Source organism: Corynebacterium sp. ZY180755 (genome assembly GCF_054331495.1).
On the sequence record NZ_CM135811.1, the window covers coordinates 1,262,311 to 1,319,811 of the forward strand.

Here is a 57,501-nt window from a genome sequence, read left to right on the forward strand (position 1 = left end):
CTCCATGGGTATTGGTCTCATCCTTATCGGTTTGGCCTCGGTGATTATGGGGCAAGCGATCCTTGGCCAGAAGCACCTGTTCGTGGCCATCCTTGCGGTTGTCGTTGGTGCGGTACTCTACCGCCTCATTATCTTCGCGGCTCTCAAGGTTGGTCTGAATCCAAACGATATGCGTGCGGTGACAGCAGTATTAGTGATCGTGGCTTTACTGCTTCCGAGGTGGAAGAAGTATCTTCCAGGCTCAAAGAAATCTGTCGCCGCTTCGCGCACCGAAGTGAAGCAGGGAGTGTAAGCCGATGTTGAAAATCTCGAATATTTCTCGCACCTTCTTCCCAGATACCATCAATGAGCGTGTCGCATTGGATGGCCTTAGCTTGCACCTGGCCCCTGGTGATTTCGTCACCATCATCGGTTCCAATGGTGCGGGCAAGTCAACCCTACTTAACGCCGTATCCGGAAAGATCGGTATCGATGCCGGCACCATTGAGATTGACGGAACCAAAATCAATAAGCTCGCCGAGCACAAGCGCGCACGTTACATTGGCCGCGTTTTCCAAGACCCTCTGGCCGGCACCGCACCGAATCTCACCATTGAGGAAAACCTTTCTTTAGCCTTGCTTCGGGGTAAGTCCCGCGGCCTAGGTATGGGCTTGAATTCGAAGCGTCGCGCGGAGTTCAAGGAGCAGCTGTCAACCTTGGAGCTTGGGCTCGAGGAACGATTGTCGGCGAAAGTAGGTTTGCTCTCCGGTGGCCAGCGCCAAGCGCTGAGCCTGTTGATGGCGGGCTTCACCCAGCCCAAGATTATGCTTCTCGACGAGCACACCGCAGCACTGGACCCGTCGCGCGCCGCGCTCGTCACCGATCTCACCCAGAAGATCGTGGCCGAGGGCAAGCTCACTACCTTGATGGTTACCCACAACATGGAGCAGGCCATTCGGTTGGGCAATCGGTTGGTCATGATGCACGAAGGCAAGATCGTCTACGAAGCTAATGAGGAAGTCAAGAGCAAACTAACGGTTCGTGACCTTCTCCAAGAGTTCGCCAACATCAAGGGCGCTACGCTGTCGGATAAGGCCTTCTTGGGTTAGCACAACCCCTTAGAGCTCGGTTCCTCGTACTTGTGGAACAAGTTGTTGCAGCCTCATGTGCCACTCTGACACTGCTTTGCCCTCGCGTGGGCTCGTGACTTAAGTCTTGTCGATGTCGAAAAGAAAAAGTGCAGTTCGCTTCTGCGAACTGCACTTTAAATGAAGTACGGAACTACTGTGGTCGCGATTCCAAAACAACCTCAAATTCGAGGAGATCTGCGCCAGTAGCTACAGGTTTCTTACCACCAGTGTGCTCTCCGCCGTGCCCGTGAGATGGTGCATCCTGACCAGGCTTACGGGTGTGTGGGTCAGAGTCGCGCCATGCCTCGAAAGAAGCCTCGTCAGCCCAACGAGTAACCACGAAGTAACGGTCATCGCCCTTGACGGGACGCAGAAGTTCAAATCCTTCGAAACCCGGCGCGCTATCAACGGCGTGCTTGCGGGCCTCGAAGCGCTTTTCCAGTTCCACCCCTGCACCTTCAGGAACGGAGATAGCGTTAATTTTTACAATGCTCATAGTACGTAACTCTACATTTCCCCACCCGCTCCTGACTATATTTTTTTGAAGCGTACAGTCCCGTGAGCCACCCAGGGGAGTTTAAAGGGTAGCGCAGTCTCAGGCCTTGAAACCTTTTCGGGGACGTGGGTGCCAACTGGCAGATGATCGTGCAAAGCTTGCTTGTAGCCTGGGTTCTTTAGTGATGGAGACGTACCAGCGTAGGAACTTTGTCTGGTGAGTTACTCGGATGCATGCAACCTAGGGGTTGTCACTGCGCAAGGTGATGGTAGGCGGTAGCCGGGCTTAGATCCCCATTTTTGCCGGATGAGCTGCGGGTTCCACATTAGGGCCTCAAGATCGCTAGAATAGCGGTGTTGCCTTAATTCAGGCAGCGATCTGGCTATGGCGCAGTTTGGTAGCGCACTTGACTGGGGGTTAAGGGGTCGCAGGTTCAAATCCTGTTAGCCAGACAGATAACCGCAGGCCAGGGAGTTTTGTTTACGGAAACTCCCTGGCTTTTTGCTGTGTCAATCGCCGTTTTCCCAGCTAGATCTTGGTACAGGCGTAAGTCGAAAAGCGGGTGTAGTTTCCAGCCTGGTCGTGAAAAAGGTGGAAATTCGTGGGCACGCCGTGGGCATGAATACAACTCCTGCCCAGACAGGGGTAAATGTTGGATCAATCCGTTTGCTGAAGTTTGGCAAGGTTCAGGCCCGTCATATCGCTTCGGATGGCTAACGGTACAAGGCCCTTCCATATTCACTTGTGAACTCACGATTAACCTGGGGCTGGCTCAAGCGGGAGGGCAGTAAGCTCACGCCGAATGGGCATTACCGCGCGGGTAGAGGAAAGTATCAACCGTGGGTGACGTTGTTTAAGGCTGGCCCGATGTAGCAGCACAACCATAAGTCCCCGGGATAACCACGGCACACCACGTACGTGGTCCATCAAGGTATGAGGGCCTAGAGGATTCTCAATACTTCTGAGCTGCTAAAGAAGTTGCCACATGGTGGGGATAGGATCGGCACTCGTTGTCCTGAAGCCTTAGGCGGAAGCAAGGGTTGCTCTCAGCGGTTGTGCTAGGCATCGAGGTTTCCTGCTGCATTGTGCAGGCATTTGGCTGGGGATGGGCCTGTGGCAATGAGCATGAATTGATGGCAAATGCTAGCCGTTACCTCGGGGTAACGGAGTGCGCAAAAGCAATCGCCAGGGCTTTCCCAGCGGCGGCGATGGACTCTTGGTGAGGAGTAAGCATTGCCATCATTTCGTTATCGTCACCGCCGTCCATAGCGTGCCACCGGCACATGGTTCCTGGCGATACCTCCGGGTGAAATTGAACGCTGAATGCGGAGCCGAGCCTAATGGCCTGGATGCTGCAGTCGGGGGAAGATGCGAGAACAACGGCATCGTGAGGGGCTTGGGTTACGCAATCGTTGTGGCTCGCGGCTGCGACAAAGGTATCGCCAAAATGCCGAGCAATCGAGGAAAGAAGCGCATCTTTACGTCCATCCGGGTTCAGTGTGACTTGGATGGGGCCGTGTTCGTCTTGGTCTGATCCAACTACCACGGTGCCGCCCATGGCTTCGGCTAAGAGTTGGTGCCCAAGGCAGATGCCAAACAGTGGAATGTTGTGGTCTATGGCCTCACGGATCAGGCGACGGATGTCATTGAGGTGCGGATGGGCGTCAGTGTCAAATATGTTCATTCGACCACCCAGTACGACGATGCCATCGCCAGCGTCGCTGATGGTGGGGATGGGTTCGAGCTGGGCTCTTACAATACGGACCTTGTGGCCACACTCCTCAAGCCATGGCTGAAAGTAGTCGACGGGGACCGTAACGTCAGGCTGAATAACCGTAATCATGGCACTATTCTATAGGTTTATAGAAATTACTGTAGGGTGAGTCCTACCGTGGCGGTGGGAGCTGTTTAGACTACAGCTCGCCATCCACGTAGACCCAGCGGCCGTCAACTCTGCTGAAACTAGATCGCTCGTGCTGGCGGTGCCGTGCAACGGTGCCCGACGTGGGGTCAGTGACGGTAAAGAGTGCGGTGAATTCAACGATCCCCGTGGTGTCGAAAAGCTGACCCTGCACAGTCTCGTTAATGATCAGACGCGTCCACGTAACGTCCTCGTCTAAGGAGAGGTTGTTAGGTCGTGTTGAGGGGTGCCAGCTTGAGAGGAGATAGTCGATGTCATGCACCGCGAATGCGCTGTAGCGCGAGCGCATGAGCTTTTCTGCGGTAGGAGCGGTCGACTCGCCACGGTGCAGAGGGTGGCAGCATCCGGCGTAGGTAAGGCCGGTGCCGCATGGGCAAGGATCGGTGGGGGAGATGTGTAGTTTCGGCACGATGCTCAGCTTTCTCGAAGTATTGGTTTAGCCCACTCCGCGAGGATGTCTGCGGCTGTATGGCCGGCTCCTGGTCCTAATAGGAGGTGATCAGAGTTCTGCAGCTCATGCAGAGTGGCGTGGGGCGCAAGTGTGAGTATTTCCGCGGTCTGGGAAAAATCTACAATGTGGTCATCGCGGGAATGTAGCAGAAGCAATGGGCAATCCATGGCGGCGAAGTACTGTCGCGGGTTTTGGGCAACGAGGTTCCTAGCATAGGTGCCAGAAATGGTGAGCTTGGATCCATGAATATCTATAGACACTACGTCAGGAAACTCTAGTGTTGGGTCCAGAGGATCCTTCGTTGAGTCTGCCATGAAACGCAGCACGCCGCGACCGGGGTGAACAGGTGATCCGATGGTGGCAACTGCCTTGACTGCTGGGAGGTAGTGAGCGGCGCGTGAAACGGTGGCGCCTCCTAGCGAGTGGCCGATCAGCAACGATGGTGCTTCATAGTTTTCGGCCAGCCATTGGCTTACCTTGAGTACATCCGCGACGTTCTCATCGAAGGTGGTGTCGGGGAAGTGGCCACCGGATTGGCCGAGACCCGAAAAGTCGAAGCGGCACACGGCAATAGAGTGTTCCTGCGCAAGGCGCTGAGATACGCGTCTGGCGCCAGGCGTAAACCGTGACCCCGCAAAGCAGTGGGAAAAGACTGCCCACGCCACGGGTGTGGTGTCGGGCATATCGAGTGTGGCCGCCAGATGGTAACCATGAGAGCTTTCGATGTGTACATCCTTGCTCATTAACACCATGTGGTGGTTCCCTTCTTTTCTGTGTGCGTAGAGTGTGCAACGCATGTGAGTTTAGTAGTGCGGAATCACCGGTGGATCCACACACAGCCGTGGTGTCGTGGATAATAGAGAGTTAAAGAAAAAATAACTGTGAAGGGAAAGATAACGTGGCTGGTTTTGACTGGTTCTGGAATGCCATGGGCGGCAATCAGAAAGGCCATAATCAAAAGAAGAGCCAAAAGATTGTGAGCCAAGCAGAGGAACGCGCTGCTGCATTATCTTCCCTGACCGATGCTGAACTGGCTGCCCGTGCTCGTGAGCTTACCGCTGGCGGGCAGCTATCTCATTCTTCTGAATTCCTAGCTATCCTCAGCATTGCCGCTGAGCGTACGTTGGGGATGAAGCCGTTTGCAGTTCAATCTCAGGCGGTTTTGCGCCTGCTAGAGGGCGACGTCATCCAGATGGCTACCGGTGAGGGTAAGACGCTGGTGGGAGCTATGGCAAGCACCGGTTTTGCTCTGATGGGCAAGCGCGTGCACTCGATTACTGTTAATGATTACTTGGCCGCCCGTGATGCGGAGTGGATGGGGCCGTTGGTGAGGTTTTTCGGCGTCACCGTTGCGGCGATCACGGAGCACATGAGCGCTGATGAGCGTCGTGAAGCATACAAAGCAGACGTGGTTTATGGACCAGTCAATGAAATAGGTTTTGACGTGCTGCGCGACCAGCTCATCACCAACCGCTCCCAAGCGGTGCAACACGGCGCGGACGTGGCCTTGGTTGATGAGGCAGACTCCGTGCTTGTCGACGAAGCCCTGGTGCCTCTTGTGCTGGCTGGCTCTGAGCCAGGCACGGCTCCAGTGAGCCGTGTTACGGCGATTGTGAAACGGCTTGTCGAGGGCAAGGATTACTCCTTGGATGATGATCGCCGCAACGTGTTCCTCACAGAATCCGGCGCCAAGAAGGTGGAGAATGCCTTGGGCATTAGTTCGCTATACGACGAGGAAAACGTGGGATCCACGCTGGTCCAGGTCAACCTCGCACTTCACGCCGAGGCGCTTCTAACGCGCGACATTCACTACATTGTCAAAGACGGGAAAGTAGCGCTCATCGACGCCTCCAAAGGCAGAGTGGCGGAGCTTCAGCGCTGGCCGGATGGTGTCCAAGCAGCCGTGGAGGCTAAGGAAGGACTGAAGGTAACTGACGGAGGAAGAATTCTAGATACCATCACCCTGCAGGCACTCATGGGTCGATACCCCATGGTGTGTGGCATGACCGGTACCGCCGTTGAGGCAACGGATCAGCTCCGCCAGTTCTACGATCTGCGTATCTCGGTTATTGACCGCAACAAGGAACTGCAACGTTTCGATGAAGCAGATCGCGTGTACGCGACCATGGAGGATAAATTCCGCGCCATCGTGGAGGAAATCCGCGCCATTCATGAAACGGGCCAACCCGTGCTGGTTGGTACGCAGGACGTTGCTGAGTCAGAAGAGCTCGCAGAGGCACTTTCTGAGTGTGGTATTCAGGCTAACGTGCTCAACGCAAAGAACGACGCAGAAGAAGCGAGGATCATTGCGGAAGCCGGTGATATTGGGCGTGTGACCGTGTCAACTCAGATGGCCGGGCGAGGAACCGATATCAAGCTCGGAGGAACGGATGGGGTTGACCACGACAAAGTTGTGGAACTAGGCGGATTAGCTGTCATTGGCACGTCCCGCCACCGCACCTCTCGTTTGGATAACCAACTCCGCGGTCGCGCCGGGCGCCAAGGCGATCCTGGCCTGTCCCTCTTCTTCGTTTCCCTCGAAGATGATGTAGTTGCAGTTGGCGGTGCGGGCGAGGAAGTAACAGCGCGCCCTGAAGCCGATGGACGCATTGACTCCAAGCGCATTACCGACTGGGTTGCTCACTGCCAGCGCGTCACTGAAGGTCAGCTCCTAGAAATCCACTCCCAAACATGGAAGTACAATAAACTCCTGGCTGATCAGCGCGACATCATTGATGAACGCCGTGCGGGAATTCTTGATACAGACAAGGCGTGGGAGGAATTCTCAACCCGTAGCCCACAACGCGCAGCAGAACTGGCGGACCAAGTAGATCATGAAACGTTAGTACAGGCGTCGCGTGACATCATGTTGTATCACCTGGACCGAGGCTGGAGTGACCACTTGGCGCTGATGGATGATGTTCGCGAGTCCATTCACCTGCGAGCCATCGCGCGTGAAACACCTCTCGATGAGTTCCACCGCATTGCCGTCCGAGAATTCAAGGAGCTAGCTCAAAGAGCTGTTGATGATGCAGTAACCACCTTCAACCAAATAGTCATTGATCACGAGGGTGCTCATCTTGAGGACGCTGGGCTTGCGCGTCCCTCCGCGACGTGGACTTACATGGTATCTGACAACCCACTGTCGGGATCGAATAACTCAGTGATGAAGGGAATTGGCAATATTTTCCGCTAGCGGGTGAGCAAAGCGCATTTCAACGAATGCGGTTACGCGGTCCCCTAAAATTTTCCCGAAAACTGAAAATGCCGCCACATCAACTGTTGTCTCAGGTAGAAGCGTATTTCCAGTCCAGAAATTGGCGCTGAATGTGGTTAATATCAACTGCGGAATGTGCATTTGCCAACAGACTGGATAACGCCGATAGGGCTAAACGGCTATGATGTAAACCATTGGCTGAGACTTTGAGTAATTCCCTTGTGTCAGCGGCACTTTCCCTTGTGGGATGAGGCGCTGACGCAAGGGGTAGAGCGAAGTTAGAAAGCAACAATGATTAAATGTGTGGCCATGACACTTAAAGGAGGAAGTGTTCTTCTCACTTAGAGGGAAGTCGCTTTCTGTTTTCGTGTTATGGGCCATCGTTCGACTGGGAGGTTGAATATGACTGACAACAACGCAGTACCTGACGTACAGGTAGAGACTACTTCTGTATTCCGCGCTGATTTGCTGAAGGAGATGGAGAACGGCGCAGGCTCTGCTCCTTCCACTGGGAACGAGGTAACCCCACCTGCAGGCGCTGGCATGCTCGTAGTCAAGCGTGGCCCAAACGCCGGCGCGCGTTTCCTTCTTGACCAAGCAACCACCACCGCAGGCCGCCACCCAGACTCTGACATCTTCCTGGATGACGTCACTGTTTCCCGTCGCCACGCTGAATTTCGCGTAGAGAACGATAAGTTTGAGGTAGTAGACGTTGGAAGCCTCAACGGAACTTACGTTAACCGCGAGCCTCGTAACGCAGAGACCTTGAATTCAGGTGACGAGATCCAGATCGGTAAATTCCGTCTGGTGTTCATCCAGGGTTCCGGAAACTAATTTCCTTTGAGCGAGAATCACTGCCATAGTTGGTGGCCTAGCTATGGTGGTGGCTTTCGACACCCTATGCAGCTTCACAACGTGGCTGTGCCCCTGCCAATCCCACCGACACACCAAAGATGTAGCCAAATATGAGTGCCCTTCCTTCTAAGCACGCTCGCACCACTGGTGCTCGCGCAACACAGACCCAAAAGACGATGTCTATTGGCGTAGTGTTGGAGAAGCTTAATGCAGAGTTCCCAGACGTGACCGTGTCTAAGATCCGATTTTTGGAGTCTGAAGGCCTGATCACGCCGCAGCGTACCTCATCCGGTTACCGCCGCTTCACCCAGTCAGACGTTGACCGACTTCGCTACATCTTGGTGACCCAGCGCGATAACTACCTTCCGCTCAAAGTTATCCGTGAACAACTCGATGCCATGGACTCCGGCGCAGTAACACCTCTCCGACGCGGTGACACGGAACAGCTAGTTTCCGCCGAAAGCTTCAAGGCTCCAGTTGCAACCCGTCTGACCGACAGTGACATTGCTGAGCAAGCGAATGCTAATGCCGACGAATTGGCTGAACTGATTGAGGCAGGAATCATCAAAGCTGATACTTCTGGCTTCTTCACCGCAGATGACGTCTCTGTGGTCTCCACGGCGTTGCAATTGAAAGAATTCGGATTTGACGTCCGTCATCTTAAGTCTGTGCGTAATGCCGCCTCACGCCAAGCTGACTTGATTTCCCGTGCGACTACGCCGATGGCTCTTTCCAAGGGAGACGGTAAGCAGCGGGCTGAAGAGATGAATCAGCAAATGATGGCTCTCGTTGTTTCCTTGCACGGTAATCTGATGAAGTCGATTCTTCGCGAGGAAATGAAGTAATCAATCCCGTTTGTGACAAGCGCCGCTGCTTCGCCAGCGGCGCTTATTCCGTACAGTGCTTTTGTAAAGTGAGGATGAATTTATGGCTTTTCATGCAGTTGAGTACCGCAGTGTTCATTTCGTAGAGCCAGAAGGCCAGCCTTGTGTCTTGCTGTATTGGGCCGATAAGAATCGATACCTGCCTATCTGGGTAAGTAACGATCAGGCGGTGCATTTTGTGAACTATGACGAGGATGATCCGCCACGGCGTCCGCGTGCGCTAGACGTGCTCCTGGAAACCATCACGGCTGCTACCAGTGGCTTGGATGATGTCCGCATCGTGAGTCACAATGAGGGCGAGTTCTACGCGTCAATTGTGTTGCAAGACGACATCGAAATTGACTCCAGAGCTTCAGACGCTATTCTGGTAGCCCTCTCAGCGGGTGTGCCAATCTTGGTGGAGGAGACCGTGCTTGCACAGTGCAGCATTTCCGTCTCTCCTGGGGACGTGAAAGCTTACTTCGGTTTTGACGCAGACACTTCTGAAGAAGGGCTGAGCTCCTCTGCCTCCGGTGACGCACTTGCGGATGCCGACTTCCTTGAGATGATGGCCAATATGGGAGTAAGTGAAGAAGACCTGTTTAACGACGGTGACGATGAGAAGGAATAAGCTCTAGTGGGGCAATCTGGAGGCTCGCGCACAACTGCGTGAGCCTTTGTCACGTTTGGGGGTAGAAAATGAAGTCATTAGGGGAGGGGCGGCTACCTCTGTCGAACAGGATGGCCTTCGGCCCTGAGCAGGAGAAACTTTCACGGGAGTAATTACGAAAGTGTCGTTTGCCAGCGCTTTTTCTCCTGCGATCTGGAGTTCGACGAATATTTGAAGGGGAATCGCGGGCATTTACGCAGGCAGAAGGTCTGCTGTTAAAGATGTTAACTACTGTGAATAGAATGTATTAAAGGTGACTTTGCTAAAAAACGAGCCTAAACTTCAACTTGAGGTTTAAGTTTCGGGCGTGTCTTAAGTGAATGTCTTGACGCTGAATTATCCTTGACGAAGAATAAAGAGAAACGTTCCACCGCGAGCCAGAGATCGCAAGGAGAAGATGTATGACTGATCGTCCAGTGCAGGAATCACTATTTGACATGGGCCCTGATGAAGAAGTTGGCTACCGCGTACCTATCGCATGTCAGGTTGCTGGCATTACTTACCGCCAGCTCGACTACTGGGCTCGCACCAAGCTGGTTGTCCCTTCTATCCGCACCGCCCGTGGCTCCGGCTCCCAGCGTCTCTACTCCTTCAAGGACATTCTGGTTCTCAAGATCGTTAAAGGTCTCCTGGATACCGGTATCTCTCTCCAGAACATCCGCCTCGCCGTGGATAAGCTCCGCGACCTCGGCGTAGGTGATCTAGCTGAAATCACTCTAGTTTCTGACGGCACCACCGTGTACGAGTGCCGCTCCAATGAGGAGGTCATCGATCTTCTGGGCGGCGGCCAGGGCGTTTTTGGAATCGCAGTTCCTGGCATCATGAAGGAACTCACCGGCACAATTTCTGCCTTCCCATCCGAGCGTATTTCTGACTTCCTAGAGCCAGACGAGAACGTCGTTTCCGTGGATGAGCTGGCACTGCGCCGCAAGCGCCGTTCTTCCTAGCCTCCGCGCTTACAACCCCGCTTCGAGATTCTCTGGATCGAAGCGGGGTTTAAGTTTTCCTCATATGCTGGAAGCAAATAATAGCGTTAAGGGCGGCACCTGATAGTGCCACCCGTAATTCTGGGCTTTACAGCCCAGATACCTTATTCACAGCCGCTGCGATCTGATCTACGTTAGTGGCCTTCTCGGTTGATCCACCAAGCTCATTCACGGCGTTGGCGATGGCAGGGTTAATGTCTTGCTCGCCAACTTGTACCACGTTGAGCTGTACGCCCTTAGCTTTCGCTTTCTGGAGTGCTGGTGTGATGTCCCAACTATCCACCGTTCCAGATGACACGAGGACAATTCGAACGGGTTTGTCAGGAGTCGAAACTGCTGCGGCTTGATCTAGTGCGGCGCTAACAGCGGACAGCGTCTGAGGCTCGCCGGCGGTTCCAAAGCCTTTAACCACCGTCGCGGCGGTCTGTCCACCCGTGGCGTCATCCAAACCAACGTTGGCGCGCCATCCCTTAACCACGCCTGGGTTCAGCGGTGATGAGTAGTTCCACAGACCCACGTTGGCAACGGCTCCTACCTTGATGGCCGCATCCGCGATTGCGTTGGAAGATGCGCTAAACCAGGTCTGGTTACCTTGAGCCCCACCCATAAAAGCGGAGGTGTCAAGAAGGTAGAGGGTAGTGGTTGGTCCGTTTGAGGTTTCAGAATCCTTCTCTGATGGCGCCTTGGGGGTGCTGGCGGATTCCGCTTTGCCTTGAGAAGCGGATTGTTGCTTGCCTTCAACGTTTGCCAGTGCTTCAGCCGCGGCTATACCGGTGAGGGAGGAGAATGCACTTTCGCCTTCGATGCCTGCCACAACACCGAATTCGGCGCCAGCGCGAGTTTGATCCTCGGATACTTTGTCAGTTGGATTGAGTGCGACGGCCCGGATAGGAAGCGTGACGTTCTTGCCCTCAGATTGCAACGGGAGGAATGAGTAGCCTTCGGGAACATTCAGCTCGCTTACGGCGATCGCTTCAGCGTTCTTAGCAACCGCGTCTGATACTGCCTTACCACGAGAATCCTGGAGCACTTTCTGAAGCGCCTCTTGGTCCTTGGGGTTCTGGCCTGCAGCCACCAGTGCGGTGGCTAGAGAGTTGCCCTTCGACGCGTAGGTGATTGAGTCCTTCACTGCGTCGAAAGACTCTGCATCTGTATTCGTGGCAACACCCACGTTTCGGTGGTCAATCACCGGCCACTCAAGTGTCGCCGCGCTACGCTTAGCGTTGGCCAAGTAAGCGTTCGCAGTACCATCGGAGGCTGCGGTGATGTAGACGGCCGCCTCTGAGATATCGTCAGTGAATTCTGCGGTGACGCAGTGATCGCGCACGACTGAGTTGGAGCCATTGAACGTAGCGATTGCTGGATCAGCAAGCTCCTGGCTGGTGGCAGCCACTTTGATGGCCATGTCACCCTCGATACACTCTGGGCCCTGCGCTTGGTCATCGCGTCCCACGGTGGATGTGAGCCACCAGATAACGAGCGCGATGATGAGGAGAATTGCCAAGACCGTGGCGATGAATGAGCCAGCGATCTTGTTGTTGCTTGCACCGGTTGAGTGTCGTGCCACCAGCACTGCCCTTTCTGCATTGGTATATGCCAACCAGAAGCAACGCCCCCGGGTGGTTACTTACTGGTCAACGGTCGTAACTTCCGAGTGTAGTGCCTTTGCGGCATCGATAGTTGCGACAAGCCGGTCGCGCAGTAGCGAGGCTCGTTCTGAGAGGGCGCGCTGGCGGGCGACATACTCGGCCTTACCCTCGGGGGTTTCAATGGCTACTACACCGAGCCCGTACTCCCGACAATCGTAGGGGCTTGCCTCCATATCCAATATGCGCGCGTCCCATGCCAACTCAAAGGTATCTAGCCAGAGATCTCCGGGAACAATGGGACCGAGCTTTGCAGACCACTTGTAGAGATCCATGGTCGCATGGAGACAGCCCCGTTGATCATTGCTTGGTTGAGTGTCTCTACTGAGGACTGTGAAATTTAACGGCACCGCAGGTTGTGTAAAGAAGCGGTAGGCGTCAAAGTGGGTGCACCGCAGGTTGTTAGCTTCAACAACCTCATTGGTTCCTTGGGAGCCCAGACGCAGAGGTAGGTCATGACGCGGACGGTCGGTCTTGTACACCATGGCCCACTCATGCAGTCCAAAGCAATCGAAGTGTACGGGGTTGGTGTTAGTTTTACTCAGGAGATCTCTAATGTACAGGAAGGTTTTCCCGCGTTTCTCCCACAGCTGATGTATATCTACCGTGACCCCATCTGTGGTGCGGTGGTAATACTTCCAGCCTTCGTGCTGTGGAGATCCCTCCAGCACCGTACCAACGCCTGGGTGCCAACGGTGTAGGTGTGCTGCGCGGATAGGATAGTAGTCGAACAGGAAGTCGAAGACGGGATGCTTTTCATTGACCTTGCGACGCGCCAAATGGTCCTTCGTGTACACGTCCGCGCGCGCAGAGTGCGCGCGCTCCAGGCGGTGCCACGTGCGTTCGTCGAGAATCTGGAGTGTGGACATATTAGGAGTTTTCGTGGGTCCAGTCTGAGAAAGTACCTACGTATTCCTCAATGAGGTCTTCAAGGGAAAGCACGCCTATCAGCTCTCCGCGCTCGCGGACCTGGGCCATGTGCGCAGATTTCCGGTGCATAGTGTGCAAAGCATCATCAAGATTTCCGGCGGCGTCCACAACGGACAGCGGCCTAATTTCTGAGCGGTGAACGATCGCGTCCGGATTGGAATCGTCAAAGCGATCCAAAACATCCTTGATATGGATGTAACCAACATAGGAGCCTTGTTTGTTGGTCACTGGGAATCGCGAGAAACCAGTCTCGTTAACGGCTTCTTCGATGTCAGCCAGCTTTGGTCCGCGTGCACCAAACGGAATAGTGCGAACATTGTCCAGAGGGATAATGACTTCCTTGATACTGCGGTTTTCAGAACGCAGCGCCTTGCGTAGTCGGAGGGCCTCCTCTGCGTCCAATAGGCCCTCGGAACGGGACTGAGCAATCATCGTTGCCAACTGTTCTTGGTCTACGGTGGCGTCCAACTCATCGCGCTGCTCAATGCCAAACGCCCGCAACGTAATACGTGCGATCCAGTTCATGAACGTGATGATGGGGCGGGTGATACGCATGAACACGATCAGCGTAGGTGTAAGCCAGATTGCCAGAGTTTCTGGGCCTGCCAGGGCGATGTTCTTAGGAACCATCTCGCCGAACAGGATGTGCAAGAAGGTAATAATCGTCAGTGCGATAACAAAGGAAACCGGGTGGAGAAGATTCTCCGGTAACCCCCAGTTGAGGAAAGGTTCCTCGATGAAATGGGCGATAGCGGGCTCAGCCACTTTACCTAGGATGAGGGAACAAATCGTGATGCCCAACTGGCAGGCTGCGAGGAGAATGGATAAATGCTCAGTGGCGTAGAGGACTCTCTTGGCGCCCCGGCGGCCCTGTGCGATGAGGTTTTCAATTCGGTCTTTTCGCGAGGAAATCAAGCCGAATTCAGCAGCAACGAAGAAAGCGTTAGCGAGGAGCAACGCTACGATCATGAGGATTGTCTCAACAATTCCCATATTTACTTCTCACCATCCTTTCCTTGAGCCTTAGGCTGCGACACGGTTGTCGCTCCCTTTTCTTGCCCACCCTTGTTGTCCGTGGCGAGGAAGGCCTCTGCTTCCTGATCTGAAATGGGGGTAAGGATGACCGTGTCTACTCGTCGATCTTCCATTACCGTCACCTTGGCCAGCCAACGTCCGTTGTAACCAGACTCAAACTCTGCACGCATAGGATTGCCTGATTCTGGTAGCAACAACTGATCTCCTGCTACAGGGATGCGACCGAGCTCTGCCATCACAAGGCCGCCAAGGGTCTCGTAGGGGCCTTCTGGGGCGTAGTAACCCACGTGTTCGTCCAAGTCATCTACTCGCACAAGACCGGACACAGACCACGAGTTACCGAAGCGCTGAAAATCGCGCTCGGACTCTTCATCATCGTGCTCGTCGTAAACCTCACCCAGAATCTCCTCAACCACGTCTTCGATAGTGATTAAGCCAGCGGTTCCGCCGTATTCATCCGCGACCAAGATGACTTGGGCACCTGCTGTGCGGACAGCGTTGAGAACGGCGTCACCGTCTAAGCTTTCCGGCACTACGGACGTAGGGCGGGCGAGTTCATCAAGCGTTGTCGTTGCGCGCTGGTTTTTAGGCACGCTAAACGCATCCTTGTAGTGAACGATTCCGACCGTATCGTCCAAATCACCGCGGATGACGGGGAACCGCGAGTGGCCGGTCTCAATCGCCAGTTTGATGAGATCCAGTACTGTCTCATCCACGCTCAAGGTGTCAATAGTGGAGCGTGGCGTCATGAGCTCAGCGGCGGTTGTTTCACCAAACTTCAGGGAACGGTCGAGCATCAATGCGGTGGTCATTTCCAATCCACCCTGTTCCGCGGAATTTCTCACGAGAGCCGTCAGCTCTTGGGTCGATCGAGCAGAGGCCAGCTCATCAGCCGGTTCAATTCCCAGTTTGCGTACCACCCAGTTGGCGGAGGCATTCATCGCTTTGATGAAGTACTTGAAAACCGAATTGAACGCATTAACAGGCCCCACCACTGTGCGGGCTGTGCCCAGAGGCTTCGTGATTGCGATGTTCTTTGGCACCAGCTCACCAAAGACCATGGACAAAAACGTTGCGACGATAAGAGCCAAGATCATGGCGATCGCTGGTGTGATATTGGTAGGTGCTCCAATGGCCTCCAGTAACGGGGTGAAGAACTCGGCAAGAATAGGTTCTGCGAGGAAACCCGTTGCCAGCGTAGTGATGGTGATGCCTAGCTGTGCACCGGAAAGAACGAAGGAAAGGTTCTGATAGTCACGCAGAACTGCTTTCGCACGTTTGTCACCGCGTCCTTTGACGTCGTTGTCGATGGTTGAGCGCTCTAGGCCGGTGAGGGCGAATTCAATGGCAACAAACAGACCTGTAGAAGCTGTCAGCAAAATAAAGCCGACTAAGGAAATGATGGAAATCAATATGTCCATTAGCTAAAAACTAGCCTTTCGCCGCGAGCCCGTAGGACGTGGTGAAAGACCGGGGTATGAGATTGGATCCTTCTTAGTGAGTAGTAATTACCGTACCGGCAGTGCTGTGCAACGGTACTGGTTAACGATGGCTCCCATTGTAGGAACTTCCCGCCAAGGTGTTCAATTTATTTTTCGGGGCGTCGGCCAAATTTTCTTATCGACGTCCGCGGGATCTGCCGCGACCTCGCGCCGGCGTCGCTCGCTGATTGGCGTCCCCGGCGCGCCGGGCACCGCGACGACGCCCAGAACGATGGTTGCGCCGAGCGGGTTGTTCATCACCACCGTTTTTCCGGCTTCGGTTACGACGTGCGGAAGGGTGCTGTGTGGCGTCATCCTGTGTGGACGTAACCTGTGCACCAAAAGCCGGAAGCGCACGGCCGGTAGGTTCCTTGGCCCCGGTGATTCGGATTAACTCTGGGGAAGTTTCATTGATGACGTAGGTACTCGGGTTCACGCCGGCTTTGCTGAGAAGAGTGTCTACTTCTTTCATCTGCTCATCAGTAACCAGCGTGACAACGGCGCCCCGTGCACCGGCGCGTGCGGTACGTCCAGCGCGGTGAAGGTAGGCCTTGTGCTCTGCTGGCGGATCAACGTGGACCACAAGGTCTACGTCCCCAATGTCGATTCCGCGGGCAGCGATATCGGTTGCCACAAGAACAGGCACAGACCCATCAGAGAAACCCGCTAGGGCATTGGTACGCGAACCCTGGCCCTTATCGCCATGCAAGCCGGCTGCGTTAACGCCTACGCGACGTAGCTTCTTGACCTGCCGGTCCACACCGTGTTTGGTACGCATGAACATGATTGTCTTGCCGGATCGTGCTGCTATTCGTTCGACAACGATATTGCGTGTGGTCTTTTCACCCACGTTAAAACGGTAGTGGGCCATGGTCTCCACTGAAGCCTCTACCGCGGCGGTAGCGTGAGTCACTGGATCACTCAGAAAACGCTGAACAAGTTTCTCAACTTGATTATCCAATGTTGCGGAGAAAAGCAGGCGTTGTCCACTAGCTGGAGTGAGGCGCAAAAGCCTTGTCACCTGCGGTAGGAATCCCATGTCCGCCATTTGGTCCGCTTCATCCAGCGCGGTAACAATTACCTGGTCCAAGTAAAGGTGATGATTGTCAATGAGGTCTTGGGCGCGACCTGGGGTGGCTACGAGCAAGTCAACTGGCGCCGCCAACGAGCGGATGTGGTGCTTGATGTTGACGCCACCGACCACGTCTAGAATGCGCAGGCCTAGTGAGGCAGCGGGATCATCCAAGCGCTCACGCACCTGTGCTGCGAGCTCTCGCGTGGGTACTAGTACGAGTCCACGGGGATGAGCGGGCTTCGACGCACCAGAGCGTGCAAGCTTCGTCAGCATTGGCAGACCAAAGGTGAAGGTTTTGCCAGAACCCGTTGGGCCACGCCCCAAAATATCTTTTCCTGCTAACGCGTCAGGAATGGCGGCAGCCTGAATTGGAAAGGGCGTCTCAATCCCTTGCTCCCTTAAAGTGCGGACGATAGGAGCGGGAAGGCCAAGGCTGGCAAAAGATTCAGTCATTCGTACCACTCTACTTCCTACCAGCATTTTTTATCGCATTCACTGCCGCTTGGGCGTATGGTGTCCGCTGACTGCGTTGGCAGCTGGCGGTGGGTGAGTATTAGTGTGGGCGGGGTGAACGACAACGAAAAGATCTTAGAATTGCTCCACAGTATCACTAGCTCGGGGGACCTCAGCCACGAAAAGCTGGAGGAATTGGCCACTTTCAACAGCGGTTACGGAGATACCATCGGCATCCGCTTCACCAAGGCAGCTAGCGACAGGGTCGTAGCCACGGTGCATGTCTCAGATAAACACCTGCAGATCACTGGCATTGTCAATGGCGGTGTTTATTGCTCTATCGCGGAAACTGTTGGTTCTGTGATGGGCATTATCGCCTCCCGCGGTGGGGTGGTTGTGGGTGTCAACAACAACACGGACTTCCTCAAGCCAGTGACGGCTGGCGTCATCGAGGCTGAGGCCACTGTGATCCGTGCTGGTAAAACTACGCAGCTTATCAATGTTGACATGACCCACCGCGGAAGCCTAGTAGCGCGAACAACTCTGCGCACCATGGTTATGCCTAAGCCGGCTAACTCCAACCCCGGCCGACGCCAGGATAAGTTCTCCGTGGGCTCAGATAACCGCTAACTAAAACTCATACCGCCAGAGCGGAGGCGTTCGAGGTAGTTGAGTCCAAGCCCCGTAGCAGGGGTGAGGATTCCGCCGCCGCTTCCACCGAATGCGCTTCCGTCCTTGACAAGCGTAACGGCTGCTTCCGACAACATCATAGGGGTGACCTTGTAGCCAGGGTCCCCCTGAGCGGTGACGCAGGTGTTTACCTCGCGACCAGATTCGGTAACTCCGTAGTGGATGATCCTGAAGAAACCAGAGTTCAACGCCTCAGTGGACGGCCCCTTGCCAGGTTCAGGAACAAACCGTGACAGGGTTTGACGTAACTGGGGAATCTGAATGAGTTTGAAGCCGATAACCGTCGCAGCGCTGACCTTGAGTGCGTTCCTAAGCCCCTTGAAACCACCCTTAGTGGACATGGCCTCTCTGTAATGCAGCTTATCTCCCCACAATTGATCGAGGAGGGCGTTAGATCGGCGTACCACACGGGAGTTAAAGGGACCCATCATAAATGGTGCCAACCAGATTGGCGCCGGCGAGCGATCGAATTGACTAATGACTGGGTCATGAGCTTGATTCATCTTCTTAGCCGATGCCGCTGGATCAGGATTTAGGGTGAATGGGTTCTCCAGCAATTCTGCTAATGCAGGATCCGCCTTAGCTGCAGCAGCTTGTTCGCGCATGGAATCAATCGTGCCACCAGACAAACCTCCCTTGAGGCCGTCCACCACCATGGTCACCTCAGCGAGGGGCTCTTGGGCTTTTTGATGCAGACGCAGCATGCCCATATCTGAAGGAACTGAGTCAAATCCGCACGCGTGAATGATAGCGGCACCCGTCTCTTGGGCTTTCGCGTGGTACTTATCGATCATGCGACGAATAAACAACGCTTCGCCACATAGATCTACGTAGTTGCGACCGTTCTCAACGCATGCCTTGACCGTCACCTCACCCCACCGTGCGTAAGGACCAACGGTGGAGATGACCGTGTTGGTTGCAGTCACCATGGCCGAAATAGAGGATTCGTCTTCCACGTCAGCTGACACTAGGGGATAGTTGACACCGAGCTCTGAGTTCAAGGACTCCAGCTTGGCTTGGTTTCGACCAGCCCACGCTATCCTGAGGTCACCGTGATGATCCACGAGGTATTGGGCGGTAATTTTTCCCACGAAGCTAGTGGCACCGAACAAAACGATGTCGAATTTCTGTGAATTATTCTCATGTGTTGACATAGGCGCCAGTGTAGGCCTTTTTAGAGCCAGTTGTTGCGCCTAAACCAGATCCACAGCGCAACTACGGTGAGAAACATGACGAAAAGCACGACGTAGTAACCGTGTTCCGCATACAGTTCCGGCATGTTTTCAAAGTTCATTCCGTAAATTCCAGCGACTAGAGTAGGCACTGCTGCCATGCCAACAAGTGCGGAGATTTTACGCATGTCAGAGTTTTGCTGCAGAGAAATCTTTGCCACAGCCGCATCAATGAGAGACGTAAGTCGTTCATCAGAACTGAGGAGTTCATCCCGTGCGCGGCTCTCGTGATCGTGCACGTCGCGGAAGTAAGAACGCAGTTGTTTGTCTAAGATGTCTTTGTTGTCAGTCACCAGTGCCCTGACAGCTGGTTCGAGGGGATCGACCGAGTGACGCATTTCCAAGACTTCTCGTTTGAGCAAATAGATTTGGTCAACGTTGATCGAAGCGCCGGGTGTGAACACCTCTTCCTCCAATTCATCAACGTCGCCGGATAGTTCAGCTGCGATGGAGACGTATTGGTCGACCAGAGCATCTGACACCGCCCACGCTATGGAGGCAGGGGAGCTCATCTGTGGATTGTTGGACACATCGAAGGCACCCAGTAGTTCCGGCATCGAGGTGTTATGCCTGATTGTGATGATGAAATCGCGCCCAATGAGGATGTGAATTTCACCAGTCTCAATAACCTGTCGAGATGAACAGATGTTGGTTTCGGCAACATCGAACTCAGAGTACTTAACTGATCGAACCACGAGGAAGAGCTGGTCATCGTAGCGTTCTACTTTTGGGCGCTGCCGGGCCTTTACGGCATCCTCGACAATCAAATCGTGGAGCCGGAAAGCCTTAGCTATATCCTGCATGCGCTGATCAGTGGGTTCCCACAGGCTCAGCCAGACGAACGCTGCGCTGTCTTCTGCGCGCTTCTCCTTAAGGTGTGCAAGTGCCTCGTCGTAATCGCTGGCTTCGTAAGCTACTTGACCGCCGGAGATGACGTAGCAGTGGTCCATATCCTTCGATTCGGCTATTTCAGGAATGGGAGATGGCTTAGCAAGTGCACGCTTAATGGGGTTACGTGAACGCCGTTGAGGGTTAGTCACTATCTTCATCCTTGATTAAAACCGAACAGACCTAGATGATCTTATACTTATTTTCATGAGAACTTGGTCTGAGATTGTCGCTTTAAACCCACAACACTCCGCAAACTATGCCGCCAGATGGAAACAGTTTGCTGCCGAGGGCAAAGATATCGTGGGCGAGGCTCGGCTTATCGACGCCATGGCGCCGCGAGGCGCAAGGATTCTTGATGCCGGTTGCGGCACCGGCCGCATCGGCGGCTACCTAGCCGCCTGTGGCCACACGGTGGTGGGTACGGATCTGGATCCGTACCTCATTGACGTCGCAAAGCAGGATTTCCCCGACGTTGCGTGGCATGTGGGGGACTTAACCCGCGATGCTATCCCAGAAGGCAACTTTGATTTAGCGGTGGTAGCTGGAAACGTTTTTGGCTTCATCGCTCCCGAGGGCAGGGACGCCGCCCTACGCACTATTTATAATGCGCTGGCGCCGGCAGGCCGCGCAGTCATTGGTTTTGGTGCTGGGCGTGGACTAGCGTTTGGGGAGTTCTTTGAGCTATGCGAAGCCGCTGGTTTCACAGTGGAGGGGAAGTACTCCACATGGGAATTGGATCCCTTTGAGCTAGGAAGCAGTTTCCTGGTGGCAGTCTTGAGGAAATAAAAAGTCGCCTCATTTCTGAGGCGACTTTTTCACTGGGGCAAGAAGGATTAGTTCTTGCCGTTGAAGCGTAGGTTATCGCGAACCTCAACTGGAAGAGACTTGCGATCCTCTTCACTGTACTTGCTGGTGAGCATGTTCAGAGCATTGCGGGCGTGGAACTGCTGGCGGGTGGTAGCCAGGTTCCAACGCTTGCGGGACAATGCGTTGATGCCCCAAGAAACGACAGCGGTAGCGCGGTTGCGGAAGCCAACGAGGAACATGACGTGGACAACCAACCACAGGATCCAACCGATGAAGCCGGTGATCTCCACCTTTCCCATCTTCACTACTGCATTGAAGCGAGAGACGGTAGCCATGGAGCCCTTGTCAAAGTACTCGAAGTTTTCTCGCTGGTCTGGGGTTGCGCCCTCCAGCTCGTTAGTAATTACCTCAGCAACGTATTCGCCACCCTGGATTGCTACCTGTGCAACACCTGGGAGGTTGTTGAGGTTCATCATGTCACCAATAACGTAGACGTTCTTGTCCTCGCCCACGGTGAGGTCTGGGTTAACCATGACTCGACCTGCGCGGTCAACCTCTGCTCCGAGCTGGTCAGCGATCAGCTTGCCCAGAGGAGAAGCAGAAACGCCTGCAGACCAGATCTTGGTGTAAGACTCGATGGTGTGTAGATCTCCGGCCTTATCCTTGTAGGTAACGGTGGAATCATCCACGTCGTTCACCATGGCATTGAGGATAACGGTGACGCCAATCTTTTCAAGGGAACGCTGCGCGTTGCGGCCCAAGCGCTTACCAAATGGTGGCAGAACCTGTGGCGCACCGTCGAGCAGGATGATCTTGGCGTTTGCTGGGTTGAAATTGTTGTAGGCGCCGGACAGAGTGCGGTGAGCCATTTCAGCAATCTGGCCTGCGAGCTCAACGCCGGTTGGGCCAGCGCCAACAATTACGAAAGTGAGCAGGCGCTCACGCTCAGCTGGATCGGTTGCAAGCTCAGCGCGTTCGAAAGCACCAAGGATACGCGCGCGGATCTCTAGAGCGTCATCGATGGACTTCATACCAGGGGCGAACTCGGCGAACTGGTCGTTGCCAAAGTAGGACTGGCCAGCACCTGCAGCGACGATGAGGCTGTCATACTCAACAACCTGTGAGTACTCGCCCAGTTCTGCGGTGACTGTCTTATCAGTGGTGTTGACGTCTACTACTTCGCCCTTCATGACAGTGACATTTTCCTGGTTTGCCAAGATCTGGCGAGTAGAAGGGGCGATTTCGCCGGAGGAGAGGATGCCAGTTGCTACTTGGTAGAGCAGCGGCTGGAAGAGGTGGTGGTTGGTGCGGTCGATCAGAGTGATGTCTACATCAGCATCTTTGAGGTCTTGGACAGCAAATAGGCCACCGAAGCCGGAGCCAATCACAACTACGTGGTGGCGGCCGCCGTCTGGGCGAAATGGAGTTTTAGACATAGTTTAAGTTTTCTCCTGTAATCGGATAACGCAACAAACTTAAAAGCACACTTCAGCATGCTTGCCACAGTTTGAAGTGGAGCACTATAAAACTTTGCTGCCGAATTATCTACAGTTTTGGAAAATAATTGCACCTTACTTAGGTGATCTACATCATGGTAGTCGTTTCGAACCTCTAAAGCACACCGGACATATTGCGTTCAAGTAGCTTTTGCTTTTGCGCCCGGTTGCACACCCGTTGCAGCACTGTGTGATAAGGAGGTATCTTGTCCTGACCTGCGCAAATCGACAACTGGTATTAAGGGGATGGAAACTAGTGGTGGCCCCAACCCCCACGATTGGTGAATCAGTTGTGTTTTGGTTGTGGAAGGTTGGGGGTAATAACCGTGACTCAATCGTCCGATGCAGAAAGCTCCGCGGAGAGAGGTTATGTTTTGCGGTGTTCCTTCGGCGTGGAAGATAAAGGTGCCAAAAGCGGAAAACTAGACTTGTCTTTCATTGGAGGAGACAAATTCTGCAGCGAGGGGGCTTTTGATGGTGGTGCGTGGATCATCGGACTTTGGTCGGCCTTTAGGCAAGGCACAAAAGTCCTCAATCGATCCTGAGGTCTGGCCACGGATCGCGGAGGTGCCGGTCACCGTGAAGTCCCAGTGGGGGGCGCGTAAAGCCGAGGCTGCTTTTGCGCAAGCGTGTGACAAGGCTGGATTGCAGCTTCAGGGGGCACGTGCGGATTTGCTGGTGGATGAAGAGACGATGTTTGTTCGCATCGCCACATCTGGTTGGCTTGGGCTTGCGGAGAGTTATATGGCGGGGGAATGGCGAAGTACCAACCTTGTTGACGTACTCACGAGGCTTCTTGAAGTCGGCTACTCTCCCAAGGCCAAGGCCGCCCATGTGGGCGGCGCTTACACGGGTCTTGACCTTCCGCCAGACTTAGTTCGCCTCAGTACCCAAGACGGTCTGAGTAGTTTTGGGCCGGTTTTCTCCGGGGTCCCAACAACTGAGCGCACTGAGATGAAAAGCTACGTGCGTGGGGCGGGGCACGGTCACGAACCGGGGACTCATTACGTAGATGTCACCACGCTCACTGACCCCTCGCTCGTGGAACGCGCGGATTTGGCTGCGGGGCAGCTAAAGACAGTGACAATGCTCTTAGACGCTGCCCACGTTCGCGGTGGTACGCACCTTCTGGATTTTCCTAGTTCGGGTCCTTCCGTGGCAATTGTGGCTGGGCAACGCGAAGCAACGATTGATACCTTGAGTCCCGATCTGGATCACGTGCAAGATACTCGACAGATCCTCAATCTGGCTGGGCATGATGATCGTGCTCATGTTGAGCTTATTGATTCCCCGCTGCTAGCGCCGCGCGACTGGATGCATCATTACGATGCAATTACCAGTATTGAGAAACTTGAAACCATGGGACCACGTGCCCGTCGCATGTATGTCAAGTCGCTCGATCGCATGCTCACCATGGGCGGGTACCTAAGTATGCAGACCGTGGTGACGACAGGCGCAATGCGCTCCAGCGCGGAATCTGGCTTGGATGTGGCTAAAGCTTACCTGTGGCCTGCACAAGAGTTCCTGGATATCGAGGGGTTGCACAGGTTGTTCGATTCTGAAACCGGACTTCGTATCATCGGTCAAACCCATGTAGGCAATCACTATGTAAAGGGCGTCCATATTCAGCGAGAGAATTTTGAGGGGCGATCCAGGGAAGCCGCCGCAGAGGGTTTTGATGCTGTATATCGGCGCATGTGGGTCTTTTACTTAAGTATGAAGGAGGCGTTATTGCGGGTAGGGGCGCTAGATGTTGTTCAGCTGAAAATTACTACCCGCAACCGTCGCGGGCGCAGATAGTTCTACGCCAAAGGCCGAGCTCCTATAGGGGCTCGGCCTTTTTTCGTCCAAACGCCTGAATCTAAGTTCGCATGAAGAATCCGAGATGAGGAAGATTTATTTTTCGCTGCGTAGAAAAACTCGGCGTTTCCGATTGACGATCTTCTAAATGTGACCTAGACTACTTTTCTAAATACGAATAGCGATTCGTATGAACATCTTACAGCCGTACTGAGTACACGACAACCTTAGGAAACAACGATGACCAACAATGAGTCCATTTACATCCTTTCCGCGGCACGCACCGCAATTGGAAAGTTCGGAGGATCCCTAGCCTCCTTTGGTCCGATCGAACTAGGCACCTTCGCAGCGAAAGAAGCCATTAAGCGAAGCGGATTGAATGCCAAAGAGATTGAGACCGCAGTTTTTGGCACCGTAGTTCCAACCACCCCACGCGATCTTTACCTCTCTCGCGCTGTGGCACTGGAATCAGGGCTGCCGGAATCTTCTATTGCGATGAACGTCAACCGCCTGTGCGGATCTGGTCTGCAGGCCATCGTTACCGGTGCACAGCAGCTGCTCACTGGCGACGCTGGCATCGCCCTCGTTGGTGGCGCGGAGTCCATGTCCAACGCACCACACACCATTCCGGGAATGCGCTTCGGTAACCCAATGGGACCGGGCAAGGTGGTCGACTGGTTGACTGAAACCCTGACCTGCCCAATGGGTAACGGTGGTATGGGTATCACCGCTGAAAACGTGGCTGAGCACTACGGCATTAGCCGTGAAGACCAGGATGCATTCGCGCTACAGAGCCAGGAGCGCGCTCAAGCAGCGATTGCAGCAGGAACATTCAAGGATGAGATCGTTCCAGTAACCGTGAAGACCCGAAAGGGCGAGGTCATCTTCGACACCGACGAGCACCCGCGCGCTACCACGCTTGAGACCTTGGCAAAGCTCAAGCCAAGTTTCAAGAAGGACGGAACCGTCACCGCCGGTAACTCTTCCGGTATTAACGACGGCGGCGCGGCCCTCATTTTGGCCACCGAATCTTCTCTCTCCAAGACCTCTCAGGCACCTCTCGCACGTATCGTCGGTTGGGGAGTAGCGGGTGTCGATCCTGCCAAGATGGGCATCGGTCCTATCGCTGCAGTGCCTGTTGCGCTCAAGCGTGCTGGCCTCGAGCTCTCCGACATCGACCTGATCGAGTCCAACGAGGCCTTCGCTGCCCAAGCGTTGGCGGTCGAGCGTGAGCTGGGCTTCGACCCAGCGATCACCAACCCTGATGGCGGTGCGGTTGCACTGGGCCACCCAGTTGGCGCTACAGGCGCAATCTTGACCACTAAGGCAGCGTACAAGCTTAAGGCAACAGGAAAGAAGTACGGTCTGATCACCATGTGTATTGGTGGCGGACAGGGTATTGCACTGATTATTGAGGCGGTTTAAACGATGATTCCTTCCAATATTTTTTCTCATACTGATATCACCAAGGTCGCCGTTATTGGCGCTGGTTCCATGGGTGCCGGCATTGCAGCACAGTGCGCCAACGCCGGTATGGACGTGGTTCTGCTGGATATTCCGTCCGAAGAGGGAGATCGCTCCCAGCGTGCCATCGATGGAATCAAGACCCAGGTTAAGCGCAGGGGCTTCATGAGCCCAGCGTTCGCAGAGCGTATTACCCCTGGTAACACAGAAGACAGCCTAGAACTGCTTAAGGATCGCCAGTGGGTCATTGAGGCAGTCTTTGAGGATCCAGACGTTAAACACGATCTCTACGCGAAGATCGAGCCGTTTCTAGCTTCAGACACTATTTTGTCCTCCAATACCTCCACCATTCCTTTGGCAAAACTGGCGGAGAAACTGTCCGATGATCGTCGCAAGAACTTCGTCATTACCCACTTCTTCAATCCACCTCGCGTGATGAAGCTGGTCGAGGTTGTCACCAATGACAATGTTGCTCAGGAAACCACCGAGCGCATCACCAACGCCATTGAGCAAGGTTTGGGCAAGTATGTTCTCGATTGCCGCGACACCCCAGGCTTCATCGCTAATCGCGTGGGTAACCTGTGGATGGCTGCTGGTGCACGTATCGCATTCGACAACGACATCAAGCCAGAGCTTGCTGACGCCGTGTTCTCCAAGCCGTTTGGAATTCCGCGCACCGGCATCTTTGGATTGTTTGATTATGTAGGTCTACAGCTGATCCCATTCATTTGGGGATCTACCACCAAGGCGGTTTCCGCGGATGACGCATACAACACGTTCAACATTGCTAACGAGCCACTGTTTACTGGGCTCATTGAGCGCGGCCTGACGGGACGTACAGGTGAGTCCGGCATCTATCGTGGTCGCGATGAGGTTGTAACGGAAGACTTCTCCTACCGTAAGAAGGACGTGGGTGAGGACGAGGCTCTCTCCAAGAAGACTGCCAAGGAAGTCATGGAAACCGACTCACCGGCAGGCCGATACGCTAAGGACGTCTTTTTCGAGACTCTAAAGTACTGCATCGAAACAGCCGAGGAAATCTCGGACACCGTCGAGCAGGTTGACGCTGCTATGGAGCTCGGCTACGGCTGGAAGAAAGGCCCATTCAAGCTTGCCGATGACCTGGGATTGGATTGGATCAAGGCTCTCGCTGAGGAGAAGGGCTTCAGCCACGAGCTTCTGGATGCAGCCATCGCCAACGGCGGATTCTACCCAGGTGAATTCGAAGTACTGTCGTCCACTGGTGAGAAAGTAAATTCCGGAAAGCGACACGGCGTGGTGACCCTCGCAGAGCTAGAGGCTGCAGGTGAGCTTACCGAGGTATCTAACAACGGTGCCGCTCGTATCCTGCGCACCAAGGACGATATCGCGATCTTCGATTTCCTCACCCCCATGAACTCCTGCAACAAGCCGGCTATCGAAATGATGGCAGAGCTTGTAAGCACCGCAAACGACTACAAGGCGATCGTTGTTGGTAATGACGAAGCTCGCGCATTCTCTGCCGGTGCACATCTTCCAACCATCGTTGAGGCGGGAGAGACTCGCGACTTGAACAAAGCAAGCGAGTTTATTCGCCGAGGTAACCAAGTATTCCGAGGTTTGCGTGCTTCCGGTGTTCCAGTTGTGGGTGCTGTTCGTGGCGTCGCACTCGGTGGAGGTATGGAGCTGATGCTTGCTTGCGATGCTGCGGCCGTGCATGCTGAAACTCGGGTCGGCTTCCCAGAAAGAAACGTGGGTCTGTTCCCAGCTTGGTGTGGCACCGTTCGTTCTCTGCAGAACTTGCAGACAGCAGGTGTGAGCGCAGCAGATTCCGTGAAGCAAACCTTCGAGCTGATGGCTAACGCTACCCCGATTAGCGCCGTGGCAGCCAAGGAGAGGAACTTCTTGGGTGAACGCCATGAGATCTTCCTGTCCGACGATCACATCTTCGGTTACGCACTCGAGATAGCACGTAAGCTTGCCGACGAATACAGCACACATAACCCAGATATCGCATTGGAGTCGGCCGGTGATCTGTTGTCCTCGTATGATGAGGCCAACCCAGATGCTCTCACAGACACCGATCGCGAAATCCTCGCCGCGTTGGAGGAGCACCTTGGTGGTACTCGTACCGTCAGCGTAGACGAGCTCGGCGAGTCCGAGGTCACACACGCAACGCCACTGGTCATTCGCGACAACCAGTTGGAGCGCGCTCGGGCTATGGCAACGACCCGCAAGCCACTGCGCAATTAATTAGGCCGCACTTAAGGTTAAGGCTCCTTGGCACACAGATTGTGTGCCAAGGAGCCTTTTTCGCTTCCCTGGTGTCGCATGCCACCGCGCGAGGATTGCAGCGCCGACTAGGCCTCTCGTGGTGAGGGGATTCTGGAGTAGAGGGTGGCAGCGAGAAAAAGCTACGCAGACCTCCTTTAAGCCGGTATGAATCGTGGGAAGCTTTCCCTCTAGGCTTATTGGCACTGCAGCGCCACGATCATTGATGCGGTTGATTTTGCCAAGGAGCGCCGTCTCCAGGAGCTTTAGCGTGAGGAAAGCCACCGAACTCGTCATCTACAGCGCGGTGAGCCCAAAATGGCTCGAAGCTCTGCGCAATGGCTCGTAGTACCCGAACTTAGGTTTGAAGTCCCCACCGAAGGGTGGGGCCTTGCACAGGCGGCCCAGGTGACTTGATAGCCACCGACTGACCTTGGGCCTGGGGCGCGTCGTAAAGCCCGCGAAACGGGCCACTTCCCGCAAAGGAAGTGGCCCGTTAGGAGTGGGTAGTTTTATTTGTAAGCGCCAATGCCGGTGATCTTCTTGCCGATGATCAGCGACTGTACGGTGTCAGTGCCCTCATAGGTGTGGATGGCCTCGTTATCCACGAGGTGGCGCATGACGTGGTTCTCCAACAGAATGCCGGATCCGCCAAGCATATCGCGCGCATTCAGTGCGATCTCACGCGAGCCGCGAGTACACTGAACCTTCGCCATCGACGCCTGCTGCTGGGAGAGCTCACCCTTGACTTCAAGGTCGGTAACACGACGCATCAGCAGCATCATATGAGTAAGCTTGCCCAGCATGTCTGAAAGACGCTGCTGAATCATCTGGTTAGCCGCTAGAGGCCGACCAAACTGTACACGGGTAGCTGCATGCTCACGAGCGATTTCATAGCATGCAATAGCGTTACCCAAAGCCATCCAACCTACGGAGAGGCGAGTAGCGGTCAAAACAGATGCGGTGTCGCGGAATGTCTTGGCCTTAGGCAGCTGATTCTCTGCAGGGATACGGCAATCGGTCAATGTGATGAGTGCCTGCGGAATTGCGCGGAGGGAAACCTTTCCTTGGATGGTTTCTGCCTCGTAGCCAGGAGTGTCCTGAGGGACGAGGAAGCCGGAAACTTCGCCGTCTTCGGTGCGGGCCCAAACGACCGTAACATCACCCACGGAACCGTGACCGATCCATCGCTTCTGGCCGTTGAGAACGAATTCATCACCATCGCGAACTGCTGAAGTTTCGAGTGCGATGGAATCGGAGCCATGATCTGGCTCGGTGAGTGCGAATGCGCCAAGCTTCTCTGCACTTGCTAGCTTTGGAAGCCAGTAAGCCTTTTGCTCGTCTGAGCCAAGCAGGTCGATGGAACGCATTGTCAGACCCGCCTGGACGGCGATGGCTGTGGCCATGGATCCATCACATCGGGAGATTTCCATGTTAACGAGGCCGGCTGCAAGAGGGGAAAGCTGCTCGTATCCTTCAACCGCGAGTCCGTCAGTAAGGAGGCCAAGCTCGCCGAGACGCTTTACCAGTGGGAGTGGGTATTCTGCCTTTTCCCAAGCATCGTTAATTACTGGAAGCGCATCCTCTTTGTAGGAAGCGGCCTTGTTCCACGCCTCGAGGTCTGCGCCCTCTACGTCATTGAACACTCCGAGAAAATCGGTGGTTCCATCGAGAAGTTCTTTAGCAGAAAGTGTCATGGTGATCTCCTTACTTTGGAAGGTGTGGGATGAGAGAGTGATCCACTATTGCGAATTTCAATTCGTATTACCTAGTGTGACCTACATCGCACTGTCTGTCAATGGAAAACGGGTAAAAAGTTGGAAAATAACCGAAAATTAGTGACTTGCATCGCAAAAGTGTGCTCTAGGACGCGTTAAGGCGTGAAGCTAGCCCATTGTTCGCGTGCCCACTTCTGCACTCAAAAGGAATTAGTGCTAATGTCTATTCGTAAAAATCGCTGAATCTTCGCTGTGCTGAATGTGCGTAGCCGTCTGCTCGCCAGTGCAGCGCCGGAAGCTTACGAAAAAAGGACGAAACCATGGTTCGCAGAAATAGGCGAGAGCAAATCTATACCACGGCCTTAAACCTGTTTGAGGAGCGCGGATATTACGGCACAGGCATGGGGGATATAGCCAAAGATATTGGCATGGCTACTTCTAGCCTTTATAACCATTACAGCTCTAAGCAGGAAATCCTCGCTGAAATTATGGAGAACTCCATGGAGGCTTTGCTGCGTCAGAATGCCCGTGGTTTGGCAGGGATAGTGGATCCGGTGGATAAAATACGTGCCTGCATGCGGGAACATGTAATCTTCCACGCTGAAAATCAAAAGGCGGTCCAGGTATCAAACAAGGAGTTAGATAGTCTTGAAGAGCCTTCTCGGAGTGTGGTTCTCCAGCTGCGGAAAGACTATGCTGCGCGCTGGGTGCAAATTGTGGAAGAAGGCGTTCAGCAAGGCGCGTTTTCAGTAAAAGATTCAAAGATCGTAACGTGGGCGATAATCGATATGGGCTCCGGGGTCTCGGGTTGGTATACCTCGGATGGAGAGTACTCAGCAGAGCAACTGGGGAATCTATATGCAGACTTAGCCGTGAAGCAATTAGGGGTCTAAGTCATGTTCTAACCACGTTTGCTTTGGGGATCATGAGGGGGATTGTAAAGTGACATAATGTACATTATCGGACAACTATGGATGTTTGCTCCTACCGGCCGCGTACCCCGTAATTCACGCGGTATTTGAAAGCTTATGAGCTAGGCGCTTACCTGGACTTTGGATTGTCACTGTCACTGCCGTAGTGAGATCGCGTGACTGTGGTGCTTACGGCTTTGCGCCAATGTACTTTGTCCGACGTTGTTGTCCGTCGAACCGGCTTTTACTGAGATGGTTTTTAAGATTCACTCCATTGCTGAGCGCGATGATCCTGTGCGATCTTAACGCCTGTGGGCTGATAAATGCTGGCCTATCCCAGATTTGAAGCCACGAGCTGATTTCCGCCCCATTAGTCTTGGGTAGGGATAGCTAAATGTAGCGTCTATTAACGTAACAGTGACGTTAATAGACGCTATGGAATATTAGAGACTACTCGCTTTTTAAGGTTTTTCTTCGTTCATGTACGCCTTCTGCTTGTAAGCGCTTGACAGTTGCCATGCGCTAAGAAGGATGAAGAGTACGCACAATCCAGCGAGCCAGTAGATGCCTTTAAAAGAGACAAATATCGTGAAAGCAACCAAAACTACGAGTCGTAGCCACAATGCCGGAATCATTCGAGCAGCAAGCAAGTTACTTCTCCAAGGTCAGTAGAACATTCACTTCGCCGTTTTCTGCAATACGTGCTGCTACGAAATCCGGCGTCTCCACACCGTAGTCAGTGCGGTTGATGTTGATAATGGTTGAGAGAATGAGTTGGTCTCTGGACCGAACAACCTTAAACGTCGGGTTAACGTCCTTTGTGACACCCTTAATGGTTAGCTCGCCAGGTACTTGAATTTCCGAAACGTTTGCGTCGGCATCAACGTCGTGAAGGCTAACCGGCTCCGTAACCTCGAAGACAGCCTCAGGATACTCATTAGTATTAAAGATCTTACTGCGCACGTTAATATCGCGCTTTTCCTGATCGGTGGCCACTTGCTCCATATCTACAACAACGCGACCAGCTTCAAGCGTCTCATTCTTAATGATCGCGTTACCTTCCAAGGCATTGGTGGATCCAGAGGTTACCTGCTGTTCACCAGGGAGAATTTCTTCGAAGGTGAAGCCTACAGAGCTAAAATTGGGTTTGTCTCCGTAAACAACGCGCCACTCGCCATCAATTTCGGTGGTTGCAGGCTGAGCGTCGGAAGCATCCAGTTGCTCCGTTTTAACGCCAGGCGAATTAAGCAACGGATAAATGGCCGTCGCTAGCGCAAAAAGCGCCAATAAGACGACGACGGCTCCCACAATGATGATGATGGATTTACGCTTGCGGTCCATAAGACTATTGATCCTTGCTTTTCTTAGGTGAATAAAATCAACCTGATTCACTGGTTCGGATACAGCTTTTTCAGCTTAGCGAATTTTCTCAATTTCTTTTGCCAGTGACACCAGTTCATCACACAACTGGCTCATCTCAGTGGCTGTAGCACCCTCTTCATACGCTGTACGGACATCCTCGGCCGCGCAACGCAGCTCGTATAACCTGTCGCGGAGTCCGTCTACCTTATCCGGTGACAAAACCACTGCGTTCTCTGGAAGCTTAGATCCTGAAAGGCCATTACGCTGCTCATATGCACGTTGCTTGCATGACTGTGAACAATACTTCCTGGGGCGACCACGCGTTGAGGCGGGAAGCTCAGCTCCGCACCGAGCGCAGGTAGGGTTTCGCTTCATTGTCATAACGAATAAAGAGCTTATCGCTTTTAGCGCTAAACGCCTACCCTGTTAGCACTTCCCTACCTATTTAATATCTAGTTGCAAACTCGGGAATTATTTTTCGAGAATATGCGTTATAGTTTTAGATCTCGGATATCTTCAAGTTAGAGCTTGGATAAAGATCCCCCACACACATTTACTGAAAGGGCTGATGAGCAGATGGCAGATCGCGTTCTCCGTGGTAGCCGAATGGGTGCAGTGAGCTACGAAACTGACCGTGACCACGACTTGGCACCGCGCCAAATGGTCCGCTACAAGACTGAGACCGGCGAGATCTTTGACGTTCCGTTTGCCGATGACGCCGAAATCCCAGGCACCTGGATGTGCAAGAATGGTCAGCTAGGCCACCTCATGGAAGGCGAAGGCATCGAGTCTAAGCCTGCCAAGCCACCACGCACCCACTGGGACATGTTGCGGGAGCGTCGCACCATTGAGGAACTCGATGTGCTCCTCGAGGAGCGCGTGGAACAACTTCGTAAGCGCCGTCGCAATGCCGCTCGGTTGCTTAAGCAGCAGCAGGAAGAAGAAGCTGCAAAGAACAACGCTTAAAACTGGAAAAATCCCCGTAGTTTTGAACTACGGGGATTTCTTTAACACTTAGGTACTAGGTTGACCACTTGCCAGGTGACTGGCGCGTTGTTAGGGATCAACTGATCCACGGCATTAGAAGAAGTAGGTGGAATGTGGCACTTAATGCGCTTCTTTAGCGCTGAAGCCGGCGTAACCTTAGCAGCCGGACGTGGTGCTGGCTTCTTGACTCGCGGTGGTACCCAACCTCTGAGGGCATCAGTTGTATTTGCGCTAGCTGGGCCACGGGTTGAGACAGCCACGACATAACCAGGACCAAACGATACTGTTCCATGGTAGTCACGGTAGTCTGACCAGCCGAACTTTGTTCCTTGAACACCTGGTATGCGGGCCGTTCCGTAGTTCTGAGCGTAGCCGTCAGCTGCAATCGGCGCGGCGTTGCGCATTCCCCTGATGAGTGGCGCCGCTACTGGGTCGAATCGAATGGCTTTGACGAACTTAGCTACGTCCACCACTGAGGTGGTGGAATTACCCCAGTAGCCAGGGTAATAGCTATTAGTAAGACCGTAGGACTTCATGATCGAACGAATTGCGTTTGGATATTTCCTGTCTAGCTCAGTCGCAATTCCGTCGTGCGATACACGAATCATATGCTCTACCCTGTTTTTATCTGCCTGTTGACCGTGGCGAAGTACCCACATTCCCAGGTAGAGCTTAACGAGGCTTAAAGCTGGCCGCGGCTCCCGAGCATTAGGGGTAGCAAAATATCCGCCGTTGTCGGTGAGGACGACCATTTGGCTGCGTGCTGGGACAGCCTGTGAATTTACACTCTGTGCTTGGGCTGGGGCCACAACCAAGCACATCGCCATGATAGCGGCGATTAGTGAGGACCAAATTTTCATAAGAGTATTGTAGAACAGCACAGGTTCTACTTCTGAATTTAGATAAAAGAAAACGCCGGCACGTTGTGCCGGCGAAGGAGAATCCTTTTCTAAATCATGTGCTTCTTACGAAACTTCTTGACCGCGTAACCCACAAAGCCAGACGTCTCCTTGATCAGCTCGGTCAACTGATCCTTGCGGTGTGCGACGCCCCACTTAGTGACTTCGAGTAGAGAGTCTTTGACAAAGCTGCCATCGAGCTTGGACTCACCAATTTCTCGCTCCGTGAAGGTAATTGGGACCTCACGTACGTCGAAACCTTCCTGAACGACGCGGAACGCCATTTCGACCTGGAAGATGTAGCCTGCGTTGGAGAGGCTATCCAAATCAATGGCCTCCAGCACCTCGCGTCGGAACGCACGGTAGCCTGCGGTCATGTCGGACAAACCAGCGCCAAGCGCCAAGGAGGTGTAAATGTTGCCACCTTTAGACAAAATCCACCGCTTCTTAGGCCAGTTAACAACCTGGCCACCCTTGACATAACGGGAGCCGATCACGAGGTCTGCACCCTTATCAATTTCTGCGAGCAGCAAATGAAGCTGTTCTGGGGCATGGGAACCGTCAGCATCCATTTCGCAGAGAACGGTGTAGTCACGCTCTAATCCCCAGCGGAAACCTGCGACGTAAGCGCGGTACAGTCCGTCTTTCTCCGTACGGTGGATGACGTGAATGTGATCATCGTTTGCTGCCAACTTGTCAGCAGCCTCGCCCGTGCCGTCGGGGCTGTTGTCATCGACGATCAAAACGTGAACGTCAGGGGTCGCTGAACGCACACGACCGGTGATTAGTGGAAGGTTCTCCAGCTCGTTGTAGGTCGGGATGATGACCAGGGTCTTATCACTAGGGTTAGTCATTGAGAAAATCTCCTTGGCCTAGACTTATACGCTAGGACGGTATGTGGGCTCAGCTTCTTAGGTCACGCCTGCGCGTCACAACGAGCCACAAAGCAATCAACGCTCCAATAATAGCTAAACCCAGCTCAACATATAAACCGTAACGCGCAGATACAGTCACGGTGTCTCGCAGAGGCATTGACGCTTTAAGGGTTGCGGGTTCAAAGATCTTGGTTTCGGACATCACCTCGCCGTTGGGCTGAACCATGGCCGACACACCTGATGTGGCCACCACAACTACCGCACGATCCAATTCCAGCGCACGCATGCGGCTCATAGCCAGCTGCTGGTACGTCATGTCCGTAAAACCAAAGGTGGCGTTGTTAGTTGGGGTTGTAAGGATCTCTGCGCCATTGAGCACGGCGTCACGCCCCGCGGCATCGAAGGCAACTTCGTAACAGGTGACCACACCCAGTGCTACTGCCCTACCTAGTGACTCGGCGTTCATTCGAACAACGCCTGTTCCGAATCCTGGCGTGAAGTTGCCAGCCATATCAACCATCGGGGTGATCATGCGGAAGAAGTCGCGCCACGGCATGTATTCCCCGAAGGGTTGTAGGAACTTTTTGTTGTGGCTATCCCCTGCGCCGGTAGTTGGGTCCATGACCACCATGGTGTTCTTCGGGCCATCTTCTTCGCGCGTAATAGTTCCTACTAAGATTGGCCGCTGCGTGGTTTGTAGCGCCTGATTGATTAGATCTGCTGCTTCGACGTCTGTGAAGGGATTTACGTCAGAGGAGTTTTCCGGCCAGATAATTACGTCTGTGCCGTTGTCCGGGCCGAGTTTCTGTGTCTCACGCACGTGATTGGTGAGCACAGCTCGGCGTTGAGCATTAAAGTCCAACCCCATCCGCGGTACATTGCCCTGAATTGCGGCTACGTTAACGTTTCCAATGTCATCTGCTTTGCCATTGCTTAGCCATGTTCCCCCACACACCAGGGCAATCACTGAGAGAACAATAATGGCCGATTTGGCTCGATGCACTGCTAGGGAGACCAACGCCAAGGAAGCCACCACCGTAGCGAAGGTGACGAGTGCTGGACCACCTATGCTTGCTAGCTGCGCCAGCGGTCCGTTTATCTGGCCCCACGCAAGCCTAACCCAGGCGAATCCTCCGAAAGGATAGTTCGATCGTAGGTATTCGACGGCCACGTAGATGAACGCGTACCACACGATGCCGTAGCGCCGTCTAAGGCACAGGACTGCAATGATGCCGAAGGCACCAGAAAAAAGGGCCAGCACCACGGATAGCGCAACGTACGGCATGGCGCCTACGAATTCACCGATCCACGGGAGCAGTAGCAAGTACAGGCTCAGGCCGTGGACGAGTCCAACGATAAAGCCGCCGCCACCTGTGAGGTCACCGTTAGTAAAAATTAGTTTCTTTTTAACGGGCCGATCTCTCATGCTGAAGAAGAACGATCGCGGCGCATACGCTAGGAAAAGGATCGCCATTCCCGCGATGCCTGAAATGAACCACCCCAGTGGCTCGTAGGAGGCGTAGACCAGCAGGCCGGAAAAAGCTGCTGCGAGAAGGCGCAGCAGCATAATGATCAATGGGCTTTTCATCACAGTGCTCTAGATTAGCTTCGGGAACGCGGTGGGTTGTTATCACCTTTGTCGCTGAAGTCTTCTGGGCGAAGATTCTGGGTCCAGTTTTGGATGTCTTGTTCGCTATCTACTACGCCACCGCCAAAGTTTCCATAGCTTGTCTGTTGGCGGTATTGATTGGTCATCTGGAAACTCTTCACACCAAGATCTTCAATTTTTGCCCTGAGTTTCTTGGCTAGTACGGTGCGAAGGGCCGCGCGAGTAGGCGGCAGTACCAGCAATAACCCGATGATAAAGGTCACAAATCCTGGCATTGCCATCAAAATAGCGCCAGCTGCAGTGAGCCCAAGGTCCCCGGCAGCTTTGCCAACCTTCTCTGGGGTTTTGGTGGCGTTGAAAGCGATGGACCGCATTTGCCACGCTGCGATAATGGCGCCGGCGAAGAAGCAGCCAATAAGCAGCACGAGAGCTAAACCTACTCCTATCCATTTGGATACGAGCCAAAACGCTAGAGCTTCTACAAGGATGTAAGGGAAGGCGATGAAAAGTGGCATATGCCCACAATAGCTAGTGATCTTCGTGTTGTGCTGCTAGCACGCCATGTACGGGAGCAATGGAGGCACAAAAGGTTGTATATTTCTATGTCATGAAATCATCGTCGTCAAGAATTCCTGATTCTCATCGTTTGCATCTGGCTAAAGATGGCCACACTGCCATCGTGAGGTTTTTGGGTGGCCGCGTGAGCGCGGCGCAGTGGGAAGAGCTTGCCGGCTTGTCGGCAAGCTTTGGTGATGCTTCCCTGCGCCTCACCTCCCGTGGAGGAGTCCAGGTGCGTGGCATTGCTGATCCACGTGGATTCGCAACGGCGGTGACCGAAAGCGATGTGCTTCCTACCAAGCACGGTCACCCGCAGGTGTTGGCCTCGGCGTCGGTAAGCAATGATCTGCTGCTGGAGATCGGTTCGTGCGTTGAGAACATCAGCGAGGATCGCCTGCTGATTGGTATTGATGACGGCAAAGGCGACGTCTTAGTCAACCGTCCAGACTTTGGGTTCGCTACGGTGGGTGATGATACGCATGTCATCGTAGGTGGTGACATTACTCCGCACACGACCACCAATCCGGGCGAGACTCTGGAGAACCTGCTGGTCGAATGGCTCAAAAGAAGCGGTGCTTCGCGTCGTGTCGACTCTGAATTTCGCTCGTGGGCACTGAGCTACCTTGAATCCTCCAAGCACACTCAGCGTGGTGAGCGCCCATCCATCATCCTGCCATCTTCCCCGCAAGTCGGGTGGATTCAAAACGATGAAAAAGTGACCTTGGGGCTTGGCGTGCCGATGGCAACAATGAGCGCCAAAATCGCGCACATTCTCGGCGCAGTGGGAGCCCATACCACCGTCACCGGTTGGCCAAGCCTGTTGATCCACGATTTAGACGAAGGCGACGCCGAGGCTGTTGCTAAGGTCTTGGCGCCGCAGGGCATGGTCTTCGACGCAGAATCGCCCTGGCTCAAGGTTACGTCCTGCGTGGGCACTCAAGGATGCTCACGGGCTCTTTCCGACGTCCGCACCGACGCTCAGCACTACCTAGCCAGCTCCGGCGGCCTCACCGGCCGCACCCATTTCAGCGGTTGCGGCCACAAATGTGGCCGTCCCGCTGAAACCACGATTGATTACATCGCCACAGGTGATGGTGAGTATGAAGTCGAGGAAATAGCCTGAGCCTCTGGCGAGAAAAGCTATCAATTCTTCCAAATTCCTGAAGAAATGAAACGTATAGGGCACGTTGGTCGATATACTCGCTGAAGCCGAAATTCATAAAGGAGAAATGAATGTCCCTCAAGAAAGCAGCTGTCACGGCAATCGCTGCCACCCTGATCTTTTCGGGATCCAGCGCTGTAGCTCAGCCTGTGGACCCCCAGGTTAATGAACAGACCACCGCCACTGAAATCTCAAGTGACAATACGCCTAAAGAAGATGCAGGCACCTCGGTGGACAGCGGATCATCAAGTTTCCGTGACTTCTTCAATAAGTACCGCGACGTCTTCCTAGGAATTCTCATCGCGCTAGCTTCGCTGCAGGGCATCGCAATTATCGCCGGCCCAATCCGCACTTGGCTTTATAACGTCACCCGAGTCTAGCTCTCGGGTGTTAGGAAGTAACCTCAGTCCTCTCACGGACTGAGGTCTTTTACATTCGTGAAGCGTAGCTAACAGCATCCTCAACGCTCCGCGCTGTGAACGAGCCTTTATTCAGATCCGGTGCGCGAAGGATGACGACGGTAACGCCCAGCCCTCGTGCTGCTTCAACCACGGCAGGTGGATGCCCGAGTGTCTCCCGGATCACCACACAGTCGATCTGATTATCACGAATGATCTTCTTCTCTTCAGCTACATCTGCAGTGTCCTTGGCAGGAATGCGCCGGAACCGGGCAGGTAGGTGAGGCTGCGCTCCCACTGATCCGCGAATAACGTAGAGATTGTCTGCGTCAGCAGCGAAGGGCGCTATATTCAAATCTCCTACATCAAGCAGGATATGGTGGAAACGCGATGACGCGCTCGCTGCTTCTGACATCGAGTCAACGAAATGCCATTTGTCTGCCCGCTCAGGTGTCCACCGTGGTTCGTCAAGGATCACCAGCGGAATGCGTAGCGCGCGTGCTGCCTCAGAAGCGGACAAGGAAATTCGCTCCGCGAAGGGGTCGGACGCGTCAATGATGAGCTCCACTCCTTGCGACAACAGCCACTGAGTCAAACCGGCGGGCCCTCCGAACCCACCAACGTGTACCTCCCCGATGGGTACCTGATTAAGCGCACCGTATTCGGGCACAGACGTAGTAACTCGCCAGCCGGAGCGGAACATGTCTTGTGCTATCGCTCGAGCACTGGGAGTTCCACCAAGAATTAACGCGCGCATCTTCAGATCCCCTCAGGTTTGGTGACAACTAACTGGTAGAACTCTTGCGAGTTTCCCTGCAAGTTGTCGATCACAAAGCGATCAACCGATCCGCCGTACGTTCGGGTTAACGATACGAGGGATTCATCGCCGTTGATAACTAACCGCCCACCCGGACGAAGCCGTTGCCACGCTCTCTCAAGAATCGACAAACCATCTTCCCCGATAAAGATGACGTCCGGAGCATCCGGCACGTCATCAAAAGCGTCAGGGGCCTTATGCTGAATCGCAATCCGATGTGCGACTCCTAATCGGTGAGCATCCGCCAACATGAGGTCTTGTAAGCCACCTGATTCCTCAAAACAGATCGCCCGCGAATGCGAAGTGGCGCGAAGAAATTCAATGGCAATGGCCCCGCCACCAATCGACCACATCGTGTCAGTATCGCGGGGACGCAGTGCACAAATACTCAGTGCCCGTACGTGTTTTGAGTTGTGAACATGACTGTAGTTGTGGTCGGATAGGCCCGGCAATAGAGACTGCCCGTTGCGCAGAGTGATGACTGCAACCACGCACAGTTCGGAATTCACCTCTGGTGGCTCGGTCGCCGAACCGTAGGTAATGCTTTCTGCAGGTCCGCCAAGATCGCACAGCGAAACAAGAACCGCATCCTCGTATCCCTTGCTGCAGAGCAAGGATGCGATTTGGTTAATCGTTGTCTCGTCTTTAGCTAGTACGAAAAAAGGTCGACCTTTATCTAAACCGACAACCAAGTGAGATACGTCATCAGACCAAACCGAGTACACCTCGGTTTCTTCAAGACGTAGCCCTAAACGGGCACACGCAAGAGACGGCGCGGAAACATGAGGAATAACCGATATGTGCGCATTCCTAGCCACCCGTGAGACTTGCTCCGCCACCCCAAAGAATGATGGGTCTCCTTGGTCCAATACCACAATCCGAGAAGCAGAATGATCCCTAAAGATTTCAGCTATTTGATTCACGGTCGCGTACGGACGCTTATCAGCCTGAACGTCGTCAGGTAACGATCCCAGTTGGCGCCACGTCCCCAGGATAAGCTGCGCGCCATAAATGGCCTGTTGGGCGCGTGCCCCGAGTTCCAGGAAACCTGATTCGCCAATGCCAACTATAGTGACCGTCTGCTGCGGTACAACATCTTCCCCGCCGGAAGTACGCAGCGCTGTAATGCGATTAGCCATCATCATCTCCTTCTGTTCATCGGGGCATTCTTCGCCAAATAGGACGAGGTACAACTGACATAATCCACGCTAAAACTCGCAATCTGGAAGGGATCCAGAGCGTGTCTGACTTCCCTCGTTGTGCAGCATCGACGACCGCTTCCGCTACCACGTCAGCAGTCACAGACATGGGGGCTGGTTTCATTCCTTCCGTCATCTTTCCGATGACAAACCCAGGCCGAGCCAAGATCAGAGAGACATGTGATCCGTGTAGAGCGTCCATGAGACCTTGACAGAATGCGTCAAGGCCGGCTTTGGTGGAACCGTAGACGAAGTTGGCGCGCCGGGCGCGCCAGCCCGCGATGGATGAAAAGGCGATAATCGTAGCAGGGGTTGATTGTTTACGCAGGACGTCACTGAGGACTGTAAGTGCCGAGACCTGTGATGCGTAATCTACTGTCGCGATTTCGACTGCGTGATGCTCATCGTGCTCGGCCCGTTGCTGATCGCCCAGGATTCCGAAGCAAACCACGGCGTGTGAAATTTCGCCGACTGACTCAATGATCCTGCGGTGCTCGCTGTGATCCGTGGCCTCGAAGTGTAGCTTTTCAACGTTCACCGCACCTGCAGCGATAACCGCGGCCTCAACTTCCGCAAGCGCTTCGACTCTGCGAGCAGCAAGAACGACCCTTCGCCCCGGCGCGAGACGGGCTGCTATCTCGCCGCCGATTTCGCTTGTCGCTCCTAGGATAAGAACTGTTTGGGTCATCGAAGCTCCCGTGGTTCATTGTTGAGGCGTTCGCAGCCGTGTTCGGTGACTACAACGATGTCTTCAATGCGGGCGCCAAATTCCCCGTCGATGTAGAAGCCCGGTTCGATGGAAAACGCCATGCCCGGGGCCAGAAGCAAATCGTTCCCGGCCATGATGAAGGGCTCCTCGTGTGTGGATAATCCGATACCGTGGCCGGTTCGGTGGATGAAGAATTCGCCGAGCCCAGCGTCGGAAAGAATGTCGCGTGCAACGCGATCAATCTCTGCAGCAGGAACTCCTGGTTTCACAGCTTGAACTGCTGCCTCTTGTGCGGCGAGGAGGACGTCGAACTTTTCTTTAACTTGTGGATTAACGGTGCCTCCGACCACATAGGTGCGGGTGCAATCAGAATGATATCCAGGGCCGTAAGTGCCACCGATGTCTACAACTACCACGTCACCATTAGCCAGAACACGATCAGAGTAGTCGTGATGAGCGTTAGCCCCATTCTCGGCACTTCCGACAATGATGAAGTCAACACTCGAATGCTCTTCTAGAATCAGTTTCTCAAGGTCCGAGGCGACGTCGCGTTCAGTCCTTCCAGGTAGCAACAGGGACGGCACCGTTGCGTGTACGCGGTCAATTGCCGCACCAGCGAGTCGAAGTTGCTCTATCTCGTCTACGTCTTTGGAGATGAACAGTTCTGCCAAGATGTCGTTGGCTAGTACGGTCTTAACGCCGTGCAATATTGCCTGCAATGTGAGGAGGTGATCCGCAGTCATGTCTGCACCAACTGCGATGGTACTGCCCTCAGGCGCAGTGAGGTGTTGCACCGCTAAATTGTGGGCGTCCTGACCATCATTCCACTGGATAATCTCTACATCCATATCCGGAATTGCGCTTCGGTCTAGATCGCCGCGATCTACCCCAGGTAAAACAAAGGCGGGCGTGCCGCTAGCTGGAATAATGAGCGCGGTGAATCGTTCGTGGGTTGAGATCCACGAACCCGTAAGATAAGCCAATTGCGGGCCGGTAGGCACTATTAATCCCGCTATGTTGTTTTCGCGGCACAGTCTTTGCGCTTTTTCCACGCGATTTTGGTAGACGGATGTATCGAACCTCAAGTTAGACATGTCACTAAGTGTATTAGGAATGCTCGTGGCACATATGAAGCAAAACTCGCGATAGGCTGTTTCACATGAGCTTGCCAGATACGATTGTCCAGCTTCGCTCAGGGCGCGAAACCTGCACTGGTTTTCTTATCGACGCACACACTGTTGTCACGGCAGCACATTTTCTCCGGGGAAAGAACGGAAGCATCGCGGTCACGGCCCGCGGGAAAACTTTCTATAGCAACGTGTACAGAAAGATCCGGTCGACGGATGTCGCAGTGCTCCGAGTAGACAAAGCCATTGAGTGCGAACGCTATTACCCCATTGCGGCTAGGTACCCAAGAATGCTGGCTCGCACCCACACCATTGGGTTCCGAGGAAAAAGGACCGCACGTACCGTGCGCGGTCGATACCTTTTTCCTCTCCTATTCAGCGCAAACACCACCTTTGAAACTCGCATTAGGCGCGCAGGATTGGTGTTTTCTTACCCTCCTGCGATTCCTGGCGATTCAGGTGGGCCCGTGTTCTGTGAAGGCGAGATCATCGGCATTCAATCACTAGTGCTCAATTTCAGACGGTGGAACCTAGGGATCGCGACGATTTCCATGTTGCCGTCTTATAAGTCAGAAATTGAATCTGTTCAACGGCACCTGGGAGGGGGTGGCGAAAATGGAGCTTTATCTTGAATCTTCCCTGGCACGGGGGTAGCTGGGAAATGAAATGTCCCTCATTCGAAATAGTATTCGAACAACCATAAATTAGAGGTCCCCTATTGGTTGATGGGAGTTATCGTGAGTGCGCCAGTAATGGAGTTGGATCCCCTGTGCGAGGTTGGCTTTAAGTGCGTTGATGTAGGCAATCCCCGAGGGCGTTATCAAAGGGATAGGAACAAGGCCGATTTTGAGTTTTGGATGGAGCAAAATCCTGACGGGGAAAAGGATTTCGAGTCCTATGTGACTAGCCTGGCGGCCCAACTTGGTCTCTCTCTTCAACGAATTCGAAGCCTGATTGTCTGCTTCCAGCGGCTGAAATTGCTTCCGCTCTTGGTAGCGCTTCAACGCAAGATGTATCACCTGGACCTTGATCGGCTTATATCCATCGATAGATCACTTAAAGGCGTGAGCGAGGACAAGATGGGCGTCATGGATGAGTACCTGCAACTGTTACTGACACCGGTCGTGCCTAATGAAGTACTACGCCAGCCAAGGGCAATAGCCAACAGAATTAATCGGAAACTAACTGAGGTAGATCCAGAGGCTGTTCGACTGCGGCAACAGGAAAAGAGAGGTATCACCACTACCCATGAGGACCTTAACACACGCGTATCCATGCGCATGACCCCAGCAGAATCCTTGCTTGTAACCAAAGCAATTAGAAAGAAAGCTAAGGCAGATGGGATTTCTGAGATCGATGCCGCCATCAAATTCTTCGAGGAGGGCGCGGACGCAAAGGTTGTCCTCAACCTCATCCCTAATGAAGTAGGCCTACTCGATCTCGTGGGCGCCGGACCGCTGAGCCAAGACCAAGTCAACACGTGGCTGCCTCGCATCACGCATGTGCGAATTCTGCATTACGACATGGCGAAAGACAAGGACAAGCGGTTTTTCAGCCAAGGATGCCAAGCCTTCCTTGAGGGAAGAGATGGGCATTGTATGGGGCCAAGTTGCTCGACGGATGCTCTCCACTGCGACGGGGAACACACCATTAACTTCGACGGAACAAACACCGATCCCAAACAAGGCGGAAAAGTGTGTCCGCCCTGCCATCGAATAAAGACAGACGACCGTCTCCGAGTTGCTTCAGTGAATTCAAAAGGTGCGAAAGTTTGGATTGATTCTGACGGCGAGCAGTACGTTGTTCTCCCCGACGGTCCGCTTGCACACACTGGAGAAGCGCTAGCAACACCGGAAGAAGTAGCTAAAGCAGCCGAGGTAAAGCCTCCAGCTCCAAGTACCCATGGGTGGGGACAGAGCGTCAATCAGAAAATTGCCAAGCAGCGCAACGATCGCAGAAAGAAGAACCTAAGGATCATAAAGGACGAAGACAGCGGCTAGCTACCAATAGCCACGACTCCCCTTCTAATCGCCTCGATAGCCAGCCTAGCGTTATTCCTGATTTCGTCAGAATAACCCGTTCCTCGTATCTGCTCGAGCAAATCAACTACCTGGCGTGCTTGACGAACGAAGTCGCCCGGAGTGAGCTCCGTGCCACAGTCAGCGGCAGCGGCAAGACAGTAGCCTAGTGGTGCGCCAGCGGCCCACTGGTGGATTGAAAGAGCAAAGGCCGGATCAGGAATCTTGGTTAACGGCAGACGATGACGCCGCTCATCAGACGACAATTCGGTCCACAACCTGTCCGTATTCTCCATAGCATCAATCATCCGATCTGTTGCACCGTTTGCCTGTCCCTTGGTCTCGCGGCGGTTCTCAAAGGTGCACATACTGACCACACCGGCTAGTTCTGCGGGGTCTAAATCCTCCCAAATTCCACGGCGCAGACATTGAGCTACCAATAGATCTGATTCATTGTGAATCTCAGCGAGCCTCTCGCCCTCGAAAGCGATGGTAGGGGTACCAGCTTCGAATTCGACGTAGTCGAGTTCTCCAAGCAGGTCCAAGATCCTGTCGAATGTCTTGCCGAGAGTATCGGTGGCGTTTTCAATAGTCAGTTTCAATGCGTCGCGTTTCCTACGAGCTCTAAGAAGTTTCTCGCCATGACGAGCCATTTCTTCTCGGCCAACCCACTGATGAGACGGGTGCTCTCTCAGCGCCAAGCGGAGAGCAGTGATTTCCTTAGTCGGTCGTAGCCGCGCTTCGTGTCGTAACTTTTTAGGTCGCTTGTACGTGTTTCGTGCGAAAGCGGTGACAACCTGCCGAGAGTTCTTGCGAGGGTGAGTAATTGCTGCGCGTGGAAGGCGCATGTGGCCCACATTGACTGGTGGTATACCGATATCACTGCTCGACAGCCGTCCAGACCATCCTGATTCCATAGTGATCCATGGCTTTGGATCGTGACGGTTGCTTGCAGGTTGAACAACGACTGCAAGAACGGGCTTCTTCTTTCCTGGAAGCGCGATGACATCACCGATTTGGAGTTTACTGAGAGCTCTCGTGATTTCGATGCCGCGTTGTTCAGCTGCGAACTTCTTTGCTCGTTTCTCTGCTTCTGTTAACTTACGCCGCAGATCCATGTAATCAAGGAATTCGGCTATTGGATCGTCGGATGGCGGATTTACCTTGTGGATGAGCGCCTGAAGCTCGATTGTTTCTCGCTCTAGTTCATTGTCAGCACGTTCCAAGTCGCGAGCGACATCCACAACGCTCCCATCAGCTTGAAACTGGGCGAAGGACTTTTCAATGAGCCTGTGAGCTGCTTCGTATCCGATGGTTTTGAGCAGGTTAACGCTCATGTTGTAGCCCGGCTCAAATGTTGAGTTCAACGGGTAGGTTCGTGTTGACGCGAGTCCGGCCACGGCGCGTGCGTCTATCGTTGGTACCCACATGACAACGGCGTTGCCAATGGTGTCGATTCCGCGTCGTCCAGCACGACCAGTTAGCTGTGTGTATTGACCTGGCGTGAGATCAACGTGTGCTTCTCCGTCGTATTTGACGAGTTTTTCCAGCACTACGGTACGTGCTGGCATGTTGATGCCAAGTGCGAGCGTTTCCGTTGCGAATACTGCCTTGACCAAACCTTTGACAAAGAGCTTTTCTACGATGTGGCGGAAAGCAGGAAGCATGCCTGCATGGTGAGCTGCGAAACCGCGCATCAGCGCTGAACGCCACCGGCCGTAGTCGAGGATCTTAAGATCCTCTTCTGGAATGTCGCTTACTCCCTCTTCGATAATTTGGGCAATAAGCTTTGATTCTTCCTCCGTGGTGAGGACGAGCCTTGATCGCAGACATTGGTAAAGAGCTCCGTCGCAACCTGCGCGGGAGAAAATAAAAGTGATAGCTGGAAGCATGTCGTGCTGCTGCAGGATTTCGAGTACTTCGACCCGGCTAAGTGGCTGGTGCTTATCGGGGCGTCCGCGACCACTGCGACCGCCAAATCCCGTCCTGAATGCTTGGTCTTCGAGGCGTTCAATGTGGCTAGCTAGGTTGCTGTTGAGGGTGACGTTATCTTCATCGAAGAGGGGGTGCAGTTTACGGCCGACGAGCATCCATTGATTCAGCGGTACTGGCCGTTTATCAGTGACAATCACTTTGGTATCCCCGCGCACGGTTGTCAGCCAGTTGCCAAATTCCTCGGAGTTGGAAACGGTGGCTGATAGACCGATGACGGATACGGATTCATCCAGATTAAGGATGACTTCTTCCCATACTGCGCCCCGGGATTTGTCCGAGAGGAAGTGAATTTCATCCATGACCACGAACTCGAGGCGGTCGAGGGCGTCGGATTCGGCGTAAATCATGTTACGCAGCACTTCGGTAGTCATGACTACGATGTCCGCGTTGTGGTTGATGGAGACGTCTCCGGTGAGCAGGCCTACGTTTTCTTCCCCATGGGCGGCACAGAGGTCATGATATTTCTGGTTGCTCAGCGCCTTGATGGGTGTTGTGTAAAAGCACTTGGTGCCGTGTGCACTCGCTAGATATACGCCGAATTCGCCGACGATGGTCTTGCCGGCTCCCGTAGGAGCACAAACGAGAACTCCATGTCCTTCCTCGATGGAGCGGCACGCCTCGACCTGGAAGTCGTCGAGGGGGAAGTTTACGGCGGCTTGGAACTGCTCAAGGTGCGTCATGTTTTCTACCGTAGACGAAGAAACCGATCAGGCGTTGGTGCCGTGATCGGTGTTCGCTACTAGGTGACGTCGTCGAAGAACGTTCCGGGTTCTTTAGAAGCTTGAATGGTGTGCTGAGGCTTGATCGGTTGAGGCGGGTTAACTGGTTGTGCTCCCCCAATCGATCCACTGCCGTGGATAGGAGTTGGGCGCCCGATACCGTTGCTCCCGTCAATTGGTTGTGGTGCCTCGATTCCACCGGCGCTAGGGATCATGGGCGATGCTTCGTCGTCGTCGACATCCATCCAGTGTGGACGTTCTTTCTCACGCTTCTTGTCGTGCAGGCGCATGACCAACAGTGCTCCTTCTACAAGAACGATGAGAGCGACCATCAGACCCAGCATGGTGAATGGATCTTGGGTTGGAGTCATGATTGCGGAGAATATGGCAAGCACAATCCAGATGACATCACGACGGCCCTTGATGGTCTCGTAGGGCAAGAGACCAGCAAAGTTCATCATGATCAGGATGAGTGGGAGTTCGAAGCTGACGCCGAAGATGGCGAGCATGGAAAGCACGAAGTTAAAGTATTCCCCACCGGTCAATCCAGCTACTTGGGCTTCATCTCCCATGGTGAGGAGGATTTCCAGTCCGTAGGACAGGACGATGTAGGCGAAGAACGCACCGAGAACGAACATGAACACGGATAGTCCCACGAACGTAAACGTGTACTTGCGTTCATTCTTATGCAACCCTGGGGTAATAAACGCCCAAATTTGGTACAGCCATATCGGCGACGCAAATACTAGGCCGGCGAGCGCTCCCACTTTCATGCGCAACAACAGCATTTCCAGAGGCTTGATGGCCAGTAGTCGGCATTCACCGTCGTTGATACTGAACGCGCGCTTTTCTGGTGGGAGGTTGCAATATGGCTCGCGCAGGATCTCGCCAAGTGTCGGGATACCAAAAATAGAATGCTGGTACCAGATAAAGCCCACGACGGCGCCCACCACTACCGCTAGTACGGAGATAATCAGGCGACGCCGGAACTCTTGGAAGTGCTCAACGAGCGCCATGGTGCCGTCCGCTGGACGGCGCTTTCGGCGCATAGTCGTTGGCTTGGTGGTGCTCATAATTCCCTAGTGAAACCTATGGAAGTGGGAAACTACTGGATGTTGTTTGGGTAGCCCTGATCTGGGTACTGACCAGGCTGGTAGTTCTGCTGCGTTTGCCCCTGCTGAAGATTCTGCTGTGGGTTAGGCTGGTTGCCATAGTACTGAGCAGGATTCTGCGCGGGCGCCTCAATTTGGGTTGGCTGAGCTGGCTTGTCGTCGTTGCTCATTTCCTTGACTTCAGACTTGAAGATGCGCATGGAGCGTCCGAGGGAACGTGCAGCGTCGGGGAGCTTCTTAGCGCCAAAGAGTAGGACGATAACAACGAGGATGAGGACTAGTTCCCAACCACCTGGAAGACTCATGTCAGTTGCCTTTCTGTGGCATCAAAGTGCCTTTAAGGTCAGCGCGCGATGGCTTCGCGCACTTATTCGTTCAATGGCAGATCATACAAGCTTAACCCGCTTTGGGCGCGAAGTGATACCTGTGTCGCTACGTTTGCGGGTGTGATGACGGTGACTCGGTCTGCGTTGGACAGAGCGAAATGTATGAGCCAGTCTTCGTCCACTAGCGGCAGAGTACCAAGTATGCGGCCGCGGTCATCTTCTTCCCCTAGCTCAATAGGTAGTCCTTCCGTGACCCAGATGGATTCTTTTTCCACAGCTATTGTGGCCTTAGTATCGGCTTTCTTGAACCCGAATGGATCCTTGGGATCGAATGGTATCTCTTGGGCGCGCGGTGTTGCTACGTCATCGGTTAGTTGCGGATTACTGATTCGATCCAGGCGGAAAGTGAGGTGCTTCTCCTTATCGTGGTCCCATGCGGTCAGGTATACCTGCGAGTCAAATGTGTAGATGCGTGCTGCGGACACGGTGCGGCTTTCCACCGCGCCGCGATAGGCGGAGTTGTAGGTAAATGTTAGCTGCTTGCGCCGCTCCATAGACTCGCGGATGACATCCAAATCAGTTTCCGGCACATAACCGTGGCCCTCTGAATCAAATACGGCGACGGTGTCCATGCCCATGATATCGCGCAGTTTGTTGGCTGCGCTGACCACGGCTGTGCGGTCCACCAGCCCAGGCACGTTTTCAAGGTTTTCCAGCGCAAGCAGGAGTGCTGCTGCTTCCGTTCGGGTAAGACGCAGTGGCTGGTCCATACCTTGGCTGTCGAGAATTTGCACACTGGCAAGCGATGCTTCCATGTCTACTAGTTGGTCTGGGAAGGTTCCTGGGCCACAGCAGAACAGCCGCGATAGATCATCGCGGACTTGGGTGGGGGTGGATCCTAAGTCAGCTGCCGCTTCCATCATGGACCTACCTGGGTGAGCCTTGAAATATGGCAGCAGGTTAAGCATGCGCACCAGGTCATTGTGGCGTTTGTAAATGTGACTCATTTTTAAGCTCCTGCGGCAACGTGGAGATGCTTGACGACGCTGGCCACCACATCAGGCGGTCCCAGTACCTTGGCGTGCGGCGTGCATGCGCACGCCGTTCGGACCAACCAGTCCAGGTCGACGTCGACAAGCTCAAAGACTTGGGGTTCCGTTTCTGTGCCTGCTGCGACGAGCTCCGCGCACCCCTGCGGGTTGAGCGCGTGAATCTGGGCGGTGACAATGGATCGCCCGCGGCGGAGCTGATCTTCCACAAGATCTTGAAGATTCACTTTAGGGTCTGCAGGGTTGAAGTCGCCGTAGGAAGCAACTACGTCATCCTCCATATCCAGCGGCACCACCTCGGCAACACGCGTAATGCGGAAACACCTTGCCTCATCCCGATCGAGGTCATGCCCAACCAAGTAGAGACGGTCGCGCACACTTACGATGCCCCACGGATCCATCCAGCGCTCCACTGGTTCAGCGGTCACATTCGCCGTATACATGAAGGAGATACGCGTGTGGTTCTTCGTGGCTTGGAGTATCTCGTCTAGCGTTTTTGCAGGCAAAGACGTGAAATCGTTCACGCTGGTGAATTGTGGCGTCATGGAGAGGTCTCTGTGGACGCCACTTGCGGCAATTTTTGTCCACCCAGAGCGTGAGAATGTAGCTAGCTCGTCCCCGTTGCCCATTTGTCCCGCCAGCGCGAGTACGGTCGCCTCCTCGGGAGTAAAAGACACCTCTGGCAAACGGTAATCATCTGCTTGCAGGCGGTAGCCTACGTGTTCTCCAAGTGCGACAGTTTCTATGGGGACACCAGCGGCCATAAGCTGCTTACGGTCGCGGTTAAACATTTTGTTCAGGGCACGGAGAGATTTCTTCTCATCCGCAGTGTTGAGGTCATACCCTGGAACATTTTTGACGACCCAGTCGAAGGTAAGGAAGGACTGGCCAAACTTTTCCAAGTTGAGGAAAGCGAATGTGAGATTGACCAGTCTCTCAATCTGCTCATCTCTTTTGAGAGGTGTAGACATTGGTTACATCCTTACTGTGAGGGAGAGGGACACCATTTCGATTTTAAGATTTACTGATAGTGTTCCCCGTTGGCGTTCATGTAGTCGATGAGTGGTTGGACCGCGTCACTGTGGGCTTGGAAAGGGTCCAGTAGCTCCACCAGCTGTGGCTCTGGGCGCGATACCTTGAGCCTCAGCCAATCTACAGATACCGGTGCGCCCATCTTGTGCGCATGAGTGATGAATTCACCACGAAGCTTGGCGCGGGTGGTCTGAGGCGGCTGGTTCATAGCCTTAGTGACCGCTTCATCGTCAATGAACCGCGACGCGACCCCTTTTGCCTCAAGCGCCTTGAATAGTCCGCGCCCTGGGCGGATATCGTGGTAGGTCAAATCTATTTGTTTGAGTTTGGGATGGCTAAAGTCATCGGCTTCCAATCCAAGACGGCCTTGGAACCGTTTCAGCAGCGTGTACTTGATGGCCCAATCGATATCGGTTGAGATTGAGGTCAGATCGCCGGACTCAATTGCGTTGAGTGTCTTTTCCCACAAGGTGACAACCTGCTGCATGTCCTCCTGCGGCGTACCAAGTTCCGCGTCGGTGTCTGCGCGTGTGACCAACCACCGTTTAGCAGCTTCAAGGTAAGCGCGCTGGATTTCCAACGCGGTCATTGTCTCGCCACTGGCGAGGGTCACGGGAGCGTTACCGGTGATGTCTCGGGAAATCGCTTTGATCGCAGAGATGTCGTTGAGCGCCAGCGCACTGAAATCTTCACCTGCCTCGATCATTTCCAATACCAGCAAGGTTGACCCCACCTTGAGGGCTGTAGTGACTTCGGACATGTTGGAATCACCCACGATAATGTGCAGGCGCCGGAAGCGATGAGAGTCTGCGTGAGGCTCGTCACGGGTGTTGATGATAGGACGAGATCGAGTGGTGGCAGACGACACCCCCTCCCATACGTGGTCGGCTCGTTGTGAGAGCTGGAACTTGCCGTCGACTATGTGGCCAGCACCGGCAATGAGCTGCCTAGTAATCAGGAAAGCCAAAATATCGCGACCCAAGTGCTTAAGCACCACGTCGCGGCTTACTAGGTAATTTTCGTGGCATCCATAACTGTTGCCCACCGTATCGAGATTGTTTTTGAACAGGTACACCTGCCCGCCAATTCCGTCGCGTGCCAGATTAGCTTCAGCATCGATGGCCAACTGGTCCACAATCCGGTCGCCGGCGTGCTCGTATGCGATGAGCTGGCGGAGGCTGTCGCACTCAGCTGTAGCGATCTCCGGGTGGGAGCCCACATCCAGGTAGAGACGAGACGCGTTGGGGTGGAAAATATTACTGCTTCCCCACTCCTCAATTACTGGCCTAAACATGTAGCGGGCAGTTTCCTCTGGGCCCAGTCGCTTGGTGGAATCAGCAACGCATGCGATGCCGTATTCCACCTCGATGCCCATGATGCGACGACGGAAAATGGTCATGGCCGTTTACTGGCCGCCTTTCTGAACATACGAACGCACAAATTCCTCTGCGTTTTCTTCAAGCAGACCGTCGATTTCATCCAATAAATCATCAACGCCTGCGGTATTGATTTGGGCTTGACCGGCAGCCTCGGCGTTGAAATCTTCGCCGTCGTCGCCGTTGCCGCCAGAAATCTGCGACTGTGGGTTAGTCATAGTAAGTCTCCTTTAACTCTTTCTCGATTGTAGAACTATCGTCTCGAGGGCTAGGCCTCGCACACGCCTGCGCGAACGAGTCCGTCCCACAAGGTGTGGGCCGAATCGCTCTTATCCACGATCTCCCCTACCTCCGCGCGGGTAAAGCCGTCCAGGTGAGTTATTCTGATCACGTGTTCGCGGTCTTGGACCTTAAGCACCACTGACTCCCACGACGCGCTGAGGACGTCACCAGCAAATTTAAGGGCCACGGCGCCGCGGAAGTAGGCACGAGTATTCTCCGGTGGGGTATCAGCCGCGGCCAGGATTTCATCCTCGCTGAAGATAGTGTGCATCGCGCCCTTACGCACCAGTGCGTGGTACAGGGATTTTTGCGGGTCAATGTCACAGTACTGCAGGTCAACCAGCGCGATCTTCGGGTTAGCGATATCCAGGCCACGATCCACAAAACGCTTGATCAGTGCCCACTTAGCGCACCAGTCGAGTAGGTGTGCCGCTGCATCAGCACCGCCAGACATTAATAGCTCTAAACATTGCTTCCACAAACGGATCACTTCGTGATCGGAGGGTGAAGACGCAACAGGCGTTACACGTTCAAGGTAGATGCCTAGAATTTCCAGTGCAGTCAGCTCGCGGCCGTCCTTGAGCTTAAGCTTGTAGGTCAGTGACAGGTCATGCGACACTTTCTTTACGTCTGAGACGGCGTTAGCAAGCTGTAGGTCCGTAAAATCCACACCTTTTTCAACGGCGTCAATGACCAGCGTGGTCATGCCGAGCTTGAGCAGGGTGGATTGCTGTGACATATTGGCATCGCCGATGATGACGTGCAGGCGTGCCCCGGTCTCTGAATCCGTGTGTGGCTCATCACGAGTGTTGATGATTCCGCGATTGAGGGTGGTCTCCAGCGAAATCTCTTGTTCGATGTAATCAGCACGCTGGCTAATTTGGAATCCTGGCTTTTGGCCACGCTCACCAATGCCCACTCGACCAGCGCCGATCAGAACTTGTCGAGTGGTAAAGAATGGGATCAGAGCCTGCGCTAACGCATCAAAGTCGATATCCCTACTGTAGAAGTAGTTTTCGTGGCTACCGTAGGATGCGCCCTTGCCGTCGACGTTGTTTTTGTACATCTTGAGTTCCGGGCAAGGATCGTGGTGATCGAGAACTGAGTGGTCTTGAGCGGTGTAATCCGCGACGGCCTTTGCTGCGCGGAGTAAGATGACGTCACCGGCGGCGTCGTAAAGAGTGGCGTCGAGCGCGTTGGTGGTTTCCGGTGATGAATACTCAGGGTGTGCATGATCCACGTAGAAGCGTGCGCCCGCGGTAGTGACCACGTTGGCAACACCAATGGCGTTTGGATCTATTACTGGCACCGTGTGGTAGCGCCGCAGGTCAAAGCCACGCTGGTCACGCAGAGGGTGCTCTGATGCAAAATCCCAACGTGCTCCAGTGGCACACGGCTGAGTGGCGCCGTACGCCACGACTGCGTGGGTAGATGTCACGATTGGTGACACCGCGGTGTTAGACGGCGTGGCGATGCCGTATTCAGTTTCCGTACCAATAAAACGAGACAACTTCTTCCCCCTTCTAGTCTTCCTCGTGCAGGATCGTAACTTTGTCCACTCGCGTTCCCACACGCCCGATCACCTTGGCCCATTCGTCGGGGCTCGAGGTGTTGGGCAGGTCTTCGCTCTCACTGTTTTCAGCGTCTACTGCTGCCATAAGGTGCGTGGCGCTGATTCCTCGACCGAGGCCCGCTATCTGATCCTTGATAGCGTTCTTCTTCGCTCGATCTACAATGTTTGCGATCATCGCGCCGGAGACAAAGTCGCGGTAGTGGTACGTCACTTCGCTGCCGTCAACCAACGTAAGTCTTACGAATGGGTGATCCTCGAAAAGTTTGGTGGCGCAGGCATCGATCAGTGAATTGGCCGACTCTGCCAATGGGAGTGCATCAGTGATGTACCGAGCCAGGATCTCTCTCGCTCCGGCTTCTGTAGGCCGGTTGATGCGAATCTTTACATCGAGGCGTCCTGGCCGCAGGATTGCTGGGTCAATGAGCTCCTCGCGGTTGGTGGCGCCGATAACGATAACGTTGGAGAGGGATTCCACTCCGTCCAATTCAGTCAGCAACTGCGGCACGACGGTTGTTTCCATGTCAGAGGACACGCCCGAACCACGAGTGCGGAAGATGGATTCCATCTCATCAAAGAACACAATGACGGGGCGTCCGTCTTGGGCTAGTTCGCGTGCACGCTCGAAGATGAGGCGGATGCGGCGCTCCGTTTCACCGACGTATTTGTTGAGCAGCTCTGGGCCCTTGACGTTGATGAAATAGCTGGCGCTGCCGTCGCCAATGCGCTTGGACAACGAGTTCGCTACGGCTTTAGCGATCAAGGTTTTGCCACAGCCCGGTGGGCCGTATAGCAGCACGCCCTTTGGCGGATGTAAGTCATATTCGCGGTAGAGCTCGGGGTGTGCGAAGGGAAGCTCGACGGCGTCATGAATCTGCTCAATCTGCGTATCAAGACCACCGATGTCTTTGTAAGTGACGTCTGGGACTTCCTCGAGGGCCAAGCGTGAAACTTCAGTTTTAGGGATCACCTCGAAGGCGTAGCCTGCTTTGGTATCCACCAGGACGGAATCTCCCGGCCGCGGAGGGCGCACGTCACCGCGCAGCACGGCTTGTGCCAACTGCACCAAGCGTTCTTGGCCGTTATAGTCCGCAATCAGCGCGCGGTCGGCACCGATCATCTCAACAATCTGAGCGAGCTCCCCAGTGTGAGCTGGCTTATCGACGTCCACAATGATGTTGCCCTCACCAAGACGCACCTGCACGCCCGGCACTAAGGCGCCGGTGTCAACACCGGGCAGGATGTTAACGCGCATCCTCCGGCCGAGGGTGAAGATCTCAGCGGTACGTCCCCCAGATGAGAACTCTAGAAATGTGCCGTAGGTGTTGACTGGTTTCGCCAGATCCTCCAACTGGGCATGTAAGCTCACGAGCTTCTCCCGTGTAGCTTTCAGCATTTCGGCCAGCTTAGCGTTGCGGGATGATAAGTCCTGAGTGGTTCTCTTCAAACGCGCGAGTTGCGCTTTTGTGTCTTCTGCGCCTGGGAATGCGGCTGAGTGTGACGTCGAAGAATCCATAACAGGTAAGTTTACCTACGCTTCGTACCGGCGTACGACTAATCGACACTGCCAGTTGGATTTGTAGGGGAAGAATTGTCCTGATCACCCCATCAGAAACCTGCGTTGCAGAGCACGGGTTAAAAAATGGCGCATCTTCAGTCGAACTGAAGATGCGCCAACGTGTGATCGCTACTTTCGCGCGCGACGCTGTGGGCGCGGCGGCGTGACGCCGTCGGCAAGCCTTCGCGTCCAAATGAGAAACGCGGTGTGCGCATTCATGCGGTGCTCAGGGCGGGTGGCAAGCCCTTCTACTCGCCAGTCGCGCACCAGCGACTCCCACGCGCGTGGCTCAGTAAAGCATTGCTGCTCACGGATACCTTCCATAACCTTCATGAGCTGCGGAACGGTTGCCACATAGGTCATGAAAACGCCACCAGGAAGGAGCAAATCCTTGACGGTGTCAAGGCACTCCCACGGTGCCAGCATGTCCAAAATGATGCGGTCTACTGCCCCACCAATATCCTCCTTGGTGACATCCTTGAGATCACCTAGACGCGGATCCCAGTGAGCAGGGCGCTCACCAAAGTATTCATCAACGTTATTCTCTGCAAACTCGAGGTGATCCGCCCGGATTTCGTAGGATATGACCTTACCTTTATCGCCGACTGCACGAAGCAGCGCCATAGATAACGCACCAGATCCAGCGCCCGCTTCGAGCACGCGAGCGCCTGGGAAAATGTCGCCTTCGACGAGAATCTGTGCGGAGTCCTTAGGATAAATCACCGCCGCACCGCGTGGCATGGACAACACATGGTCCACCATCAAGTGGCGAAAACATAGGTACTCGTAGCCCTGGTCAGACTTGACCACGGTGCCCTCATGAGAACCGATGATGTCGTCGTGGTGAATACATCCCTTGTGGGTGAAGTACTTCTCGCCCTCCTTAAGAATGAGGGTGGCGTGCCGCCGCTTTGGATCGGTGAGCTGGACGCGATCGCCCGGCTGGAAAGGTCCTGAATAAGCCATGCAGATTAACCTACCAAATACTGGTGCAGAGCCTTGGTAATGCCGTGCACGTCAGTGACAGAGCACAGCTCGCGCGCCGAATGCATGGACAGTAGCGGGATACCCACGTCTACGGTTGGGATGCCCAAGCGCGTTGCGGTAATCGGGCCAATAGTAGATCCGCATGGCATGGAATTCTTACCCACGAACACCTGGTTGTTTACTTGTGCAGCAGCACAAGCCCTCGCCCACAAAGCCTCAGTAACAGCATCAGATGCGTAACGCTGGTTGGCGTTGATTTTGAGTGCAGGGCCTTGACCCATGAGGGGGTGGTTATTCGCATCGTGACGTTCGGCATAGTTGGGGTGGATAGAATGCGCAGCGTCAGCAGACACACAGCTGGAGCGAGAGTACATGCGACGTATGGAATCAGGTGTGGCACCTAACGCGTACGCAGTTCGTTCCAAAACATCGTGGAGAATTGGGCCAGCGGCGCCAGTTGTGGATCCGGAACCAACTTCCTCATGGTCGAAGCAAGCGAGCACGAGAACGTCATTGTTAGTGCCGTCTACTACGGAATCCTGAGTTGCTCGGATGAGAGCCTGAACTCCTGGGAACACGCTGGATAGGTTATCTAACCGACCAGCTGCCAAGAACTCACTGGTTGCACCGAAAATCTCTCCTGGCTGGGCATCGACGGTGATCAGGTCGTGTGAGACGATCTCCTTGGCATCAACGCCTGCAGCCTCAGCAATCACATCCATGATGGATAGATGAGGCTGCCCCACAGAAAACACAGGCTGAACGTGCTGCTGGCGATCAAGAGTGAGAGCGTCGTTGGAGGTTCGATCCAAATGAATAGCCAAGTGCGGAATGCGCAAAACCGGTGGCGTGGTGACTAGCTTGGTAGTGCCGTCAGAAAGCGCGATTCGACCAGCTAAAACCAGCTCACGGTCCAACCAGGAACTAATGATTGGGCCACCATAGACCTCAACAGCTGCTTGCTGCCAGCCCACGTTCTGAATATCCCCTACATGCTTCAGCTTGAAACCTGGGGAGTCATTGTGTGCTCCGATAATCCGGAAGCCTGACTCCTCCGGAGTTGCACCCTCAGGAACGAACCAGGCCATAAGCGCGCCGCCGCGAATAATGAAGTGACCACCGGGGGTAGCATTCCACTCGTCCTTTTCACTGTGGCGTTTAAAACCCGCTTCCTCAAGTAACCCAGCGCCAGCTTCTGCTGCGTGATAAGAACTCGGGCTCTGAGCAATAAAGCTAATGAAGTCATACGCCATGGACTCTGCTTCTGCGGTAATGTCTGCCATGGCCTCATCGGACAGCGTGGAATTCTGCTGCCCAATTTTAATGAC

At 54.1% G+C, this 57,501-nt stretch carries 52 protein-coding genes and 1 tRNA gene (1 of these 53 only partly in view); 19 read left to right on the forward strand and 34 right to left on the reverse strand.

Annotation, left to right across the window (positions count from 1 at the left end; translation table 11 throughout):
* A protein-coding gene (locus ACXM2N_RS05845; protein WP_458490913.1) for an ABC transporter permease crosses the window boundary here: on the forward strand, positions 1–292 show its end. 611 nt of this gene lie to the left of the window's left edge; only the last 292 of its 903 coding nucleotides appear in the window; its start codon lies off the left edge, out of view; its stop codon occupies positions 290–292.
* A 4-nt stretch (positions 293–296) separates the two neighbouring features.
* Positions 297–1,088, forward strand: coding sequence for an ABC transporter ATP-binding protein (locus ACXM2N_RS05850; RefSeq protein ID WP_458490915.1), 792 nt, complete (start codon positions 297–299; stop codon positions 1,086–1,088).
* A gap of 172 nt (positions 1,089–1,260) precedes the next feature.
* Here the strand turns inward: ACXM2N_RS05850 and ACXM2N_RS05855 are convergent, their stop codons facing one another.
* The gene (locus ACXM2N_RS05855; protein ID WP_458490917.1) at positions 1,261–1,605 is read right to left on the reverse strand and encodes an antibiotic biosynthesis monooxygenase family protein; all 345 of its coding nucleotides are present in this window, start codon (positions 1,603–1,605) and stop codon (positions 1,261–1,263) included.
* Between the two features lie 378 nt (positions 1,606–1,983).
* Here ACXM2N_RS05855 and ACXM2N_RS05860 point away from each other — a divergent pair.
* A tRNA-Pro gene (locus tag ACXM2N_RS05860) sits at positions 1,984–2,057 on the forward strand.
* Positions 2,058–2,755: 698 nt separating this feature from the next.
* Here ACXM2N_RS05860 and ACXM2N_RS05865 read toward each other — a convergent pair.
* The 3 genes from ACXM2N_RS05865 to ACXM2N_RS05875 all read right to left on the reverse strand — a co-directional run bounded on the left by ACXM2N_RS05865 (position 2,756) and on the right by ACXM2N_RS05875 (position 4,720).
* Complete coding sequence (locus tag ACXM2N_RS05865) at positions 2,756–3,448, reverse strand: type 1 glutamine amidotransferase (RefSeq protein ID WP_458490919.1); 693 nt, start codon at positions 3,446–3,448, stop codon at positions 2,756–2,758.
* 70 nt (positions 3,449–3,518) lie between these two features.
* On the reverse strand, positions 3,519–3,935 hold the full coding sequence (locus ACXM2N_RS05870) for a YchJ family protein (protein WP_458490921.1): 417 nt from the start codon (positions 3,933–3,935) through the stop codon (positions 3,519–3,521).
* Between the two features lie 5 nt (positions 3,936–3,940).
* Positions 3,941–4,720 carry an alpha/beta hydrolase family protein gene (locus ACXM2N_RS05875; protein ID WP_458490923.1) on the reverse strand — a complete coding sequence of 260 codons (780 nt, stop codon included), beginning with the start codon at positions 4,718–4,720 and terminating at the stop codon, positions 3,941–3,943.
* A 155-nt stretch (positions 4,721–4,875) separates the two neighbouring features.
* Here ACXM2N_RS05875 and secA2 point away from each other — a divergent pair, with 155 nt between their 5' ends.
* From secA2 to ACXM2N_RS05900, 5 genes are all read left to right on the forward strand, one after another.
* Positions 4,876–7,173, forward strand: a complete 2,298-nt coding sequence (secA2, locus tag ACXM2N_RS05880; protein ID WP_458486836.1) for an accessory Sec system translocase SecA2 — start codon at positions 4,876–4,878, stop codon at positions 7,171–7,173.
* A 423-nt stretch (positions 7,174–7,596) separates the two neighbouring features.
* Positions 7,597–8,028, forward strand: coding sequence for an oxoglutarate dehydrogenase inhibitor Odhl (odhI, locus tag ACXM2N_RS05885; protein ID WP_458486838.1), 432 nt, complete (start codon positions 7,597–7,599; stop codon positions 8,026–8,028).
* A 131-nt stretch (positions 8,029–8,159) separates the two neighbouring features.
* On the forward strand, positions 8,160–8,894 hold the full coding sequence (gene ftsR / locus ACXM2N_RS05890) for a transcriptional regulator FtsR (protein WP_458486840.1): 735 nt from the start codon (positions 8,160–8,162) through the stop codon (positions 8,892–8,894).
* A gap of 82 nt (positions 8,895–8,976) precedes the next feature.
* Entirely contained in the window at positions 8,977–9,543 is a 567-nt protein-coding gene (locus tag ACXM2N_RS05895) for a bifunctional nuclease family protein (RefSeq protein ID WP_458486842.1), read from the forward strand.
* Between the two features lie 440 nt (positions 9,544–9,983).
* The gene (locus ACXM2N_RS05900) at positions 9,984–10,529 is read left to right on the forward strand and encodes a MerR family transcriptional regulator (RefSeq protein ID WP_458486844.1); all 546 of its coding nucleotides are present in this window, start codon (positions 9,984–9,986) and stop codon (positions 10,527–10,529) included.
* A 127-nt stretch (positions 10,530–10,656) separates the two neighbouring features.
* On the opposite strand, the gene ACXM2N_RS05905 is transcribed toward ACXM2N_RS05900, so the two are convergent.
* From ACXM2N_RS05905 to ACXM2N_RS05925, 5 genes are all read right to left on the reverse strand, one after another.
* On the reverse strand, positions 10,657–12,135 hold the full coding sequence (locus ACXM2N_RS05905) for a hypothetical protein (RefSeq protein WP_458486846.1): 1,479 nt from the start codon (positions 12,133–12,135) through the stop codon (positions 10,657–10,659).
* A 60-nt stretch (positions 12,136–12,195) separates the two neighbouring features.
* Entirely contained in the window at positions 12,196–13,083 is an 888-nt protein-coding gene (locus tag ACXM2N_RS05910; protein ID WP_458486848.1) for a 3-methyladenine DNA glycosylase, read from the reverse strand.
* Position 13,084: 1 nt separating this feature from the next.
* Positions 13,085–14,137, reverse strand: coding sequence for a hemolysin family protein (locus tag ACXM2N_RS05915; protein ID WP_458486850.1), 1,053 nt, complete (start codon positions 14,135–14,137; stop codon positions 13,085–13,087).
* Between the two features lie 2 nt (positions 14,138–14,139).
* Complete coding sequence (locus tag ACXM2N_RS05920) at positions 14,140–15,600, reverse strand: hemolysin family protein (RefSeq protein ID WP_458486852.1); 1,461 nt, start codon at positions 15,598–15,600, stop codon at positions 14,140–14,142.
* Between the two features lie 196 nt (positions 15,601–15,796).
* Positions 15,797–17,188, reverse strand: coding sequence for a DEAD/DEAH box helicase (locus tag ACXM2N_RS05925; protein ID WP_458486854.1), 1,392 nt, complete (start codon positions 17,186–17,188; stop codon positions 15,797–15,799).
* 114 nt (positions 17,189–17,302) lie between these two features.
* On the opposite strand from ACXM2N_RS05925, the gene ACXM2N_RS05930 reads away from it, so the two are divergent.
* Positions 17,303–17,818, forward strand: coding sequence for a PaaI family thioesterase (locus tag ACXM2N_RS05930; protein ID WP_458486856.1), 516 nt, complete (start codon positions 17,303–17,305; stop codon positions 17,816–17,818).
* Here the strand turns inward: ACXM2N_RS05930 and ACXM2N_RS05935 are convergent.
* Entirely contained in the window at positions 17,815–19,032 is a 1,218-nt protein-coding gene (locus ACXM2N_RS05935) for a saccharopine dehydrogenase family protein (protein WP_458486858.1), read from the reverse strand. The two genes, ACXM2N_RS05930 and ACXM2N_RS05935, sit on opposite strands and share 4 nt — an antisense overlap.
* 20 nt (positions 19,033–19,052) lie before the next feature.
* Complete coding sequence (locus tag ACXM2N_RS05940; RefSeq protein WP_458486860.1) at positions 19,053–20,159, reverse strand: magnesium and cobalt transport protein CorA; 1,107 nt, start codon at positions 20,157–20,159, stop codon at positions 19,053–19,055.
* 46 nt (positions 20,160–20,205) lie between these two features.
* Here ACXM2N_RS05940 and ACXM2N_RS05945 point away from each other — a divergent pair, with 46 nt between their 5' ends.
* Positions 20,206–20,787 (forward strand): class I SAM-dependent DNA methyltransferase, encoded by a 582-nt coding sequence (locus tag ACXM2N_RS05945; RefSeq protein ID WP_458486862.1) that lies wholly within the window; start codon positions 20,206–20,208, stop codon positions 20,785–20,787.
* A gap of 47 nt (positions 20,788–20,834) precedes the next feature.
* Here ACXM2N_RS05945 and ACXM2N_RS05950 read toward each other — a convergent pair whose 3' ends face one another.
* Entirely contained in the window at positions 20,835–22,244 is a 1,410-nt protein-coding gene (locus ACXM2N_RS05950; protein WP_458486864.1) for an NAD(P)/FAD-dependent oxidoreductase, read from the reverse strand.
* 534 nt (positions 22,245–22,778) lie between these two features.
* Between ACXM2N_RS05950 and ACXM2N_RS05955 the strand changes: the two genes are divergently transcribed.
* From ACXM2N_RS05955 to ACXM2N_RS05965, 3 genes are all read left to right on the forward strand, one after another.
* The gene (locus tag ACXM2N_RS05955) at positions 22,779–24,104 is read left to right on the forward strand and encodes a class I SAM-dependent methyltransferase (protein WP_458491034.1); all 1,326 of its coding nucleotides are present in this window, start codon (positions 22,779–22,781) and stop codon (positions 24,102–24,104) included.
* Between the two features lie 240 nt (positions 24,105–24,344).
* Positions 24,345–25,529: a beta-ketothiolase BktB gene (gene bktB / locus ACXM2N_RS05960; RefSeq protein ID WP_458486866.1), complete on the forward strand. Its 1,185-nt coding sequence runs from the start codon at positions 24,345–24,347 to the stop codon at positions 25,527–25,529.
* Between the two features lie 3 nt (positions 25,530–25,532).
* On the forward strand, positions 25,533–27,800 hold the full coding sequence (locus tag ACXM2N_RS05965) for a 3-hydroxyacyl-CoA dehydrogenase NAD-binding domain-containing protein (protein WP_458486868.1): 2,268 nt from the start codon (positions 25,533–25,535) through the stop codon (positions 27,798–27,800).
* Between the two features lie 530 nt (positions 27,801–28,330).
* Here ACXM2N_RS05965 and ACXM2N_RS05970 read toward each other — a convergent pair.
* The gene (locus ACXM2N_RS05970) at positions 28,331–29,515 is read right to left on the reverse strand and encodes an acyl-CoA dehydrogenase family protein (protein WP_458486870.1); all 1,185 of its coding nucleotides are present in this window, start codon (positions 29,513–29,515) and stop codon (positions 28,331–28,333) included.
* 341 nt (positions 29,516–29,856) lie between these two features.
* Here ACXM2N_RS05970 and ACXM2N_RS05975 point away from each other — a divergent pair, with 341 nt between their 5' ends.
* On the forward strand, positions 29,857–30,429 hold the full coding sequence (locus ACXM2N_RS05975; protein ID WP_458486872.1) for a TetR/AcrR family transcriptional regulator: 573 nt from the start codon (positions 29,857–29,859) through the stop codon (positions 30,427–30,429).
* Between the two features lie 669 nt (positions 30,430–31,098).
* Here the strand turns inward: ACXM2N_RS05975 and ACXM2N_RS05980 are convergent.
* Entirely contained in the window at positions 31,099–31,788 is a 690-nt protein-coding gene (locus ACXM2N_RS05980) for a YceI family protein (RefSeq protein ID WP_458486874.1), read from the reverse strand.
* 75 nt (positions 31,789–31,863) lie between these two features.
* A complete protein-coding gene (locus ACXM2N_RS05985; RefSeq protein ID WP_458486876.1) occupies positions 31,864–32,190 on the reverse strand; it encodes a hypothetical protein in 327 nt (108 codons plus the stop codon).
* A gap of 195 nt (positions 32,191–32,385) precedes the next feature.
* Between ACXM2N_RS05985 and ACXM2N_RS05990 the strand changes: the two genes are divergently transcribed.
* Entirely contained in the window at positions 32,386–32,775 is a 390-nt protein-coding gene (locus ACXM2N_RS05990) for an RNA polymerase-binding protein RbpA (RefSeq protein ID WP_458486878.1), read from the forward strand.
* Between the two features lie 41 nt (positions 32,776–32,816).
* Here ACXM2N_RS05990 and ACXM2N_RS05995 read toward each other — a convergent pair whose 3' ends face one another.
* The 4 genes from ACXM2N_RS05995 to ACXM2N_RS06010 form a co-directional block, all read right to left on the reverse strand.
* On the reverse strand, positions 32,817–33,656 hold the full coding sequence (locus tag ACXM2N_RS05995) for a hypothetical protein (RefSeq protein ID WP_458486880.1): 840 nt from the start codon (positions 33,654–33,656) through the stop codon (positions 32,817–32,819).
* An 89-nt stretch (positions 33,657–33,745) separates the two neighbouring features.
* Entirely contained in the window at positions 33,746–34,549 is an 804-nt protein-coding gene (locus ACXM2N_RS06000) for a polyprenol monophosphomannose synthase (RefSeq protein ID WP_458486882.1), read from the reverse strand.
* A gap of 49 nt (positions 34,550–34,598) precedes the next feature.
* Complete coding sequence (gene lnt / locus ACXM2N_RS06005) at positions 34,599–36,158, reverse strand: apolipoprotein N-acyltransferase (RefSeq protein ID WP_458491036.1); 1,560 nt, start codon at positions 36,156–36,158, stop codon at positions 34,599–34,601.
* A 14-nt stretch (positions 36,159–36,172) separates the two neighbouring features.
* On the reverse strand, positions 36,173–36,694 hold the full coding sequence (locus ACXM2N_RS06010; protein WP_458486884.1) for an FxsA family protein: 522 nt from the start codon (positions 36,692–36,694) through the stop codon (positions 36,173–36,175).
* Between the two features lie 92 nt (positions 36,695–36,786).
* Between ACXM2N_RS06010 and ACXM2N_RS06015 the strand changes: the two genes are divergently transcribed.
* Together ACXM2N_RS06015 and ACXM2N_RS06020 are read left to right on the forward strand one after the other, a co-directional pair.
* Positions 36,787–37,860, forward strand: coding sequence for a hypothetical protein (locus tag ACXM2N_RS06015; protein ID WP_458486886.1), 1,074 nt, complete (start codon positions 36,787–36,789; stop codon positions 37,858–37,860).
* A 110-nt stretch (positions 37,861–37,970) separates the two neighbouring features.
* Entirely contained in the window at positions 37,971–38,279 is a 309-nt protein-coding gene (locus ACXM2N_RS06020) for a hypothetical protein (protein ID WP_458486887.1), read from the forward strand.
* A gap of 49 nt (positions 38,280–38,328) precedes the next feature.
* Here the strand turns inward: ACXM2N_RS06020 and ACXM2N_RS06025 are convergent, their stop codons facing one another.
* The 4 genes from ACXM2N_RS06025 to ACXM2N_RS06040 are packed head-to-tail and all read right to left on the reverse strand — an operon-like array spanning position 38,329 to position 42,116.
* Entirely contained in the window at positions 38,329–39,054 is a 726-nt protein-coding gene (locus ACXM2N_RS06025; RefSeq protein ID WP_458486889.1) for a precorrin-6A/cobalt-precorrin-6A reductase, read from the reverse strand.
* A 2-nt stretch (positions 39,055–39,056) separates the two neighbouring features.
* The gene (cbiE, locus tag ACXM2N_RS06030; protein ID WP_458486891.1) at positions 39,057–40,253 is read right to left on the reverse strand and encodes a precorrin-6y C5,15-methyltransferase (decarboxylating) subunit CbiE; all 1,197 of its coding nucleotides are present in this window, start codon (positions 40,251–40,253) and stop codon (positions 39,057–39,059) included.
* A 16-nt stretch (positions 40,254–40,269) separates the two neighbouring features.
* Positions 40,270–41,001: an SDR family oxidoreductase gene (locus ACXM2N_RS06035; protein WP_458486893.1), complete on the reverse strand. Its 732-nt coding sequence runs from the start codon at positions 40,999–41,001 to the stop codon at positions 40,270–40,272.
* A complete protein-coding gene (locus ACXM2N_RS06040) occupies positions 40,998–42,116 on the reverse strand; it encodes a M24 family metallopeptidase (protein ID WP_458486895.1) in 1,119 nt (372 codons plus the stop codon). The genes ACXM2N_RS06035 and ACXM2N_RS06040 overlap by 4 nt, the downstream gene beginning before the upstream one ends.
* A 65-nt stretch (positions 42,117–42,181) precedes the next feature.
* On the opposite strand from ACXM2N_RS06040, the gene ACXM2N_RS06045 reads away from it, so the two are divergent.
* A complete protein-coding gene (locus tag ACXM2N_RS06045; protein ID WP_458486897.1) occupies positions 42,182–42,781 on the forward strand; it encodes a trypsin-like serine peptidase in 600 nt (199 codons plus the stop codon).
* 432 nt (positions 42,782–43,213) lie between these two features.
* Positions 43,214–44,149 (forward strand): hypothetical protein, encoded by a 936-nt coding sequence (locus ACXM2N_RS06050; RefSeq protein WP_458486899.1) that lies wholly within the window; start codon positions 43,214–43,216, stop codon positions 44,147–44,149.
* Here the strand turns inward: ACXM2N_RS06050 and ACXM2N_RS06055 are convergent.
* From ACXM2N_RS06055 to ACXM2N_RS06105, 11 genes are all read right to left on the reverse strand, one after another.
* Positions 44,146–46,842 (reverse strand): DEAD/DEAH box helicase, encoded by a 2,697-nt coding sequence (locus tag ACXM2N_RS06055; protein ID WP_458486901.1) that lies wholly within the window; start codon positions 46,840–46,842, stop codon positions 44,146–44,148. The genes ACXM2N_RS06050 and ACXM2N_RS06055 overlap by 4 nt on opposite strands.
* 59 nt (positions 46,843–46,901) lie before the next feature.
* Positions 46,902–47,954, reverse strand: coding sequence for a twin-arginine translocase subunit TatC (tatC, locus tag ACXM2N_RS06060; RefSeq protein WP_458486903.1), 1,053 nt, complete (start codon positions 47,952–47,954; stop codon positions 46,902–46,904).
* 32 nt (positions 47,955–47,986) lie between these two features.
* On the reverse strand, positions 47,987–48,298 hold the full coding sequence (gene tatA, locus ACXM2N_RS06065; RefSeq protein WP_458486905.1) for a Sec-independent protein translocase subunit TatA: 312 nt from the start codon (positions 48,296–48,298) through the stop codon (positions 47,987–47,989).
* Between the two features lie 62 nt (positions 48,299–48,360).
* On the reverse strand, positions 48,361–49,326 hold the full coding sequence (locus tag ACXM2N_RS06070; protein ID WP_458486907.1) for a helix-turn-helix transcriptional regulator: 966 nt from the start codon (positions 49,324–49,326) through the stop codon (positions 48,361–48,363).
* Positions 49,327–49,328: 2 nt separating this feature from the next.
* Entirely contained in the window at positions 49,329–50,339 is a 1,011-nt protein-coding gene (locus ACXM2N_RS06075; protein WP_458486909.1) for a helix-turn-helix transcriptional regulator, read from the reverse strand.
* 50 nt (positions 50,340–50,389) lie between these two features.
* The gene (gene pafA, locus ACXM2N_RS06080; RefSeq protein ID WP_458486911.1) at positions 50,390–51,799 is read right to left on the reverse strand and encodes a Pup--protein ligase; all 1,410 of its coding nucleotides are present in this window, start codon (positions 51,797–51,799) and stop codon (positions 50,390–50,392) included.
* Between the two features lie 6 nt (positions 51,800–51,805).
* The gene (locus ACXM2N_RS06085; protein WP_458486913.1) at positions 51,806–51,994 is read right to left on the reverse strand and encodes a ubiquitin-like protein Pup; all 189 of its coding nucleotides are present in this window, start codon (positions 51,992–51,994) and stop codon (positions 51,806–51,808) included.
* Between the two features lie 50 nt (positions 51,995–52,044).
* The gene (gene dop / locus ACXM2N_RS06090; RefSeq protein ID WP_458486915.1) at positions 52,045–53,568 is read right to left on the reverse strand and encodes a depupylase/deamidase Dop; all 1,524 of its coding nucleotides are present in this window, start codon (positions 53,566–53,568) and stop codon (positions 52,045–52,047) included.
* A gap of 13 nt (positions 53,569–53,581) precedes the next feature.
* Positions 53,582–55,144, reverse strand: a complete 1,563-nt coding sequence (arc, locus tag ACXM2N_RS06095; protein WP_458486917.1) for a proteasome ATPase — start codon at positions 55,142–55,144, stop codon at positions 53,582–53,584.
* Positions 55,145–55,315: 171 nt separating this feature from the next.
* Entirely contained in the window at positions 55,316–56,152 is an 837-nt protein-coding gene (locus ACXM2N_RS06100) for a tRNA (adenine-N1)-methyltransferase (protein ID WP_458486919.1), read from the reverse strand.
* A 5-nt stretch (positions 56,153–56,157) separates the two neighbouring features.
* Entirely contained in the window at positions 56,158–57,456 is a 1,299-nt protein-coding gene (locus tag ACXM2N_RS06105; RefSeq protein WP_458491038.1) for a M18 family aminopeptidase, read from the reverse strand.
* Between the last annotated feature and the right edge of the window lie 45 nt (positions 57,457–57,501).

Bases quoted from the DNA above. Each gene is read 5' to 3' on its own strand.
- ACXM2N_RS05850 (WP_458490915.1), top strand. From the start codon at position 297: ATGTTGAAAATCTCGAATATTTCTCGCACCTTCTTCCCAGATACCATC.
- ACXM2N_RS05855 (WP_458490917.1), bottom strand. From the start codon at position 1,605: ATGAGCATTGTAAAAATTAACGCTATCTCCGTTCCTGAAGGTGCAGGG.
- ACXM2N_RS05865 (WP_458490919.1), bottom strand. From the start codon at position 3,448: ATGATTACGGTTATTCAGCCTGACGTTACGGTCCCCGTCGACTACTTT.
- ACXM2N_RS05875 (WP_458490923.1), bottom strand. From the start codon at position 4,720: ATGAGCAAGGATGTACACATCGAAAGCTCTCATGGTTACCATCTGGCG.
- odhI (WP_458486838.1), top strand. From the start codon at position 7,597: ATGACTGACAACAACGCAGTACCTGACGTACAGGTAGAGACTACTTCT.
- ftsR (WP_458486840.1), top strand. From the start codon at position 8,160: ATGAGTGCCCTTCCTTCTAAGCACGCTCGCACCACTGGTGCTCGCGCA.
- ACXM2N_RS05895 (WP_458486842.1), top strand. From the start codon at position 8,977: ATGGCTTTTCATGCAGTTGAGTACCGCAGTGTTCATTTCGTAGAGCCA.
- ACXM2N_RS05900 (WP_458486844.1), top strand. From the start codon at position 9,984: ATGACTGATCGTCCAGTGCAGGAATCACTATTTGACATGGGCCCTGAT.
- ACXM2N_RS05910 (WP_458486848.1), bottom strand. From the start codon at position 13,083: ATGTCCACACTCCAGATTCTCGACGAACGCACGTGGCACCGCCTGGAG.
- ACXM2N_RS05915 (WP_458486850.1), bottom strand. From the start codon at position 14,137: ATGGGAATTGTTGAGACAATCCTCATGATCGTAGCGTTGCTCCTCGCT.
- ACXM2N_RS05920 (WP_458486852.1), bottom strand. From the start codon at position 15,600: ATGGACATATTGATTTCCATCATTTCCTTAGTCGGCTTTATTTTGCTG.
- ACXM2N_RS05925 (WP_458486854.1), bottom strand. From the start codon at position 17,188: ATGACTGAATCTTTTGCCAGCCTTGGCCTTCCCGCTCCTATCGTCCGC.
- ACXM2N_RS05935 (WP_458486858.1), bottom strand. From the start codon at position 19,032: ATGTCAACACATGAGAATAATTCACAGAAATTCGACATCGTTTTGTTC.
- ACXM2N_RS05940 (WP_458486860.1), bottom strand. From the start codon at position 20,159: ATGAAGATAGTGACTAACCCTCAACGGCGTTCACGTAACCCCATTAAG.
- ACXM2N_RS05945 (WP_458486862.1), top strand. From the start codon at position 20,206: ATGAGAACTTGGTCTGAGATTGTCGCTTTAAACCCACAACACTCCGCA.
- ACXM2N_RS05950 (WP_458486864.1), bottom strand. From the start codon at position 22,244: ATGTCTAAAACTCCATTTCGCCCAGACGGCGGCCGCCACCACGTAGTT.
- ACXM2N_RS05955 (WP_458491034.1), top strand. From the start codon at position 22,779: ATGGTGGTGCGTGGATCATCGGACTTTGGTCGGCCTTTAGGCAAGGCA.
- bktB (WP_458486866.1), top strand. From the start codon at position 24,345: ATGACCAACAATGAGTCCATTTACATCCTTTCCGCGGCACGCACCGCA.
- ACXM2N_RS05965 (WP_458486868.1), top strand. From the start codon at position 25,533: ATGATTCCTTCCAATATTTTTTCTCATACTGATATCACCAAGGTCGCC.
- ACXM2N_RS05970 (WP_458486870.1), bottom strand. From the start codon at position 29,515: ATGACACTTTCTGCTAAAGAACTTCTCGATGGAACCACCGATTTTCTC.
- ACXM2N_RS05975 (WP_458486872.1), top strand. From the start codon at position 29,857: ATGGTTCGCAGAAATAGGCGAGAGCAAATCTATACCACGGCCTTAAAC.
- ACXM2N_RS05980 (WP_458486874.1), bottom strand. From the start codon at position 31,788: ATGGACCGCAAGCGTAAATCCATCATCATCATTGTGGGAGCCGTCGTC.
- ACXM2N_RS05985 (WP_458486876.1), bottom strand. From the start codon at position 32,190: ATGACAATGAAGCGAAACCCTACCTGCGCTCGGTGCGGAGCTGAGCTT.
- ACXM2N_RS05990 (WP_458486878.1), top strand. From the start codon at position 32,386: ATGGCAGATCGCGTTCTCCGTGGTAGCCGAATGGGTGCAGTGAGCTAC.
- ACXM2N_RS05995 (WP_458486880.1), bottom strand. From the start codon at position 33,656: ATGAAAATTTGGTCCTCACTAATCGCCGCTATCATGGCGATGTGCTTG.
- ACXM2N_RS06000 (WP_458486882.1), bottom strand. From the start codon at position 34,549: ATGACTAACCCTAGTGATAAGACCCTGGTCATCATCCCGACCTACAAC.
- lnt (WP_458491036.1), bottom strand. From the start codon at position 36,158: ATGAAAAGCCCATTGATCATTATGCTGCTGCGCCTTCTCGCAGCAGCT.
- ACXM2N_RS06010 (WP_458486884.1), bottom strand. From the start codon at position 36,694: ATGCCACTTTTCATCGCCTTCCCTTACATCCTTGTAGAAGCTCTAGCG.
- ACXM2N_RS06015 (WP_458486886.1), top strand. From the start codon at position 36,787: ATGAAATCATCGTCGTCAAGAATTCCTGATTCTCATCGTTTGCATCTG.
- ACXM2N_RS06020 (WP_458486887.1), top strand. From the start codon at position 37,971: ATGTCCCTCAAGAAAGCAGCTGTCACGGCAATCGCTGCCACCCTGATC.
- ACXM2N_RS06025 (WP_458486889.1), bottom strand. From the start codon at position 39,054: ATGCGCGCGTTAATTCTTGGTGGAACTCCCAGTGCTCGAGCGATAGCA.
- cbiE (WP_458486891.1), bottom strand. From the start codon at position 40,253: ATGGCTAATCGCATTACAGCGCTGCGTACTTCCGGCGGGGAAGATGTT.
- ACXM2N_RS06035 (WP_458486893.1), bottom strand. From the start codon at position 41,001: ATGACCCAAACAGTTCTTATCCTAGGAGCGACAAGCGAAATCGGCGGC.
- ACXM2N_RS06040 (WP_458486895.1), bottom strand. From the start codon at position 42,116: ATGTCTAACTTGAGGTTCGATACATCCGTCTACCAAAATCGCGTGGAA.
- ACXM2N_RS06045 (WP_458486897.1), top strand. From the start codon at position 42,182: ATGAGCTTGCCAGATACGATTGTCCAGCTTCGCTCAGGGCGCGAAACC.
- ACXM2N_RS06055 (WP_458486901.1), bottom strand. From the start codon at position 46,842: ATGACGCACCTTGAGCAGTTCCAAGCCGCCGTAAACTTCCCCCTCGAC.
- tatC (WP_458486903.1), bottom strand. From the start codon at position 47,954: ATGAGCACCACCAAGCCAACGACTATGCGCCGAAAGCGCCGTCCAGCG.
- tatA (WP_458486905.1), bottom strand. From the start codon at position 48,298: ATGAGTCTTCCAGGTGGTTGGGAACTAGTCCTCATCCTCGTTGTTATC.
- ACXM2N_RS06070 (WP_458486907.1), bottom strand. From the start codon at position 49,326: ATGAGTCACATTTACAAACGCCACAATGACCTGGTGCGCATGCTTAAC.
- ACXM2N_RS06075 (WP_458486909.1), bottom strand. From the start codon at position 50,339: ATGTCTACACCTCTCAAAAGAGATGAGCAGATTGAGAGACTGGTCAAT.
- pafA (WP_458486911.1), bottom strand. From the start codon at position 51,799: ATGACCATTTTCCGTCGTCGCATCATGGGCATCGAGGTGGAATACGGC.
- ACXM2N_RS06085 (WP_458486913.1), bottom strand. From the start codon at position 51,994: ATGACTAACCCACAGTCGCAGATTTCTGGCGGCAACGGCGACGACGGC.
- arc (WP_458486917.1), bottom strand. From the start codon at position 55,144: ATGGATTCTTCGACGTCACACTCAGCCGCATTCCCAGGCGCAGAAGAC.
- ACXM2N_RS06100 (WP_458486919.1), bottom strand. From the start codon at position 56,152: ATGGCTTATTCAGGACCTTTCCAGCCGGGCGATCGCGTCCAGCTCACC.
- ACXM2N_RS06105 (WP_458491038.1), bottom strand. From the start codon at position 57,456: ATGGCAGACATTACCGCAGAAGCAGAGTCCATGGCGTATGACTTCATT.